Raw genomic sequence first — 55,983 nt, forward strand, 5'->3', positions numbered from 1 at the left:
GGCAAGCGCGTTGCTGCCGCCCTCCGGGACGACGTAACACTCCCCGTGCTCCCCGAAGCGGCCGAGCAGGCCCGCCAGTACTTCCGGGTCGGCCTTGCGGCGGTACGTCCCGCGATCCACGAAGTGCAGCCGCATCCCGTCGGCGGCGCATGCGGCAAGTGACGGGTTGAGGGGCCGGCCGGCGAGTTCGTCACCCCGTACGACACCGATGGCGCGGAAGCCCAGCAGCCGGCCGGCGGCGGCGGTGGCACGCAGATGGTTGGAGTAGGCGCCGCCGAAGGTCAGGACCGTACGCCCGGCGGCGGCGAGCAGATTCGGCGCCAGCTTGCGCCATTTGTTGCCCGGCAGATCCGGGTGGATCAGATCGTCCCGCTTGAGCAGCAGCCGGACGCCGTGCCGTGCGAAGCGCTCGTCCTCGACCGCCTCCAGGGGGGAGGGGAGCCGGGGCCGCAGGGTGGCGAGGTCGAACGCGTTCATCCCACCATCTTCGCCGCCTCTCGCCGCCTCTCGCCGCCCCGCGGCCGCGGGGCGGCGGCACTACGCTGCGGGCTGATGACTGCTACAGGAAAGATCGTGCTGCTCGGCGGCGGGTTCTCCGAGGACCCCGACACGCTGCTCGACGACTTCGTCCTCGCCCACGCCCGGCGCGCTCGACCGAGAGTCTGCTTCCTGCCCACCGCGAGCGGAGATGCGGAAGGCTACATTCAGGGCTTCAGCGCCGCCTTCGAGCGGCAGGACTGCGAGTCCACCCATCTTCCGCTGTTCCGCCGCGACCGCGAGGATCTGCGGACCTTCCTCCTCGGCCAGGACATCGTGTACACCGGCGGCGGGAACACCGCCAACATGCTGGCCGTGTGGCGGCTGCACGGTGTGGACGACATCCTGCGCGAGGCGTACGGCCGAGGCGTGCTGCTCTGCGGGATCAGCGCAGGCGCCGCCTGTTGGTTCGACGCCTGCCTGACCGACTCCTTCGGGCCCGTCCGGCCGCTGCACGACGGGCTCGGGCTGCTGCCCGGCAGCATGTGCCCGCACTATGACAGCGAGGCCGGGCGCAGGCCCGCGTACCTCTCGGCCGTCGCCGGCGGCGTACTGCCGGACGGCTGGGCGCTCGACGACGGCGCGGCCGCGCTCTTCGTGGACGGACGCCTCGACGACGTCGTCACGAGGACGCCGGGCGCCGCTCTGCACCGGGTCGTCCGGCGCGGGGAGGACGCGGTCCGCGAAGAGCCCGGCCTCCCCGCCCGCCTGCTCACACTCACTTGAGCCGCTCCGCGATGCGGGTCCGCATCGCGTTCATGGTGAAGCCCCTCGGATCGACCTTGCCCGGCTGCCACTCCAGATGGCCGATGACCGACCGTGCCGTCCAGCCGTGGCGGCGGCAGACGGCCGCCGCGGCCTTCTCGATGGCCTCCAGCTGGGCGGCGGGCCACGGGTCCTCGCCGTCACCGAGGTTCTCGCACTCGAAACCGTAGAAGTGCCGGTTCCCGTCGGTGTTCGCCTCGTCGTCCGGCGGCAGCAGCTTCTCCGCGATCACGGCGCGCAGTACGTCGTCGTCGCCGAGCCCTGCGTGGTTGGCTCTGCCGTAGCCGACCAGATGGACCTTGCCGTCCTTGGCGATGACCCCGTGACAGAGCGGGCCGGGCAGGGTCGGGTAGCCGTCCCGGCAGATGCGGACGGTATCGGCAGTGCCCTCGGTGACGGTGTGGTGAATCATCACGCCGTGCACCGGTCCCCAAGGGCCCTTGTGATTGCGGTTGTGGGTGCGCCAGTCGCCGACCTGGACGACCGTGAGCCCCTCGTCGCGCAGGGCGTCGAGGAAACTGCTCGCGGACATGGGTGGGGACATGAACGACTCCTTCGTGGGTGTGGTGGTGCTGGACCGTGGCCGAGCGGAATGGCTCGTACCGACCTTGTACCCAACACCGTTGCCCGGCCGATCCGTTCGCACGGTGTGCGAGCCGATCCGGACAGCCGGTCCGGACGGTCGGTCCGCGCATCCGGTCCGCGCATCCGGTTTGGGCATCCGGTTTGGGCATCCGGTTTGGACAGCAGAGTCCGGACAGCCGGTCCGGACGGCGGATCCCGGCAGTCGATCCCGGTGGTGATCAGCGTGGTGGGCCGGCCGGGTGGAAAGTGCGTGTCATGCCCCGCACGTTCGCGACTAGTCCCACTCATTTGTGTAATGGCGTGGCGACTCTCCGTGCTGGAAGGCTTTTCCTCGCAGGTCAACCCATGATTGCGAGGGATCCCATGTCGGTTGGTTCGGTTGGTGACGAGGTACGCGAGGACCAGGCGCCGCCGCAGCAGAGTCTCGGCACGGCAGCCGCGCGGAACCTGGCGACCACCACCAAGTCGGCGCCCCAGATGCAGGAGATCACCTCCAGGTGGCTGCTGCGGATGCTGCCCTGGACCCAGGTGCAGGGTGGTACGTACCGGGTGAACCGTCGGCTCAGCTATTCCGTGGGCGACGGGCGGGTCACCTTCATCCAGACCGGGAGCCGGGTCGAGGTCATTCCGGCCGAGCTCGGCGAGCTGCCACCGCTGCGGGGATTCGGCGACGAGGCCGTGCTCGGCGAACTGGCCCAACGATGCCGGCAGGTGAGGTTCGCGCCCGGCGACGTGCTGGCCACGAAGGGCGAGACGGCGGATCGGGTGTTCCTCCTGGCGCACGGCCGGGTGGAGCAGATCGGCACCGGCCCGTACGGCGACGAGGCGGTGCTCGGGGTCCTCGCCGACGGGTCCTACTTCGGCGACCGCTCCCTGGTCGACGGGGACGCCGTATGGGAGTTCACGGCCCGGGCCGCCACCGCATGCATCGCGCTGGAGCTCTCCCGGCAGGACGTGCTCACCCTCGCGGACCGTGCGGAGTCCCTCGGAGCCCATCTCCTCTCCGCGCTGTCGATCCCCCAGCAGCGGACCAACCAATACGGCGAGGCCGCCATCGACCTCTCCGCGGGCCATGTCGGCGAAGCCGTCGTGCCGCATACGTACGTGGACTACGAAGCGGCCCCGCGCGAGTACGAACTGAGCGTCGCCCAGACCGTGCTGAAGGTCCACAGCCGCGTCGCGGACCTCTACAACCAGCCGATGAACCAGACCGAGCAGCAGTTGCGGCTGACGGTCGAGGCGCTGCGCGAGCGCCAGGAGGACGAACTCATCAACAACCGGGAGTTCGGGCTCCTGGCCAACTGCGACTACGGGCAGCGGCTGCAGCCCCACGACGGCGTGCCCAGCCCCGACGACATGGACGAGCTGCTGTCCCGGCGGCGCGGCTCCAAACTCTTCCTCGCCCACCCGCGCGCCATCGCCGCGTTCGGCCGCGAGTGCAACAAGCGCGGCCTCGTCCCGGAGAGCGTGGACATCGGTGGGAACAAGATCCCGGCCTGGCGCGGAGTTCCGATCTTCCCCTGCAACAAGATCCCGGTCTCGGACGCGAGGACCACCTCGATCCTGTGCATGCGTACGGGCGAGCACGAACAGGGCGTCATCGGCCTGCAGCAGACAGGGATCCCCGATGAGATCGAGCCGAGCCTGTCGGTCCGCTTCATGGGCATCGACGAGCAGGCGATCATCTCCTACCTGGTCACGGCCTACTACTCGGCGGCGATCCTCGTGCCCGACGCACTCGGCGTGCTGGAGAACGTCGAAGTCAGCCGCTGGCGCTGACGGGCCCGGGCGCGCTCGACCCGGCGGGGGCGGCCCGGCGCCGCCCCGCCCCACCCCCTTCACAGAGGACGTGACCGTGACCATGACCAGCACGGACGCCGCCGCCACCGAGGGGCACGAGGCAGCGGCACTCCTGGAGCGCACCCGCATCGCCGTCAATCCCCGACTGCGCGACACCGTGGAGTCGCTGCCCGGATCCCTGCGCCGTGTCGCGATGTACCACTTCGGCTGGGAGCACGCCGACGGCACGCCGGCCGCGGGATCGGCGGGGAAGGCGATCCGGCCCGCCTTGGTGCTCGCCGCCGCCCGGGCGCTCGGCGGGGATCCGCGGCACGCCGTGCGGGCGGCGGCCGCCGTGGAGCTCGTCCACAACTTCACACTGCTGCACGACGACGTCATCGACGTGGACCGGACCCGCAGGCACCGGCCCACCGCCTGGACGGTGTTCGGCACCCCGGACGCCCTCATCGCGGGCGACGCCATGCTCGCCCTCGCGCTTCGGCTGCTCGCCGAGGACCGGCACCCCGTGTCCCCGGCCGCCTCGGCGCGGCTCGCCGCCTGTGTGATCGAGCTCTGCGCCGGCCGGCAGGCGGACAGCGCCGTCGAGCAGTCCGGCCCGCACGAGGTCTCGCTCGACGAATGCCTCGCCATGGCGACGGCGAAGACCGGGGCGCTGCTCGGCTGCGCCTGCGCCCTCGGCGCGCTGTACGCGGGCGCTGGCGAGGAAGAGGTCGTGGCCATGGACGCCTTCGGACGGGAGGCGGGGCTGGCCTTCGAGCTCATCGACGATCTGATCGGGATCTGGGGCGACCCCGACCGCACGGGCAGACAGGCCGGCGCCGATCTGACCGCGCACAGGACGTCGCTGCCGGTGGTGGCGGCGCTCAGCTCGGACACCGCGGCAGGGGCGGAGCTGGCCGAGCTCTATGGGCGGGCGATGGACGACGAGGCGGTCCGCCGCGCCGCCGAGGCGGTGGACCGGGCCGGCGGCCGGGACTGGGCGCAGCTCCAGGCGGCCGACCGGATGGCGCGAGCCGTCCAGCAGCTGTCCCGGGCCGTCCCCGACCTCGGGGCGGCGGGGGACCTGCTCTCCCTGGCGGAGTTCGTCACGCGCCGCACCCGCTGAGCGCGGACGCGACGCCAGGTGCGAAAGGCCGGACCCAACTCTAGGATCGCAGCGGCCAGTTGACGATCACGGAAAGGGGTCCGGGCGTGGGCGTACGGATACGGCAGGCGGGGGAGAGCGACCGCGAAACGGTGGTACGGCTGCTCGACGAGGCGTTCATGCACGACCCGGTGAGCAGCTGGGTCTTCCCCGACGAAGCTCATCGCCGCAAGGTGCACGGCACATTCCTCGGCGTGTTCCTCGATGCCGCGCTCATGGAGGGCCGGGTCGACATGACGGAGGACGGCACGGCCGCGGCGCTCTGGCTGCAGGTGCCGGCCGACCCGCCCGAGGAGGAGGACGACACCCCGGCCCGGATGCGCGAGATCGCCGACCCGGACAACGAGCGGGCCGAGCTCGTCGGGCGGCTGACCGGCGAGGCCCATCCGCAGGGCCGGGCGCACGAGTACCTGCTGCTGATCGCGGTCTCCCCGGAGCGGCAGGGCCAGGGGCTCGGGAGCGCGCTGCTCGCACCCGCGCTGGAGCGCTGCGACCGCGAGGGCGTGCCCGCATATCTGGAGGCGAGCAACCCCCGCAGCAGCAGGCTGTACGAGCGGCTCGGCTTCGCCTTCACGGACCGTACGGTCGAGCTGCCCGGCGGCCCGCACATGTGGCCCATGTGGCGGGAGCCCGTCGCCGGACGGGTCACTTCTCAGGGACGATCCGCGTGACGACGGTCTCCACCAGGGCGTCCACGTCCTGGTCGGCGAGCACATCGGGCAGGGTGAAGTGCTCCAGCAGCAAGCCCGTCATGGCCAGGTAGAGGGCAAGGAAGGTGTCCGCGTCGCCGGGGAGCCCGGAATCGAGATGGAAGCGCCGGTTCGCGTCCAGGTCGGCGCGGATCGCCCGGTTCAGCTCCGCCTGCAGCGCCGGGCGGCGGGTGGCCTCCAGTCGTAGCTCCAGCATGGCGAGGTAGCCGGTCCGCTCCTCGGTCATGCGCCGCACCAGCCACTGCATCAGCTCCACGTAGAGCTCACGGGTCGGCGCGGGCCGCATCGCCTCGTCGACCTGGGCCGGCTCCGGTGTCATCCGTACATGAATCCGGGCGCCGGCCTGGGTGAACAGGTCGTCGCGGCTCGCGAAGTAGTTGGACGCCGTTCCCGCGGGGACGCCGGCCTGGCCGTCGACCGCGCGGAAGGTGAGGCCACGGGCCCCTTCACGGGCGAGCACCTCGATGGCGGCGTCCACGAGGGCGATCCTGCGCTCCGGGTTCCTGGCCATGTCCTCTCGTTCCTCCTCGGCGTGTGTTCCCAACATGCCTTCCGAAAAAGGCGCTTGCTTAACCACTACACATGGAGCACTATAGGCGCAGTGGTTCGGCGGGGCCGAACCGCGGAGGCGACTGACCTCGACAGAAACAACTGACCCCGAAAGAAACAGAGGACCGGTTTGCGCAAGCTCACGTACTTCATCGCCTGCTCCATCGACGGCTTCATCGGAGACCCGAGCGGCGATGCCTCGTCCATGTTCAGCTTCGTGGACGCGGAGTACCTGGAGTTCCTGAAGACCGAGTACCCGGAGACCATTCCGGTGCAGGGCCGTGAGGCGCTGGGCATCCAGGATGCCGGGAACAAGCGCTTCGACACCTTGATCCAGGGGCGCGCCAGCTACCAGCTGGCGCTGGACGCCAACATCACCAGCCCGTACGCCCAGCTGCGCGAGTACGTTCCGTCGCGCACCCTCGACAAGTCCCCGGATCCGAACGTCGAGATCATCTCCGACGATCTGGTCGGCAAGGTCCGCGAGCTGAAGGCAGAGGACAGCGGCCTCGACATCTACCTGTGCGGTGGCTCGCAGATCGCCGGCGAGCTGCTCGACGAGATCGACGAGCTCGTGATCAAGACGTATCCGCAGGTGTACGGCGCGGGCATGCCGATGTTCGGCACGGACTTCGCTGTCACCGACTTCGCGCTGGACTGGGTGCGAACCTTCAGCAACGGCGTGGTCGTGCGGCAGTACGGCAGGAAGCGGTAGCGGGCGGACGCGAGCGCTGTTCGTCCTGGGCATGCCGACTTATCCTTGACGCATGGGCAGCGAAGGACGTCGGACCGTCCGCCGCCCGCAGGGCGAGTTTGTCTGCCCGGCCTGCGGACAGCCTGTCGGCTCCGTCATCAAACGACGCAAGGTCCTCGGGGCTTTCGTTCCCGAATGGGCTCCCGGACCGTGCCACAACCCCAGCTGTGCGCTGAGCGCCGAGGGCGCCGAGAGTGCGAAGGGGGCGGGGCGCGCAGGGCACCACGAGGACGCGGACGGAGAGCCGGCCACGGGTTCCCCCGCCTAGGTCCTGTCCGGCGGGACAGCTCTAAGGGCGACCGGCTGTACGGCGGAGCCGGTCATACCGCTACAGTCCGCGCCATGTCATCGGAGTCGACGGATGTGTGGACCGGCTGGTACCGGGACCGCCGGGGTGCGGAAGCGATAGCCATCGCGGTTGCGGCGAGCGGGCAGGAAGTGCGCACTCGCATCAGGGGAATTGAGTACGAGGGTCCCGGTTTCGCCGCCCTGAGCGCGGCGGAATCGGGCGAAGCCCTTTCCGGCTGCGTACTGGAATGGGACCTGCCGCTGCCTGTCGCGCTGGACGGGGCAGTGCAGCGAGCCACACTGAGCTGCCTCCTGGCACTCGGTGAGCGAGGGGCGAACGGCCGGCCGGAGCGGGTGGATCTGAACCTCACCCTGCACTTCGGCGGCGCGGCATACGAGTCGGGTATCGCCGGCGGTGACTTCGACGAGGCGCTCGGGCGCATCCGGCGGCAGTTGCCGGCGGGCGCGGAGTTCGGGCGGAGGCTGCTGGAGAGCGCCTGACCGGCACCTCGGCCATGGCCGGGCGAGCGGCTTCCCGCGGTCCGGGTTCGCAGCCCGCCCGCCCTGACGTCACGTGTGGCCCTCCCAGCGCCAGCGGGGCGTCGGGCCGGGGGCGCCGAGGTCCTCGCCCACCGGAGAGGCCGAGACTTCGCGGGCGATCTTGGTGCCCCAGTCGAAGTACTCGACGACCCGGCGCCGCAGCAGCTCGTCGTCCGGGAGTTCCTTGTCCACCGCCGCGGTCATCAGCTCCATCCAGCGCAGCCGCTGCTCCTCGGTGATCGACAGCCCGAGATGGGCGCGGAGCAGGGCCTGGTGACCGCCGAGCTCCTCGGTGAACCGGGCCGGGCCGTCGAAGACCTCGGCGACCCAGACGGCGACATGCTCCACATGCGTGGGCGTGAAGTGCGCGAAGACCGGAGCGAGGAGGGGATCGGCGAGAGCGGCCTCGTAGAAGGTGGTGGACAGCCGCTGGAGGGCCTCGGCGCCACCCACGGCCTCGTACAGCGTCTCTGGGCGTTCGGTCATCCGGTCCTCCCGGTGTAATGACTCCGGCCTGTTGCACGGTCACAGGGGATTCAACCCCAGCCGGCCCGCTTTCACGCCCGGATTGTCATCCTCCGCAACGAACTCCTCAGCGAACTCCGCAGCCAAATCCTCATCGAGCTCATCATCGAGCTCGTCAACGAACTCCGCAGCGAACTCCTTGACGGCCGTGGCCGGTTCGAAGCCGACCGGAAAACGCCCCGTGCTCGGGTACGAGTACCCGGGCACGGGGCGCCGTGGGGGGCGTGCGGTCAGGAAACCTTGGCGATTGCGGCGGCGAGGCCGTTCGCCCAGAGCTGGTTGACGCGCGAGCGCTCGGCCGCGTTGGGGTAGGCGTTCTGGCAGGACGTGCCGGGGCCGCCGCCCGACATCAGTTCGCTGCAGGGGCCGGAGTAGTGGTCGGGGAGGCCGAGCACATGGCCGGTCTCGTGGGCGGTGACGCGTGTGGAGTTGTACTGCTGGTTCTGCCGGTAGTCGAGGAAGATGTAGCCGCGACCGTGCCCGTCGGTGCTGGCGTACGAGCCGCGCGGGTCGTTGCCCTCGTAGTACCGGAAGTCGGGGTTGCTGCCCTCCTGCAGCCGCACACTGGAGACGGAGCTGTTCCATATCTGCGTGCTGCTGGATATCTGCGAGCGGAAGCTCGGCGCGTTGCTCGCGCTGTAGACGACGGTGACGGCCCGGGCGCCCGGGTTCTTGGCGCGCTTCTCGGCGACCGACTTCATGACGGCGTCGAAGAACGCCTTGGTCGCCTTGGCGTCCTCCGCCGAACCGGCGTACGCGACTGCCGACGCTGCCTTGCCGGTGGGGACGGCAGTGCTCGCGGTGACGGTGGCGGTGGCGGGGACAGCGGTGCTCGCGGCGGCGGGGACGGCGGCGGTCAGTGCGGCGGCGAGGCCCAGACCGAGGGCGGCGGAGAGTAACGCCTTGGGGCGTCGCTCGGGGTGTCTCATGGGGGGTTCTCCTCGTCCGAGTGGGGTTCGGTAGAGGAGAGTTTCGGGGAGCCCGTCCCCGCCCGGGATGATGCCAACAGCCGATAGCACAACGACATCACGCCAATGGCCAGCCCCAACTGCCTCTGAATCCAAGGAAATTACTGCGACGCGGGTGTCTGGTGTGACACAAGGTACCGTCCTACGCTCGAAGCATGGAGCTGGAGGTGAGGCACCTGCGCGCGCTGTGCGCGATCGCCGACGCGGGCAGTCTGCACAAGGCCGCCCGGCAGTTGGGAATGAGCCAGCCCTCCTTGACGACCCAGCTGCAACGCATAGAGAACGCCCTCGGCGCGGAGCTGTTCTCGCGGGAACGCACCGGCTGCCGGCCCACCCCACTCGGCCGTTCCGTACTGAGCCGGGCGCGCCCCCTCGTCGCCGAGATGTCCGCGCTGATCACGGAGACCAAAGCGGCCGTCGCGCGCGCGGACGGGCGGTGCCTGCGGATCGGCTCCACCGCGAGCCGCGCCCTCGCCGGCTGGCTGCGGCGGCTGCGCCGGCGGCTGCCCGACGGCACGGACCTCTCCCTCCACATGGACGTCTCGGCGAACGCGCTGCTGCGGATGGTCGCCGCCGGTCAGCTCGACGTGGCGTTCGTGCACGAGGTGGAGGGCTGCCCGCTGCTCGTACCCGAAGGGCTGGAGCGGCGCGTACTCGTCGAGCGGGAACCGCAGTTCATCTCGATGGCCCGCGATCACCCGGCCGCCGCGGCGCCCGTCGTCGATCTCGCCGACCTGGCCGGAGACCGGTGGATGGTCGACCCGACGGTCGACGGGGAGTGGGACGGTCTGCGCCGGGTGCTCGACGCCGCCGGTATCGACCCGCCGGTGCTGCACGCGGACTACCACACCGCCGCGTCCCTGATCGTGGTCGGCGAGGCGGTGGCGCCCTGCCAGCCGACGTCGGGACCGCGCGAGGACATGGCGATACGCCCGCTGCGGGACGATCCGCTGGCGGTACGGCTCCTGCTCTACTGGCGTCCCCGATTCGGACCCGGATTCGGAGCCGGACCCGGACCCGGATTCGGAGCCGGATTCGGAGCCGGATTCGGATTCGGATTCGGACCCGGCGCGGGAGCGGAGACGTACGACCGGATCTACGCGGATCTGGCGGCCGCGTACCGGGAGGCTGCGCTGCGTGCCGCGCCCTACCGGCAGTGGCTGCTGCGCAACAAGAGCCCGCTGCTGCACACACCGGCGGCATGAGCCCCCGGCCGGCCCGAGCCCGGCCGGCGGGGAGTCAGCGCACCACCCGGCCACGGAGGATGATCCGGGACGGACGGCCCAGCACGCCGGGGCTCAGGGCCGGGTCGGAGTCGTATGCGACGAGATCGGCCGGGGCGCCGTCCGTCAGCCCCGGCAGGCCCAGCCAGCTGCGGGCCGCCCACGAGGCCGCGCCCAGCGCCGCCTCGGCCGGCATGCCGGCGCGGGCCAGCCAGGCCGCCTCCGCGGCGACCGTCCCGCACGGGAAACTGTCGGTGCCGGCGAGGACGGTGACCCCGGCCTCGTACGCGGAGCGGACGTTCGCGAGGAGGCCCTCCCAGCCGGTGATCAGGTTGTCGAGGCGGGCGCTGCGTTCCTGGGCGTACCAGGCGTCGGCCTTCGAACCGAAGGCGCCGAGCGTGGGCACAAATGCCGTGCCCTGCACGGCCATCCGGTCGAGCAGGCCCGGATCGAGATGCATCCCGTGCTCCAGGCTGTCGGCCCCGGCGAGCACGGCGTTGCGCGCGCCCTCGGCGGTCTGGCAGTGCACCGCGACGTTGCCGCCGGCGGCGTGCACGGCCGCCACGGCTGCGGTGAGGATGTCGAGCGGTACGGCCGGCTCGTCCCACCGCCAGTCGCCGATGACCTTGCACCAGCCGGACGAGGCCGTGGCCTCCTCGACTGCCGCGACCGGCAGTTCGTCCTCACGGATGTCGCGCCCGAACCCGGGGAAGAACCGCCCCGGCGTCGCCAGCCACCGCCCCGCCGACCGTACCCGCGGCAGCTCCCCGTCGCGGTCCACCCACGCCGGCATCCGCGCCGCGGTCCCGGGCGTGCGCACCAGCAGCACACCGGCGTCCCGGTGCTGCAGCAGATGCTTGCGCAGCACGGACTCGTCGAAGGGCGAGTCGGTCGCCTCCGTACCGGGATGCGTGTGTACGTCGACGAGACCGGGCAGCAGGAAGCCGCCGTCGACGACGAGTTCGGCGCCGGAGGGCGGGACGTCGCAGCGGAGACGGCCGCCGTCGATGACGTACGTCCGCTCCTCCCGCTCCGGAAGTACGATCCCTCGCACGGCCTTGATCACGACTCGCTCTCCCCTCGTGCGGCGAGTCACCAAGGCTAGCCACGCCCGCCGGGACAGCGACGTGTTCCGGACGGGCGGGGCGCAGGGCCCCGTCCGGGGCTCATCCGTCAGATAGACCGCTCGATCTTGATGGCGAGAGCGCCGAGGGCTTCCTTCTCGGAGCTGTAGATGGTGCGGATGTTGGTCAGCTGCTGGTCGCGGGTGGCGGTCGGGTTGATGCTGGCCGGGCCCTCGCCGTCAAGGAGCGCTTCGAAGTTGGGGTACTCGGTGACGCGGAGGACCCTCACGTCGCAGGTCTCGTCGGTGCTCTTGATACGGAAGCGGATGGCGTCGCCGGCAGTGAGGTCGGCGAGGTGCGGGTACTTGACCCGCACCTCGATGGTCTTGGTGCCGGCGACGACGAGTTCGAAGTACTGGCGGTAGAGGTTGAGCTCGCGGACGCGGGTGGTGGGGACGGTCATCGGGAGGGAACGCTCCTGGGTGACGGTGTGGTCATCATGCGGCTGATCTCGGCGGCCGAGTACGAGCGGAAGAAGTGGCGGGGGTCGGAAATGGCCGTGACCGACGCCCTCCTGGCGCACCTCGCGGCGCGGCCCTCGAAGGAGTGGTTGTTCACGATGGAGGAGGGTGAGCCTCTCAACTACCGCCGGTGGAAGACCGAGCGGAACGGCGCCCGCAGGGCGCTCCAGGCGGCCGAGAACGAGGCCGCCGAACGCGAGGGCCGCAAGCCCGTCGAGCTGCCGCACATGGTGACCCACGACCTGCGGCACTTCTCGCCTCCGTGCGCATCCTCGGCGGAGCGAGCTCAAGCAGGTCCAGCTGGTCCTCGGCCACGCGTCCGCCGTCATCACGCTGCGGATCTGCGCCGACCTGTGGCCGGGCAAAGAAGACCGCACCCGGACCGCCATGGACGCCGTGCTCGGCGGCCTGCGGACCGGGTGCGGACAGGAAGACCAGGCGATCAAGGAAATCGCAGGTCAGAAAGCCTGAATCAAGATCAGGCCTTCTTGGTCTCCCAGAAGATGCGGTCGATCTCGGCGATGAGCTCCAGCGCCTTCTCGCCCGTCTTCGGGTCCTTCGACGCCTTCGCGGCGGACAGCGCCTTCAGGGTCTCGTTGACCAGCTCGTGCAGCTGCGGGTACTTCTCGAAGTGCGGGGGCTTGAAGTAGTCGCTCCACAGCACCGACACGTGGTGCTTGGCGAGCTCTGCGCGCTGCTCCTTGATGACCGTGGCGCGGGCCTGGAAGTGCGGGTCGTCGTTCGCGGCCATCTTCTCCTGGACGGCCTTGACCGACTCGGCCTCGATGCGGGCCTGGGCCGGGTCGTACACGCCGCAGGGGAGGTCGCAGTGGGCGCTGACCTTCACCTTGGGGGCAAACAGGCGGGAGAGCATTGAGCTGTCCTTCCTCGTGATCGTCTTCTCAGGTGGGACATTACTCCGTGAGAGACGTGTTTTCGCGAGTGCCCCCTTGGGCTTAGGACAAAAGTCCAGGGTGATTACGGGACCGGTGGCGGAACATACCGTGGGACCGGGAGGTGGCCGATGACTGAGCAGGTGCGGGAGCCGAGAGTGGCCTTCGGGATCGCGGAGGTGACCGGGCCCTCCATGTATCCGACGCTGGCGCACGGGGATCGGCTCCTGGTGCACTACGGGGCCGTGCTGCGGACGGGGGACGTGGCGGTGATGCGGCATCCGCTGCAGCAGAACCTGCTGATCGTGAAGCGGCTGGCGGAGCGGCGCGAGGGCGGCTGGTGGGTGCTGGGGGACAACCCGTACGCGGAGGGGGACAGCCGGGTGTTCGGCACCGTGCCCGGGGAGCTGGTGCTGGGGCGGGTGCGGGCCCGGTACCGCCCGCGCCCGCGCGGTCAGCGGTCGGTGCGCGAGGTGCTGGGCTGGGTGACGTCCGCGGTGTCGCCCGTGCTGTCGGACCGCTCGCTCTCCAGGCGTTTGCGGGCTCGGTAGGCGGCGACGTTGGCGCGGGTGGCGCAGCGGTCGGAGCAGTAGCGGCGCGAGCGGTTGGTGGACGTGTCGAGGTAGGCGTTGCGGCAGGGCGCGGCCTGGCACAGGCCGAGCCGGTCGACGCCGAACTCGGTGAGGTGGAAGGCGAGCCCCATCGCGGCGATCGCCGCGTATCCGGCGGTCGCGTTGGAGGGGTGGTCGGCGAGGTGCATGTGCCAGCGCGGCCGGCCCTCGTCGTCGAGGTAGTCGTGGCCCGAGATCTGCGGGCTGACCGGGAACTCGAGCAGCAGTGAATTGAGCAGGTCGACGGCCTGGGTCTGGTCGCCGGAGTCCGCCGCGGTGAAGACCGCGCGGAGCCTGGCCCGTACCGAACGGAACCGGGTGACGTCCGCGTCCGTGGCGCGGCGGGCGGCCTGGGAGGACGGGCCGAAGAGCTCGCGGACCGCCTCGACCGACGTGAGCGTGTCCTTGTTGCGAGCCGGCTCCTCGGTGTTGACGAGGCGTACGGCGTAGTCCGAGTAATAGGCCAGTTCCACTTGTAGTCCTTACGGATGAAGTCTAGTGTCGGCGATGCGTGAGGTAACAGATGCCTGTAGTTCGAGGGTATTACGAAGCGGAGGGATTCCCATGACGGAGACGGCGACCGGAACCGACTGGCAGGCCTGGCAGGAAAGCTGGGACCGCCAGCAGGAGTGGTACATGCCCGATCGCGAGGAGCGGTTCCGGGTGATGCTGGACATGGTCGAGGCCGTCGTCGGCCCCGAGCCGAGGGTCCTGGACCTCGCGTGCGGTACGGGAAGTATCACGGACCGGCTCCTCAAGCGGTTCCCGAAAGCCGTGAGCGTCGGCGTGGATCTCGATCCCGCCCTGCTGACCATCGCCGAGGGGTACTTCGCGGGCGACGAGCGCGTCACCTTCGTCACCGCCGATCTCAAAGACCCCGAGTGGACCGGGGCCCTGCCGCACGGCTCGTACGACGCCGTCCTCACCGCCACCGCCCTGCACTGGCTGCACAGCGAGCCGCTCGCCACCCTCTACGGGCAGGTCGCCGGGCTCGTCGCCGACGGCGGCGTCTTCATGAACGCCGATCACATGAGGGACGACACGACCCCTCGCATCAACGCCGCCGAGCGCGCCCACCGCCACGCGGGAATGGACCGGACCAGGGACGCCGGAGCGCTCGACTGGGCCGACTGGTGGGCGCTGGCCGCCCAGGACCCGGTCCTCGCCGCCCCCACCGCCCGCCGCTTCGAGATCTACGGCGAGCACGCCGACGGCGACACCCCCTCCCTCGAGTGGCACGCCCGCACCCTGCGCGCCGCCGGCTTCGCCGAGGCCCGCGCGGTCTGGGCGTCCCCGTCCGACTCCCTCGTCCTCGCGCTCAAGTAGCCGCGGGCGGTCGAGTACGCGGAAAGCCGAGTACGCGGAAAGCCGAGTACGCGGAAGGGCGGGCACGCGGAAGGGCGGGCACGGGACGCATCGCGCCCGTACCCGCCCTTTACGGTCGGTCCGCTACAGCACCTTGGAGAGGAATGCCTTGGTGCGGTCGTGCTGGGGGTTGGTGAGCACGTCGCGGGGGTTGCCGGACTCGACGACGACGCCGCCGTCCATGAAGACCAGCGAATCGCCGACCTCGCGGGCGAAGCCCATCTCGTGGGTGACGACGACCATGGTCATGCCGTCCTCGGCGAGGCCGCGCATGACGTCGAGGACGTCGCCGACGAGCTCGGGGTCAAGGGCGGACGTGGGCTCGTCGAAGAGCATCAGCTTGGGTTCCATCGCCAGGGCACGGGCGATGGCGACGCGCTGCTGCTGGCCGCCGGAGAGCTGGGAGGGGTAGTTGCCGGCCTTGTCGCCGAGGCCGACGCGGTCCAGCAGGCGGGCGGCGCGTTCCCGGGCCACCGCCTTGGTCTCGCCCTTGACCTGGACCGGGGCCTCCATGACGTTCTCCATGGCGGTCATGTGGGGGAACAGGTTGAAGCGCTGGAAGACCATGCCGATGTCGCGGCGCTTGAGGGCGACCTCGGTGTCCTTGAGCTCGTAGAGCTTGTCGCCCTTCTGGCGGTAGCCGACGAGGTCGCCGTCGACGTAGAGCCGGCCGGCGTTGATCTTCTCGAGGTGGTTGATGCACCGCAGGAAGGTCGACTTGCCGGAGCCGGAGGGGCCGATGAGGCAGAACACCTCGCGGGGGGCGACCTCCAGGTCGATGCCCTTGAGGACCTCGACGTGGCCGAAGGACTTGTGGACGCCTTCGGCCTTCACCATGGCGGTCATGCCGCAACTCCCTTCGGGCGGCGCACCGAGAACACGCTGGCCTTGATCTTCTGCAGCGGGGTGGGCGGCAGGCTGCGGCTGGAGCCGCGGGCGTAGTAGCGCTCCAGGTAGTACTGGCCGACGCTGAGGATGGAGGTGAGGATCAGGTACCAGGCGGCGGCCAGGAACAGCATCTCCACCGGTGCGCCGGAGGTCTGGCCGATGTCCTGGGCCTGGCGGAGCAGTTCGTAGTACTGCACGGCGGCGACCAGGGAGGTGGTCTTGAGCATGTTGATGACTTCGTTGCCCGTGGGCGGCACGATCACACGCATGGCCTGCGGGATGACGACGCGGCGCAGGGTCTTGCTGTGGCTCATGCCCAGGGCGTGGGAGGCCTCGGTCTGGCCCTCGTCGACGGAGAGCAGGCCGGCCCGGCAGATCTCGGCCATGTAGGCGGCCTCGTTCAGGCCCAGGCCGAGGAGCGCCGTGAGGAACGGCGTCATGAAGTCGGACCATTCGTCCTTGTAGAACGGGCCGAGGTTGATGTACTCGAAGACCAGGCCGAGGTTGAACCAGACGAACAGCTGGACCAGGACCGGGGTGCCGCGGAAGAACCAGATGTAGAACCAGGCGATCGAGGAGGTCACCGGGTTGTGCGACAGGCGCATCACCGCGAGGAGGATGCCGCCGATGATGCCGATGGCCATCGACAGGATCGTCAGGATGAGGGTCTGGCCGACGCCGTCGAGGATGCGCTGGTCGAAGAAGTAGTCGGGGACCGCCCCCCAGTTGATCTTGCCCTGGGAGAAGGCGTAGACGATCGCCGCGAGCAGCGCGATCGCGACGACGGCGGCGACGTACCGGCCGTAGTGCCGGACCGGAATGGCCGTGATGGCCTCCGGCCCGGACGGCGGGGTCGGTGCGTCCTCCGGGCCCGTCTTTTCGATGTCGACAGTCACGTGGAGCCTTTCAGTGCTTCAGTGCCGAGTGGGATTCCGACCCGGGGTCAGGAACCGCCGTTGATCTTGGCCTCGGTCACCGCGCCGTCCGCGACGCCCCACTTTGCGATGATCTTCTGGTACTCGCCGTTCTTGATGATCGCGTCGAGCGCGGCCTGGAGCGCGTCGCGCAGCTGCGTGTTGGACTTGGCCACCGCGATGCCGTAGGGGGCCGCCTCGACCTGCTCGCCGACGATCTGGAAGTCGTTGCCGCCGCCGGAGGTCTTCACGGCGTACGCCGCGACCGGGAAGTCCGAGGAACCGGCGTCCGCGCCGCCGGCCCGCAGGCGGGTCTGGGCCTGCTGGTCGTTGTCGAAGGCCTCGATCGTGATCTTGCCCTTCTTGGCCTTCGTGCACTTGGTGCTCTCGGCCTTGGCGAGGTCCTCGGAGACCGTGCCACGCTGTACGACGATCTTCTTGCCGCACAGGTCGGCCCAGGTCTTGATGCCCTTGTCGGCGCCCTTCTTGGTGTAGATCGAGACACCGGCGGTGAAGTAGTCGACGAAGTCGACGCCCTCGCCGACCTTCTTGCCGGTCTCGGAGTCCACACCTTCCTGACGGTCCTTGGTGTCGGTCATGGCCGACATCGCGATGTCGTACCGCTTGGAACGCAGACCGGTGATCAGGGTGTCGAACGTGCCGTTCTCGAACTCGAACTTCACGCCGAGCTGCTTGCCGAGCGCGTCCGCGAGGTCGGGGTCGATGCCCACGACCTTGCCGGAGTCGTCCTTGAACTCCACCGGCGGGTACGCGATGTCCGAGCCGACCTTGACGACGCCCTTGTCGCGGATCGACTGCGGCAGCTTGTCCGCCAGCGGAGCGGCCGACGTGGCGGCACCCTGCTCCTTGCCGCTGTTCGCGGTCTGGTCACCACAGGCGGTCAGCAGCATGGAGCCGGCGACCGCGATCGCGCCGGCCGCGACAAGGCGGGACATACGGGTCCGCGCGGCGGTGGAGCGGCGGATGGTGCTTGCGGTCATGGTCGGGTTCCTCCGGCGAAGTGTGGGAGTTGCCTAGGTCGGGCACGCAGCAGCGAGTGTCGCGACCTTGTGTGATTACGGCATCTTGCCATTCGGACCCGCATATTCAGGGGGCTCCGCATGTCAAAATCGGATAACGGGTGACCCCCGAACTACGACAGGCCGGTACATCAGGACCGGGCCGGCCGCACCATCTGCGGCTTTACCTTCTTCCGGCCGGAAGATCTTCGGTCCGTCTCAGCATGCGGACAGGATTCATAGTGCGTTTCACCGCCCGTTCCTGACTTGTCAGCATATGCCGCTATGAGTCATGTCACCGAGCGGTCACTGAGCGGCCAATGGACTCGTCAGCGGTTAAGTCCGTCCGGTATGAAGGATCCTTACACCCCTCATCCGGGGCTCAGGGCGCGTTGTGCGGCGCGCCCGCGCGCACGTACCTCCCCCTGACGGGCGGGCCAACCGCCTAGTACAGGGAACGTGCGCGGTGCCCGCCCACCCCTCCTCAACCAGGAGCGGCCACCCTCAACTGATGAAGACTTAAGGGGTCAAACCAAATGGCAGCGGAGATCGTCAATCCTCGCAGCGACGGCGGTGCGGAGAGTGCTCCCGGGGATTCCGGTGAGCCCTTCGATCCGGCCTTCGCGCTGCACCGCGGCGGCAAGATGGCCGTCCAGGCCACTGTGCCGGTGCGGAACAAGGACGACCTGTCCCTCGCGTACACCCCGGGCGTCGCCAAGGTGTGCACCGCGATCGCCGAGCAGCCGGAGCTCGTCCACGACTACACCTGGAAATCGCAGGTCGTGGCCGTTGTGACGGACGGCACCGCGGTGCTCGGGCTCGGTGACATCGGCCCGGAAGCCTCGCTCCCCGTGATGGAGGGCAAGGCGATTCTGTTCAAGCAGTTCGGCGGCGTGGACGCGGTGCCGATCGCGCTCGCGACCACGGACGCCGACGAGATCGTGGAGACCGTCGTCCGGCTCGCCCCGTCCTTCGGCGGGGTGAACCTGGAGGACATCTCGGCACCGCGGTGCTTCGAGATCGAGCGCAAGCTCCAGGAGCGGCTCGACATCCCGGTCTTCCACGACGACCAGCACGGTACGGCGATCGTCACTCTCGCGGCCCTGCGCAACGCGGCGAAGCTGACCGGCCGGGGTCTGGGCGACCTGCGCGCCGTCATCTCGGGAGCCGGCGCGGCGGGTGTCGCCATCGCGAAGTTCCTGCTGGAGGCCGGGATCGGCGATGTCGCGGTCGCCGACCGCAAGGGCATCGTCAGCCAGGACCGCGAGGACCTCACGCCGGTGAAGCGCGAGCTCGCCGAGATCACGAACCGCGCGGGTCTCTCCGGCTCGCTGGAGGCCGCGCTGGCCGGAGCCGACGTCTTCATCGGCGTCTCCGGCGGTACGGTGCCGGAGCCGGCGGTCGCCTCGATGGCGAAGGACGCGTTCGTCTTCGCCATGGCCAACCCGAACCCGGAGGTCCACCCGGACGTGGCGCACAAGTACGCCGCGGTCGTGGCCACGGGCCGGAGCGACTTCCCGAACCAGATCAACAACGTGCTCGCCTTCCCGGGCATCTTCGCGGGGGCCCTCCAGGTCCGCGCGTCCCGGATCACGGAGGGCATGAAGATCGCGGCGGCGAACGCGCTGGCGGACGTGGTGGGCGACGCGCTCGCCGCGGACTACGTGATCCCGTCGCCGTTCGACGAGCGGGTCGCCCCCGCGGTCACCGCGGCCGTCGCCGCGGCGGCCCGTGCGGAGGGCGTCGCCCGCCGCTGATGTTCTCTCCGGGGCCGATGTCCCCGGACCTCCACGGTCCCGGTCGTCCTGTGGCGCCCGGGACCGTGGCGTTTGCGCCGCCGGGACCAAAGGCCGCCGGGGCCAAAGAGGGTGTGCGTCACACCCGTGCGCGGTTCCGCCGCGCACCGGTCCGCCCTATCGTCAAGGTCATGTTCGCTGCCTACGCCGCCCGCATCGACCGTGACCAGCCGCTGAGCGGCCTCGAACTGGGGGAACGCCCCACTCCTGAGGCACCGCCCGGCTGGACGGTAGTCAACGTCAGGGCCGCCTCGCTCAACCATCACGATCTGTGGTCGCTGCGCGGCGTCGGTCTGTCCGAGGACAAGCTCCCGATGATCCTCGGCTGCGACGCCGCCGGCGTCGACGCGGACGGCAACGAGGTGGTGCTCCACTCGGTCATCGGCCAGACCGGTCATGGCGTGGGCCCGCGTGAGCCCCGCTCCATCCTCACCGAGCACTACCAGGGAACGTTCGCCGAGCAGGTCGCCGTGCCCGTGTGGAACGTCCTGCCCAAGCCGAAGGAGCTCTCCTTCGAGGAGGCCGCCTGCCTCCCCACCGCCTGGCTGACGGCGTACCGCATGCTCTTCACCAACGCCGGAGTGCGGCCCGGGGACTCGGTCCTCGTGCAGGGCGCGGGCGGCGGTGTCGCGACCGCCGCGATCGTCCTCGGCAAGGCGGCGGGGCTGCGGATGTACGCGACCAGCCGCGACGAGGCCAAGCGGAAGCGGGCGGTCGAGCTCGGCGCGGTCGACGCCTTCGAGCCGGGGGCGCGGCTGCCGCAGCGCGTGGACGCCGTCATGGAGACGGTCGGAGCGGCCACCTGGTCGCATTCGGTCAAGTCGCTGCGCCCGGGCGGCACGCTGGTGATCTCCGGTGCGACGAGCGGCGACCGGCCCTCGCACGCCGAGCTGACCCGGATCTTCTTCCTGGAGCTGAAGGTCGTCGGCTCGACGATGGGCACGAAGGACGAGCTGGAGGATCTGCTCGCCTTCTGCGCGGCGACCGGGGTGCGCCCGGTGATCGACGAGGTGCTGCCGCTGGACCGGGCGCGGGAGGGCTTCGAGAAGATGGCGTCCGGTGAGCTGTTCGGGAAGATTGTCCTGACGAACTCTTGATGGTTCGTCAGATGTCTTGATGGGATCTCCGGCACTGCCGTCGCGCCGTGCCGGAGGTCGCCATGCACCGCCTTCTCGCGTTCGCCGCCTGCTCCGTCGTCCTGGCCGCGGGGACACCGCCCGCCCATGCGGACGGTCCGGCGCCGGGCATACCCCGGCTGACCGACGACCGCGGGCGGGTCCTGACGCTGCGCGGCTGGAACGTCGAGGACAAGACCCACCGCGGCGACCAGGCCCTGTCCGCCATCACCGAGAAGCATTTCCGCGACATGCGGGCGCAAGGGTTCGACTTCGCCCGGCTGCTGGTCTTCTGGGACGACCTGGAGCCGGTGCGCGGCCGCTACAGCGAGACGTATCTGCGGAAGATCGAACGCGTCCTGGGCTGGGCGGAGAAGCACGACATCCAGGTTCTGATCGACGCCCACCAGGACGTCTTCGGGCCGGCCTTCGGGCATCGCGGCATACCGGAGTGGGCGACACGGACCGACGGGCTGCCGTTCACCCCGCATCCGGACGACTGGTTCGCCGAGTACTTCGAGCCTGCCGTGCAGCGGGCCTTCACGCATCTGTACGAGGACGAGGACCTGCGACGGGCCCAGGCGCGCATGTGGCGCGTGCTGGCCGGCCGTTTCGGGGAGCATCCCGCGGTCATCGGCTACGACCTCATCAACGAGCCGATGGGTGAGCTGCGGGAGGGCGAGGACCTGCCGGCCGCGGCTCGCCGAATCGAGCGGGACCAGCTCACCACGATGTACAACCGCCTCGCGGACGCCGTCCGTTCCGTCGACGACGACAACTGGGTCTTCGTGGAGCCGACCCCGATCGTCGGCGAAGGCGTCCCGACCGGCCTCGGGAAGATCAAGGACCCCAAGGTCGTGTACGCCCCGCACTTCTACAACACCGCGATGGAGGCGGGTGCGGACTACGACCCCTCGGCCGGCTGGATCGCGTCGTACGAGGCCGCGGTCACCGCGTACCCGGAGGCGTACCGCGTCCCGGTGGTCGTGGGGGAGTGGGGCCCGCTCAACAACTCCCTCCCGAACATGGCCCGCTTCTACCGTGACGCGCTGGCCTCGCTCGGGCGCTACAGCTCGGGATGGGCGGGCTACGTGTGGTGTTACGGGGGCGGGTACTGCGCGGTGGACGGCGACGGCCGCTTCCGTACGAACAAGGAGCAGACGGCGGCGCCGTACGCGCGGGCGGTCGCCGGGGTGGTGCGCGAGGAGAACTGGGACCCGTCCAGCGGTACGTACCGGCTGTCGTACGACGCGCGCGGCTCGTACGTCACGGAGCTCTCGCTGCCGGGCGTGTCCGCGCGGGGATGGCGGGTCGGGGTGTCCGGCGGCGTGCGGGTGGGTGAGCGGGTGTACGCGAAGCCGGGAGCGCGGGTGACGGTGACGGTCGGCCGGGGGTGACGGCCCCGGCGGGCGGGCCGTGCGCGCAACTGCTGTCGCTGCACGGCCCCGCCCCGGGGGCCGGTGGCCGGAAACCGGTCAGCTCCCGCCGCGCAGCAGCGCGGCGATGTGCGCTGCCGCAGTGGAGAGGTGGCGACGGGCCTCGCCCAGCTGGGCCGGCGTCACGCCGTGGTCGCGGGCCGCGTCGCGGATGTCGTCGCGGAAGCGGTCGAGGAGGCGCTCCAGATCGCGGGCGGGGTCGCCCGTGTCGGGGGTGTCCTTCCCCCAGTCGGGGTTCGCGCCGGACGGGTCCGGCTTGACGTACGGGGGCCACGCCGTGCCGCGGGCCATACCGCCCAGCTGGGAGGTCAGTTCGGCGATTCCTTCCCGCAGGCCGGTCGGCCAGTCGCCCCGCACGAAGTGCCCCTGCACCTGGTCCTGGACCTGACGGGCGATCCGCTGGATCTCCTCCCGCGCCTGCTCCTGCGCCTCCTTGGCCTGGCGGCGCGCGGTCTTCGCGTCCTCGCGGGCCCGGCGGGACTCGTCCTTCGCCCGTCGGGCCTGCTCCTTCCACTCCTCCCTCGCGCGCCGCAGCTCCTCCTTCGCGGCCCGCCACGCCTCCTTGTCGCCGAAGTCACCGAGATCGCCGAAGTCACCCAAGGGCGACTGCCCCTTGCCGGTGTGCCCCGTGCTGTGCCGGTTCTCCGTCGCCGCGGCCCGCATCTCGCTGCGCAGCTTCCCCGCCGCGCCCCGCACGTCGTCGCGGATCTCCGCGGCGAGTTCGGAGACGGACTCGCGGATCTCCAGTTCGAGGTCGGCCAGCTCCCCGCTGCGGCCGGCCAGTTCCTCCCGGCCGGCGTCGGTGATCGAGTACACCTTGCGGCCGCCTTCGGTGGCGTGCGTGACCAGGCCCTCGGCCTCCAGCTTGGCCAGTCGCGGATAGACGGTGCCGGCGGACGGTGCGTACAGCCCCTGGAAGCGCTCCTCCAGCAGCCGGATCACCTCGTAGCCGTGGCGCGGGGCCTCGTCGAGGAGCTTCAGCAGATAGAGGCGGAGGCGGCCGTGGGCGAAGACGGGCGGCATGTCAGAGCACCTTTCCTGTCTTGTCGGACGAGCCGTTCGAGCGGTTCGGGTTGTTCAGGCCGTCCGGGCCGTCCGGGCTGCCCGGGTCGTCCAAGCCGTCCGGGTCGTTCAAGCCGTCCGGGCCGTCCGGGCCGTCCGGGCCGTCCGGGCCGTGCGTGTCGTACGGATCGTCCGTCTGCGGCGGGCGTCGAAGCAGGGCGATGGCCCCGGAGACGGTCGTGGCCTTGAGCGTGCCTTTGCCGGACCCGAGCGTGCCGGTGATCTTCTTGGCGCCCCACTGTCCGCTGACCCGCAGGTCCTCGAACGCGTTGGAGACGGCCCCGCTCGTGGTGCTGGCCTCGACGTGCGCGTCCGCGGGGTGCGGCAGCCGGATCGCGACCTCGCCGGAGACGCTGGTGACCCGGATGTCCGTGGGCGTCCCGTCGACGTCGATGACCATGTCGCCGCTGAGGGAGTCCGCCCGTACGGACGAGCCCGCGCCCTCGATCACGGTCAGATCGCCGGAGACGGAGCTGAAGCGCAGATCGCCGGTGACCGACTGCGCCTCCAGGCTGCCGGAGACCGTCTCCGCGCGGACCGTGCCGGACAGCCCGACGAGCGTGGTGTCGCCCCTGATGCCGCGTACGTCCGTGCGCCCCCGGATGCCGGAGATGACGGCCCCGGCGCCGACGACGCCGACCTCCACGCTCGCCGCGGCGGGGACGGCGAGGGACACCACGGCGTTGTGCTGCCAGCCCTTGCGGTCCAGCAGCTTGAGGAAGCCCTTCCAGGGCAGGTCCTCGTAGGCGACGGAGAGCGTGGAGCCGTTGCGCGTCACGATCAGCGGCGGGCCGTCCAGCTGGGTGACCTCGAGGCGCGTGGAACTCTCGTCGGTGCCCACGACGTTCACCGTTCCATTGACGATGCGCACATTGAGAGCCGTGACGGGCTCGTCGAAGGTGAGCTTCTTCGGCTCGGCGACTTCCCACGTCGAGTCTGGCATGGTGCTGACCTCCTCGGGCCTGAACGCAACATATCGCGTCTCGCGAACAACACGATATATCGCGGCTGTGGGAAGTCAAGAGTGATCGTGGAGTCCTCAGGTCCGCCCGGTGGGTCAAACGGTGCGAACCCTCGCGGCAAATGGGGACAAAGTGGCCTAGCGTGTGGGGCATGAACGCGACATCCGCGGGCGCCCTGCTGCTCTGCCGGGCCGAGCCGGCCGAGGTACGGCCCTCGGTCCCTCTGCTGCGTGAGCGGCTCCTGCTGGCTGCCGCCGGCGACGGCTGGAGCGTGCTCGTCCCGGAGGGCACGCCCTGGCTGAGCGGCGGGGAACCGGTCGAGCGGGTCCTCTCCGGATGGGCCGCGGCGCTCGCGGTCGGCGCGAACTGGCCCGTGCTGGCCCTGTGGTGGGACGCGGACCGGGCCGGCTTCACCCTTGCCGCGGGCTTCCGCCGCACCGTCGGCTACGTCTGGCTCGCGGACGGCACCCCGGTCGGTGAGGACGAGGCCATGCGTACGTTCGCGGCCCGGCTCGGGCTCGACCCGGTCCTGGACGTCCAGGACCTGGAGCCGCTCACCCGTCCCGACCGCGATGCGGACGCCCGCGCCCGGCTCCGAGGGCTCGTCGCCGTACTGTCCCGCACCGGCCTCGGCCTGCCCGCGGGCCTCGCCCCCGGCGAGCCGGCCGACCGTCTCCGTGCCGCCGTCCGGCCCCTCGCGGAGACCGAGCAGGCCGAGGAGGAGGAAGCGCACGGCCGGCGCGATGCCGTACGGGCGGAGTCCTTCGCCGCCCGGCGCCTTCCGGGGGCCCGGGTGCTGGCCGCTGCTCAGATCGCCGCCGGCCTGCCGCTGACCGCGTGGGGGCTGGCCCGCCGCAGCGCGGGCTGGACCACGGCCGGCGCCATTCTGCTGGTCCACGGCCTGCTGGGCCTGGCCAGGGCCCGCGTCTGACGCGCGGCCCGGCGAGGGAGCGGCCGGCAGCACCCGGCCGTCGCGGACGGAAAAGGACGCCCCGTGCTGGACAGCCCCCGGCCGTCGCGGACGGAGCGAGGAACCCGTGCCGGACAGCCCTCGGGCGGTCGTGGACCGAGCGACAACACCTGTCAGGACGGCCGCCCGGACGGCCCCTCGGGACGCCGCGGACGCGAGCCTCTTACCCGTCCTCCTCCACCCGTCCTCTGCTCGTCCTCTACTCGTCCTCGTCCTCGTCCTCGTCGTCGAGCCGCGCCAGCCAGGTGGCCAGCCGCTCGACCGGAACCTCGAAGTCGGGGTTGAGATCGACGAACGTGCGCAGCTGTTCGGCGAGCCACTCGAAAGTGACCTCCTCCTCGCCGCGCCGCTTCTCCAGTTCCTCGATGCCACGGTCGGTGAAGTACATGGGAACAAGCGTAGGACGTGGCCGGCGGGTCTCTCCCACGTCCCCCTGTGCACGGCCGCCCCGGACCCCGAGGGGCCGCGGGTCCCGGGGGCCAAGCTCCCCGCGTGCCCTTCCGGCGACCCGTTCAGAACCGGTCCGCCCCGCCTCGGCGTCCTGCTCCGTGTACCTCCCATCGGCTCCGTACGGGGGCTAATCTGCGGGGAGTTGGGGGAACGGGGGTTGCCATGGGTGACAGTGAAGCCCGCATCACGCGCATCGTGCTGCCGGACGGCACACCGGTCTGGGCGCGGATCTCCGGCGCCGAGGAGCTGGAGCGCTCCGGTGCGCCGGCGGGGCTGTCGTACAGCGACGTCGGATTCGCCGAGCAGGTGCAGGCCAGGGTCGAGAGCCTGCAGGGCGTCGTGACCGGTGTCGCGCGCTCGCTCGCCGAGCCCCTGCGGGCCGTGCGGCCGGACGAGGTCAGCGTCGAGTTCGGCATCGAGCTCACGGCCAAGGCGGGCAAGGTCGTCGGGCTGCTCGCGGACGGCGAGGCGAAAGGCGCCATCAAGGTCACGCTCACCTGGAACGGCGGCCCGCCTGTGGACACGTCGCCCACACCGCCCATACCGCCCCCACCGCCCGCGTCCCCCGCGCCCGCCGCCCCGCCCATGCCCGCCGCCCCGCCACCGGGCGCATCCCCCGGCGCGGCGGCGCACCCGGACGGGGCCGCCCCGTCCGACGGCGGCGGATCATGACGGACGGGTCGGTGCGGGGCGCAGGGGGCGTCCCCGACCACACACGCCGTGCGCTGCTGAACCTCGTGATGGCCGCGACCGTACGAATCCATGGGAGCCGGCCGGGGTATGCGCCTGACGGATCCGGCGGCGGCTTCCTGGGGAGCGGCTTCTTCATCGCCCCGAGCTGGGTCCTCACATGTGCGCATGTGGCGATGCGGGGGGAGGGGCGCGCGGTGAACGTGGTCTTCGAGACGGGACCCGGCAGCGGCGAGACCACCGTCGCCGGCACGGTGGTCGCCGCCCTGCCCGAGAACCCGGGCAGCCGGCCGGCGTACGGCCCGCCCGCCGGCTGGCCCCCGCCCGACCTCGCGCTCATCCGGCTGCTGCGGCCCGTCGAGCACGCCTGTGTGTACGTCACCGAGCGCCCGACGGCCCTGCTCGAAGGCGGCACTGTCCACTACGCGGGCTGGACCGTCGTGGACGGAGAGCCCAAGCGGCTCACCGGGCGGTGCGAGGTCATGGGGACCTACGGCGGCTGGGCCGACGCCGACGAGCAGATCCGGCTCGACGGGGACTGGCTGGTTCCCGGCGTCTCCGGCTCACCGGTCGTCGATCTCGCACGCGGCGAGGTCGTCGGCGTACTCAAGTCACGTACCGACGGCGGCCAGGGCGGCACCTCGATCGGGGTCGAACGGCTGCGCTCGCTGCCCGTGCCCACCGCAGCGGTCGGATCCGAGTCGGACGACACCTATCAGGCCGTCTTCCACGCCCATGACCGCTACCACGCCGACCGGCACACCAGCCCCGTGGGCACCGACCACACCTGGGCCGACGCACAGAGCGAACTACGCGCGGGCGCCGGCCGCGCGCTCAGTCCGCGGCAGCGCATCGACCTGCTCGGACGGCTCGCCGAGTTCCCGCCCCCGGTGAGCACCCGCAGCCTCCTCGACCAGCTCGAGCGGCTCCCGGGCAGCCATCCGCGCGACCACCGTCCCGCGCCGCGCGGCTGGCGCGACGGGCTCGGCGCGCTGTACGACGCCCGGGGCGGGGACAGCGCGCTGGAGCTGGTCCTGCGCTACTGCATGAGCGTCATCGCCGCCGACCGGCCCTATGCCACGCCGTCCACCATCACCGCGGAGAAGTCCCTGTGGGAGTGGGTGAAGCGGATCGCCGAGGAACGCCTCTCCCGGGAGTTCCGCAACGAGCTCACTCTGCTCTGGCACACCGGCCGCCACCGCCCGGACCACGAACACCAGCGCGCGCCCCTGTCCCTGCACGAGCCGACCCGGCGCGCGGACGAACGCCCCTTCGTGCTGCTGGAGCTGGAGCCGCGCGGCTGGGAACGGGACCGCTACGACTGGCGCATCGGCGTCTCCCGCCACACCAGGGACGTCCTGCCGGTCGCCGAGGACAGCCACGGCACCGCCCTCGAAGCGCTCCCCGCGCGGATCGCCGCGCCGCTGACCGAGGCGTTCAGGCGGTGCGACGAGCCGGACAGCCCCGCCGTCCTCCAGGTCGCCGTGGTCCGGGCGCTGCTCGGACTCGATGTCGACAGGTGGCACGTACCGCCGGACGGGCCGCCGCTCGGGGTGGCGCGCCCCGTGGTCGTCCGCTGCTCCGACCTCCCGCCCCCGCCGACGGACGACGAGGCGGCGGAGCGCCTGGCGCGCTGGAACCGTACGCGGAACGCTCTGACGCGGTCCGCGGTCGTCGACTGCGAGGACGGACTGCGGGTACCCGTACCGGAGGCGGCGGAGCTGCGGTCGCTGGCGCACGGGACGGTGCCGGTGCTCTGCCGGTACGGCGCCGGGCCGGAGCCGGACGACGCCGCAGGGCTCGTGCGGGTGCTCGACGGCGGCTTCGGAGTCGCCCTGTGGCGGCGCGCCAACGGCAGGCCGGACACGGTCTGCACGGAGTTCCACCGACGGTCGGCCGACACCGTCGCCGAGGCGGGGACCGCCGACCAACTGCCGCGGAAGGTACATGAACTGAGACAGGGGGTGCATGCGGGCCGTACGGAGACGTACTGGTCGGACGGGGTCGCGCTGTTCTACGACGATCCGCACCATCCGCTGCCCGGCTCCGGCCAGTTCCTGGAGGCCCCGTGAACCGCGCGGCCGGTCATCCCCTTACGGGGGGTACAACGGATCGCTACCGTAAGGCACGTTCGGCTGCTGCCCCCTGCGGACGAGTGACGACGAGGAAGACGCTATGAGCGAACCCAGCGAGTGGCTCATCTACCGAGGGGCCGGCGAACCTCACGAGGGCATCGAGCACCTGCCGCCACCGCCGCCCTGGCGGGACTTCGCGGGCCGCGACGCGGCCGGCGCGGACGGCGAGCCGGGCGAGCACACGGACGGCTCGGCCGACCGCAGGCTCGGCGGCTACCGGCACGTGGCCGAACTGCACCGGCCGGGCGCCGAGGAGCTCGAAATGATCAACGCCGCGCTCTATCTGCGGCGTCCGCTGCTCGTCACCGGAAGCCCCGGCGCGGGCAAGAGCACCCTGGCCCACTCCGTCGCCCATGAGCTGGGCCTCGGCAGGGTGCTGCGCTGGCCCGTCGTCAGCCGGTCCACCCTCCAGGACGGGCTGTACCACTACGACGCGATCGCCAGACTTCAGGACGTCCAGATCGCCGCGCACAGCGCCGCGCGTGAGCCCGGGTCCGGACCGGCCGACGACATCGGCAGCTACATCCGGCTGGGCCCGCTGGGCACCGCTCTGCTGCCCGCGGACCGGCCGCGCGTCCTGCTCATCGACGAGCTGGACAAGAGCGACATCGACCTGCCGAACGACCTCCTCAATGTGCTGGAGGAGGGCGAGTTCGGCATCCCCGAGCTGGAGCGGATCGCCGACCGGCTGCCGGACGGCCGGGCCGAGGTCCTCACCGACGACGGCACCAAGGCGACCGTGACCGGCGGCCGGGTGCAGTGCCGGTCCTTCCCGTTCGTCGTCCTGACCAGCAACGGTGAGCGCGACTTCCCGGCGCCCCTGATGCGCCGCTGCATCCACCTGGAGCTGGGCCGCCCGGACCATCAGCGGCTCGCCACCTTCGTACGCGCCCACCTCGGCGACGAGGCGGCACGCTCCGGCGAGGATCTCATCGCCCACTTCCTGGAGCGCTCGCGCAGTGAACTCCTCGCCACCGACCAGCTGTTGAACGCCATCTATCTCACCGACGCCGCCGCGCCGGCCGGCCGCGACCGCCTGGCCGACCTGCTCATCCAGCGACTCGACCGGCCGAGGTGATCCTCTGATGCCCGACGCGAGCGCACGGCACGGACCCGCCGGCCCACCGGTGGACGAGGGGGCGCGGTCGTACGACGGCGGGCTGCTGCCCGCGCTCGTCGCCCGGCTGCGCGAAGCCGGCCTCGACCCCGACGCCGAACAGCTCTGCGACGCCCTCTGGCTGGCCCGGTGGACCCGGCGCCCGGAGCCACCGCCGGAGCCCGGCACGGAGCCCGGCGCGATCCGCCCGGGCCCGCAGGAGGGGGCGACGCCGTCGGCCACCGCCTCACGAACACCCGCCGCGGCCCCGGACGCGCCGGACGACGACGCCCCCGCGCCCCCGCCGCACGTCATGGGCGAGGACCGGCTCATCGCCCTGTACCCCGTACCGCGCCAGGAGGCGCCGCCCACGGCCCGCGCGACCGGATCCGCCGCGCTCACCGTCGGCGTACCGGCTGCCCCCACGCTCCCCGCGCCGCTCGAACTGCAGCGCGCCCTGCGCCCGTTGCAGCGCTACCGGCCCGCCACGCCGCCGCTGCGCACCACCCTGGACGAGCACGCGACCGCGGAGGAGAGCGCCCGCGCGGGCGGGCTGATCATCCCCGTGTTCCGCGGCGTCTCACGGGCGGACGCGTTGCTGCAGTTCGTCATGGACGCCTCCTCGTCGATGCGCGTGTGGGACCGGCTGTTCGGTGAACTCCAGCAGATCTTCGGCCGGCTGGGCGCCTTCCGGGATGTCCAGGTGCGCTATCTGCACCAGGGGCCCGACGGCTCGCCCGTGGTCAGCCGCAGTCTCGATGCGGCCGCCGCGCCGCTGCACTCCGCCGACCGGCTCAGCGATCCCACGGGCCGCCGCGTCACCGTCCTGCTCAGCGACTGCGCGGGACCCCTGTGGCACAGCGGACGCGCCCACCGGCTACTGCACCAGCTGGCCCGGCAGGCACCCGCCGCCGTCGTGCAGCCCCTGCCGCAGCGCCTGTGGAGCCGTACGAGGCTGCCCGTCACCTACGGTGTGCTCTCCCGCGGCGAAGGCATCGCCGGCGCGGCCGTCCTGAAGGTCACCGACGAGTCCGCGGTGCCGCCCCGGGCGGTCCACGGCGAGCTGCCCGTCCCCGTACTGCCGCCGGTCGCCGGCGCGCTCGGCGCCTGGGCCAGGCTGCTGTCGGGCACCGGCGCGGGCCGGGTCTCCGGCGCGGTCGGCTGGGTGCGTACGGACCATCCCGCCGCGCCGGCCGCCCGCCCCGGCCCGAGGCCCTCCTCCCTCCGGCTGGTCAGCGCCTTCCGGTCGGCGGCCTCCCCCGCCGCGGGACAGCTCGCGGTCTATCTGGCCGCGGCCCCGCTGTATCTGCCCGTCATGCAGCTGGTGCAGCGGACGATGCTGCCCGACTCGGGACCCTCCGAGCTCGCCGAGGTGCTGCTGAGCGGACTGCTGTCGCGCGCCAAGGGCGGCGGCCGGGACGACGGACAGTGGTACGAGTTCGCCCCGGGCGTCCAGGAGGCGCTGCTCGGACCGCTGGGGCGGGACGAGGCGCTGCTCGTGCTCAAGCACTGCTCGGAGTACATCGAGCAGCGCTTCGGCAAGGGCGGGCCGAACTTCCCGGCCCTCGCCCTCGCCCAGCTGGACGACGGCAGGCACAGCCCGTACCCGCCCGGCGGCCCGGACGACGACGGCGGCGAGAACGGCGACAACGGTGACAACGGCGAGAACGGCAAGCAGCGCGTTCCGCACCCCTTCGCCGAGGTCGCGGCACGGGTCCTGGAACGGTTCATGCCGCTTCCCGAGCAGTTCGCGCCGTACGGGAGCGTCGAGCGGCCCGACCCAGGCCGGACGGCGCACGCCGCGGTGGAGCGTGCCCGCACCCTGCTGCGGCAGTTCGAGGCGGACGGCATGGTGCAGTACCTGATGGACGCGGTACAGCTGCTGCGTGGCGCCACGGAACGCGATCCGCGGGCGAGCTCCGACCCCGAGCTGTGGGCGGAGTTCGCGCGCTGCCTGCTGCGGCTGTGGGAGGTCCAGGGCGGCAGCGAGCTGCTGCGGGAGGCCGAGCGCGCGGCGGAACGGGCCTCGGCGTATCCCGGTGCCGTACGCGAACGGGCCGTCCTGGCCAAGGTCCTGCACGCCGCGGCCGACGACCGGCGGCGCCGCGGCGACCGGCGCGGCGCGCTGGAGCTGCTGCGCCGCGCCGACCGTGAGTACACGGCGGCCTGCGCCGCGCCCGGTCTCGACTCCGCGGAGGCCCTGCGGCTCACCCTGGAACGGGTGCGCGCGCTGGAGGCCCAGTGGCGCCTCGGCGGTGACACCGCCCTGCTGCAGGGTGCCGTCGGCATGCTGGAGGCCTTCGCCGACGTCTGGCCCGACCAGGAGAACCGGCCCGTGAGTCTGCCGCTGGCGCACGGCAGGACGCTGCTGCGGCTCTCCGGGGCGACGGCCGACGCCGAGCAGTCCCTGGTGTACGCGGGGCAGGCGGCGCGTTCGCTGCGCAAGGCGTTCGTCGCGGACGGCGGCGGGCAGACCGCGGGCGGCCGCCAGCGGATCCTGCTGGACCTGGTGGACGCCCTGCTGCGGTCCGGCGACGGTGTCGACGAGGCCGAGACCCTGATCGAGCAGGCGCTCGAGACGGTCCAGGAGCCGCGGCTGCGCGCGTCGCTGCAGACCAGGGCGGGGCGCGCCGGTGTGCACCAGTACGACCGGTCCGGTGATCCGGCCCGGCTCGAACGTGCCGCCGAGTCGTTCTCCCGCGCCGCGCGCGGCGTCCCGCGCGACTCCCAGGCGCATGCCGATCTGCTCGCCGAGTGGGGCAGCGCCCTGTTGCGCCGCGCGGAACTGGCGGACGGCCGGGCGCACATCGGCACAGCGGTCCGGGTGCTGCGGGACTGCCGTACGGAGACGGCGGCGGGCAGCGCGCACCAGGCCGAGCGACTGCTGATGCTGGGCCGGGCACTGATGCTGCGGCACCGGGCGACGGACGACCGGGTGGATCTGCGCGAGGCCGAGTATCTCTTCGGGCTCGCGGCGCGGGAGGCGCGCGATCCGCTGATCGCGGCGGACTGCTGGCTGGAGCTCGGCAGGTCCCATCTGGCCGCGTACGAGAGCCTGGGCAGACCCGCCCGGCTCGACGAGGCCGCCGAGGCGTTCCGCGGCGCGGCGGAGTCCGCCCGGGCGGCCGAAGCGGAGCTGGAGAATCCACAACTGCGCGAAGACGCCGTGGTGTTGGGTGCTAGGGCCAACCACTGGCGGGGTAGGACGTATGAGGAGGCGGGCCGGCCGCGGGCGGCACGTGAGGCGTACCGGGCCGCCGCCCGGGACTGGCGCAAGCTGCCGGAGGGCGGCGGAGCGGAAGGCGCAGCCACCGCGGAGCGGCTGGCCGAGCTGGAGCGATGAGCGCGGGTCCGCGGCACACGGGGCGCGGACACGGCAACGGGGAGGCGTGATGAGCGAGTCGGTGCACAAGGGTGCGGCGGGACCGGACGAGCCACGGGGCGAGCTGCCCGATCTGCTGGGCCTCGACCTGGAGGAGCTGCGGACGCTGGACCACCCGGTGCTGTCCGAAGTGCTGGAGGATCTGCGGGGCCGCGCCGAGCGGCCGCGCGAGATGCTCTGGGGCTTCACCAACGCGTTCTGAGCCGCACGGTTTCGGCCCGGGACTCCGTCGAACAGGACAACCTTCCCTGGTGCGGGTTTGCCCGACGGGCCCGCCAGGGATACTCGCCTCGGACCGGCAGCGGGGGCCGTCCCACGGTACGTGAAGCATGGGGGTGCCGGAGTGTCTCGTCGGACGATGCCCCGTGTGCCGTTCGGGCAGTTCATCGTCAAGGCGCACGGCCGCTGCAATCTGGCCTGCCGGTACTGCTACCTCTACGCCGGCCCGGACCGCACCTGGCAGGACCGGCCCGCGGCCGCGTCGCCCGCGGTCCTCGACCGCACCGCGGCCCGGATCGCCGAGCACGCCGAGGCGCACGCCCTGCGCGAACTCTCGCTCGTCCTGCACGGCGGCGAGCCGCTGCTCGCGGGCGCCGGGCGGCTCGCGGCCTTCACCGAGCTCGTACGCGACCGGGTGCCGGCGCGCTGCACGGTCCACGCCACCGTGCAGACCAACGCGACCCTGCTCACCGACGCCCGCGTCAGCACCCTCGCCCGCCACGGCGTACGCATCGGTCTCAGCCTCGACGGCGGCCTGGCCGCGCACAACACCCGGCGCACCGACCACGCGGGACGGCCGTCCTGGCCCGCCGCCTCGCGCGGGGCCCGGCTGCTCGCCGAGCGCCATCCGGACGCGTACGCGGGCATCCTCACGGTCGTCGATCCGCGGACCGACCCCGTCGAGATGTACGAGTCGCTGCTCACGCTCGAGCCCCCGGCCGTGGATCTGTTGCTGCCGCACGGCAACTGGACGAGTCCGCCGCCGGGGCTCGGCACGCCTGCGGGCTGCGCCCCCGGCCCCCCGGGACGGCCTTCGGCCGTGTCGTCCGTCGCCGGGACGGCTCAGAAGGCCCCCTACGGGGACTGGCTCGTCGCCGTCTTCGACCGGTGGTGGCCCGCGGGGCGGCGCGAGACCCGGATCCGGCTCTTCGAGGAGTGCATCGCCCTGCTCCTCGGCCTGCCCGGTGCCACCGAATCCCTCGGGCTCGACCCCGTCAACGCCGTCGTCGTCGAGACCGACGGCGCCATCGAGCAGGTCGACTCCCTCAAGTCCGCCTACGACACGGCCGCCGCCACCGGACTGGACGTCTTCCGCCACACCTTCGACGACGCGCTGGACCACCCGGGGATCGCCGCCCGGCAGGCGGGCGCGGCCGCACTCGCCGCGGAGTGCCGCGCCTGCCCGCTGCTCACCGTCTGCGGCGGCGGCCACTACGCCCACCGCTACCGGGCGGGAGGCGGCTTCACCAACCCGTCGGTCTACTGCGCCGACCTCGACCGGCTGATCCGCCATGTGGCGGGCCGGCTGGCCGGCGCAACCGCGGGAGCCGTCCGGTGAGCCCCGCGCTCCCCGAGCGGGTCCTGCGCGAACTCGGCCGTACCGAAGGCGGGGCCGAGGCCCTCGGTCTGCTCGTACGCGACCAGCACACGCGCCGGCTCGTGCTGCTGCGGGCACTCCTCGACGCGGCGCGGGCCGCCCCGGCCGACGTCTGCGCACCGCAGGCGCTGCGGCGGCTGAACGAGGACTGGGCGCTGCTGGAGGCCGCCGACCGCGCGGACCGGGGCGCCGTGCGGGCCCTGCTGCTCCATCCGCTGACCGGCCCCTGGGCGCAGCGTTGTCTGCACGGACTGACCGGTCCTTCCCCGGAGCCTCAACTCACAGTGGATCTAAACCACTTCGGGGCGCTGGCCGCGGCGTGCGCGATCCGCGCCGGGCTGTCCTTCACGGCCCGGCTCACCGCCCACGACGGTCTGCTGGCGCTCCCGGCCCTCGGGAGTCTGCGCGCTTCCTCAGCAGGTCCCGTCGATCTCGCCTTCGACGACGGACGATTGACACTGCGCCGGTCCGGAGCCGCGGCGTTCACCGTCACCGTACGGACGGAGCCCGGTGGCGCCGCGCACTGCGACGACCCGCGCTGGCAGTCCGTGCTCACCCTGCCCGCCATGCTGCCGGACGCCGGCCCCGTACCCCTGGACGACCTCCATCCGTACCGCACCGCGGACAGCGGCCTGGAGCGGCACGGGCTGAGCGCCGCCGCCGGGCTCGACGACAGCGAACGCAAGGAATGGGCGGAGTCGTGGTCCGGGGTCGAGCCCCTGCTCCGGATCGGTGGCGAGCACCGCGTCACGGAGGCGGCGGTCCTGCTGCGCTGTCTGGTGCCACTCGCGCCGCCGCCCGGCTCCGGGCCCAGCGGCGAGAGCGCCTCGCACTGCAGCGGCACCCGGCGCGAGGCCTTCGGCGCCGTCCTCAGCAGCAAGCCGTCCACGCCCGCCTACTTCGCGGCAACGCTGGTCCACGAGCTGCAGCACACCAAACTGGCCGCCCTCTGCGCGCACACCCCGCTGCACCACGAGGACCCCGTGCCACGGCACTTCGCGCCCTGGCGGCCCGACCCCCGGCCCTTCGACGGTCTGTTCCAGGGGGCGTACTCGCACCTCGCGCTCGCCGACTACTGGCATCGCTTCGCGCTGGGCGCGCAGAGCGTCCCGCACCGTGACATGGCCTGGGCCGAGCACGCCCGCTGCCGGGAACAGGTCGGAGCGGTCCTCCCCGTCCTCGCGGCCTCCGGGGCGCTCACCCGGGAGGGGAGGACCGTGGTCAACGAGATGATCGCGCTCTACGACCATCTGGCTGATCGTCCGCCCCCTTTGGGGCACTTGGCGAGGGCGGCGGCATATGTCAACACCGCGCGCGTGATCTGGTGCCAGCGCAACGGAACTCAGCGGTGAAGCCGCGTCCCGTTGTATGTTCATATGGATTGCCACGAAGCAGGGAGACGGTTGAATGCCCGGAGCGCGTAAGCAAGTTGGAGCAACCGGGGCGCGTACCGTCACCATCAGTTTCGCCGGTTTCAACCGGGCCTGGGCCGCCTGGATCGGCGACCGGCTCGAACGGCGCGGCATGCGCGTGGTCTTCCAGCGCTGGGACCCGCCCGTACAGACCCCGCTGGAGGAGAACCTGCAGGACCTGATGCTCGCCCCCGGCCGCATCCTCGTCCTGCTCAGCGACTGGTACTTCCAGCTGGGCCCGCGCAGCCACGAAGAGTGGAACAGGGCGCTGCGCGAGGTGGTGGCCGCCGACCCCGACCGCTTCGCCGCCGTCTCCGTCACCACCTCCACCCTCCCTGCCGCCACCGCCGTCTTCGCCGCCGCCGACCTCACCAACGTCGGCGCGGACGAGGCCGAACGGCGCCTCCTCGCCCGCCTCGACCTGCCCACCGAACCGCTCGCGGCGCCGGCGGATGCGCGCCAGGGCCCCCGCTACCCCGCGGACACCCCCGAGGTATGGGGCGGCGTGCCGCGCCGCAACACCCGCTTCACCGGCCGCGAGAGCCTGCTCAACTCGGCGTACCACGCCCTCCAGGACGCCGGGCCCGGCGCGGGCGTCGTGACCATGCACGGCATGTCGGGCGTGGGCAAGACCCAACTGGCCGCCGAATACGTGTACCGCTTCGGCTCCGAGTACGACGTCGTGTGGTGGGTGTCCGCCGAGAAGCGCGTCACCTACCGGCAGAAGCTCGCCGAACTCGCCCCGGCGCTGGGCCTGTCCACCGGCGCCGAGTACGGCGAGCGGCTGCGCGCCGTCCGTGACGCGCTGCGCCGCGGCGAGCCGTACTCGCGCTGGCTGCTGGTCCTCGACGGGGCCGACGAGCCCGAGCACATCTGGGACCTGGTGCCGACCGGCCCCGGCCACGTACTCATCACCTCGCGCAACCCGGAGTGGAGCGAGCACAACAGCAATCTGCTGGAGGTGCCGGTCTACGACCGCGAGGAGTCCGTCGCCTTCATCCGCCGCCGCGCCCCGCGCCTGACCCACTCCGAGGCCGACCAGCTGGCACACGCGCTGGAGGACCTCCCGCTGCTGCTCGACCAGACGGCGGGCTGGCTCAACGACTCCGACATGTCGGTCGAGGAGTACATCGAGCTCCTCGAAGGCGGCATCGACCAGGACGTCGTCAAGGTCTCCGCCGACTTCCCGCTGGCCTTCCAGACCGCGTGGTCGATACTGCTGAACAAGCTCCGCGAGACGGTCCCGGAATCCGTCGACCTGTTGCGTCTGTGCACCTTCTTCGCCCCGGGCTCCGTTCCCGTGCGGCTGCTGAAGGAAATGCCCCCCGGCGCGCTCCCGGAGCAGCTGTCCGGACTGATGAACGACCCGCTGCTGTGGAACAAGGCGATCGCCCAGCTGCGGCAGTACTCGGTCGTACGGCTGGAGTCGCACGAGTCGCTCGCGGACGAGGCGTCGTCGGCCGGGGAGTCGCTCTATCTGCACCGCATGGTGCACCAGATCGTCCACAAGGACATGCCCGAGCGGGACCGCGGCGAGTTCGTCGAGGTCGTCCGCAGGGCCCTCGCCGGCGCCGATCCGGGGCGCCCGACCGACACCCGGCTCTGGCCGCGGTACGCGGAGATCACCCCGCACCTGAAGTCGGCCGACGTGCTGGGAAGCACCGACCCCGCGGTCCACACCCTGGTCCTCAACTGCCTGCGCTACATGTACCTCTCCGGCGAGTACCGGGCGGGCATCAAACTCGGCGAACGGGCCATGAGGGCCTGGCAGGAGCTGCTCGGCGACACCCACCCGAGGATCTGGGACCTCAGCTACCACTACGGCAACCTGAACCGTGCCCTCGGCGACTACGCCGGGACGGAAGCCATCGAGCGCGCCGCCGTCGAGCACCTGCGCGCCGAACGGGGCCCGGAGGACCTGGAGCACCTGCGGGCAGCCGGCGGTCTCGCGGCCGATCTGCGCGGGCTGGGACGGTACGACGAGGCCCTGGAGCTGTCCAGCTGGCTCCTCGCCGCGTACCGGGACCTGCTGGGCGAGCAGGATTCGCGCACCCTCAACGCCCAGAACAATCTGGCCATGTCGCTACGGCTGCTCGGCCGGTACTCCGAATCCCTGGAGCTCAACCGGCGCACTCTGGAAGCACGCAAGCAGCTGCTGCGGCCCCGGCACAGCTGGACGCTCTATTCGGAGATCAACTACGCCACGGATCTGCGACTGCTCGGCCGCTACCACGAGGCCGAGTCCCTCCAGGCGCAGAGCGTCCGCGTGCACCGGCTCGTCATGGGCCGGGACAATCCGCAGACCCTGCGGGGCGAGCACAACCTGGCCCTGTGCCACTACCGCATGGGTGACCGCGGAAAGGCCGAGGAGGTCTTCACCCGGGTCCTGGAGCGCGCCGAGCGTGTCCTCGGCGAGAACGACCCCCTCACCATGATGTTCGCCGCCAGCCAGTGCTGCTTCGCACGGGAGCACGGAGACATCGACCAGGCCAGGGACATAAGCTCACGCGTCGTCAGTGGCTATGCCGACATGCTCGGTGAGAGCCACCCGTACGTGGCGGGCACCCGGGGCAACCACGCCCTGATCCTGCGCAACGTCGGCGACCGGGAACAGGCGCACGTACTCGTCGAGAACGCGCTCGTCGACATGGAGCGGGCCGTCGGCGAGAACCACCCCTGGACACTGGGCTGCGCCATCAACGCCTCGGCCCTGCGCAACCTGGTGGGCGATCCGGAGAGCGCCGCCGAGCTGACCAGGACCACCATCGAGCGGGCCACCGAGGTCCTCGGCCGGACGCATCCGCTGACGCTGTCCTCGCGGATCGCGTACGCGGCCGACCTGCGCGGCCTGCGGGAGCGTCAGCGGGCCGACAAGGTGGAGGCGGAGGCGCTCGGCGATCTCGCGGCGACGCTCGGCCCCCAGCACGTCCACACGGTCTCCGCGCGCTCCCGCAACCGTCCCTACTGGGACTTCGAGCCGCAGACCATCTGACCCGGACACCGCCCGGCGCGGCAACGCCGGAGGGCCCGGCCCACGCGATCAGCTCGCGCGGGCCGGGCCCTCCGTTCGTACTCAGGCCTCGAAGACCTCGTTCACCAGCTGCTGCTGCTCAGCCTGGTGCCGCTTCGCCGAACCCACGGCCGGGGACGACGAGTGCGGACGGGAGATACGGCGCAGCCGCTCGCCGTGCGGGACGTCCGCACCGACCGCCAGGTCCAGGTGGTCGATCAGGTTGAGCGCGATGAACGGCCAGGCACCCTGGTTCGCCGGCTCCTCCTGGGCCCACAGGTACTTCTCGGCGTTCGGGAACTTGGCGATCTCCTCCTGGAGCTCGGCACCCGGCAGCGGGTACAGGCGCTCCAGACGGATGATCGCGGTGTCCTTGGCGCCGCGCTTCTGACGCTCGGCATCGAGGTCGTAGTAGACCTTGCCGGACGTGAAGACGACCTTGCGGACGGCGGCCGGGTCGACCACGCCCGAATCGACCGCGGTGTCGCCGATCACCGGGCGGAAGCCGCCGGTGAGGAACTCCTCCGCCTTCGACGCCGCGGCCTTCAGACGCAGCATCGACTTCGGGGTGAAGACGATGAGCGGCTTGTGGTGCGGGTTGTGGACCTGCCAGCGCAGCAGGTGGAAGTAGTTCGACGGCAGCGTCGGCATGGCGACCGTCATGTTGTTCTGCGCACAGATCTGGAGGAAGCGCTCCGGGCGGGCGGACGAGTGGTCCGGGCCCTGGCCCTCGTAGCCGTGCGGCAGGAGCAGGGTGACGCCGGAGGTCTGGCCCCACTTCTGCTCGGCCGAGGAGATGAACTCGTCGACGACGGTCTGCGCGCCGTTGACGAAGTCACCGAACTGCGCCTCCCACATGACCAGCGCGTCCGGGCGGGCCAGCGAGTAGCCGTACTCGAAGCCCATCGCCGCGTACTCGCTGAGCAGCGAGTCGTAGACGTTGAAGCGGGCCTGGTCCTCGGTGAGGTAGAGCAGCGGGGTGTAGTCCTCGTTGGTCTCCTGGTCGACGAGGACCGCGTGGCGCTGGCCGAAGGTGCCGCGGCGGGTGTCCTGGCCGGCGAGCCGGACCGGGGTGCCCTCCATCAGCAGCGAGCCGATGGCCAGGGTCTCGCCCATGCCCCAGTCGATCGTGCCGTCCTCCACCGAGGCCGCGCGGCGCTGCATCTGCGGCATCAGACGCGGGTGGACGGTGATGTGGTCCGGGATGTTGACCTGCGACTCGGCGATCCGCTTGACGACCTCCTGGGAGACCGCGGTGGTGACCGTCACCGGGAACTCGGCCTGGGCGTCCGGGACATGGGCCGGAGCCGGCTGGCTGGTGGCCTCGCGGACCTCCGCGAAGACCTTCTCCAGCTGGCCCTGGAAGTCCTGGAGCGCCTGCTCGGCCTCTTCCAGCGTGATGTCGCCGCGACCGATGAGCGACTCGGTGTAGAGCTTGCGCACCGAGCGCTTCTTGTCGATCAGGTTCACCATCTGCGGGTTGGTGAACTGCGGGTTGTCGCCCTCGTTGTGACCGCGGCGGCGGTAGCAGATGAGGTCGATCACGACGTCCTTGTTGAACGTCTGGCGGAACTCGAAGGCGAGCCGCGCCACGCGGACGCAGGCCTCCGGGTCGTCACCGTTCACATGGAAGATCGGCGCCTCGATCATGCGGGCCACGTCGGTCGCGTACATCGACGAACGCGACGACTCCGGGGCGGCGGTGAAGCCGACCTGGTTGTTGATGACGATGTGGACCGTGCCGCCGGTGCGGTAGCCGCGGAGCTGCGACATGTTCAGCGTCTCGGCCACGACACCCTGGCCGGCGAAGGCCGCGTCACCGTGCAGGGCGACCGGCAGGACGGTGAAGTCCGTGCCGCCCTTGTTGATGACGTCCTGCTTGGCCCGTGCCACACCCTCCAGGACGGGGTCGACCGCCTCCAGGTGCGAGGGGTTGGCGACGAGCGAGACCTTGATCTGCTCGCCGTCGAGGCCGGTGAAGGTGCCCTCGGCGCCCAGGTGGTACTTCACGTCGCCGGAGCCGTGCATGGACTTCGGGTCGAGGTTGCCCTCGAACTCGCGGAAGATCTGCGCGTACGACTTGCCGACGATGTTCGCCAGGACGTTCAGGCGGCCGCGGTGGGCCATGCCGATGACGACCTCGTCGAGGCGGGACTCCGCCGCGGAGTCGATGACCGAGTCGAGCAGCGGGATGACGGACTCGCCGCCCTCCAGCGAGAACCGCTTCTGGCCGACGTACTTCGTCTGCAGGAAGGTCTCGAACGCCTCGGCCGCGTTCAGGCGGCGCAGGATGCGGAGCTGCTCCTCGCGCTCCGGCTTGGCGTGCTGGCGCTCCACGCGGTCCTGGATCCACTTGCGCTGCTTCGGGTCCTGGATGTGCATGAACTCGATGCCGGTGGTGCGGCAGTACGAGTCGCGCAGCACGCCGAGGATGTCGCGGAGCTTCATCATCGACTTGCCGCCGAAGCCGCCGACCGCGAACTCGCGCTCCAGGTCCCACAGGGTGAGCCCGTGCTCGGTGATGTCCAGGTCGGGGTGCTTGCGCTGGCGGTACTCCAGCGGGTCGGTGTCGGCCATGACGTGGCCGCGGACCCGGTAGGAGTGGATCAGCTCGAAGACGCGGGCGGCCTTGGTGACGTCGTCGTCGTGGGAGGCGTCGATGTCCTTGAGCCAGCGCACCGGCTCGTACGGGATGCGCAGCGACTCGAAGATCTCGTCGTAGAAGCCGTCCTCGCCGAGGAGGTAGTTCGCGACGATCCGCAGGAACTCGCCGGAGGCGGCGCCCTGGATCACCCGGTGGTCGTACGTCGAGGTCAGGGTCATGACCTTGGAGATGCCCAGCTTGTTCAGGGTGTCCTGGGAGGTGCCCTGGAATTCGGCCGGGTAGTCCATCGAGCCGACGCCCATGATCACCGACTGGCCGGGCATCAGACGCGGCACGGAGTGGACGGTGCCGAGGCCGCCGGGGTTCGTCAGCGAGACGGTGACACCGGTGAAGTCGTCCATCGTCAGCTTGTTGTTGCGGGCGCGGCGGACGATGTCCTCGTAGGCCTGCCAGAACTCGAAGAAGTTCAGCGTCTCGGCCTTCTTGATGCCCGCGACGACCAGCTGGCGGTCACCGTTCGGCTTCACCAGGTCGATGGCGAGGCCGAAGTTGACGTGCGGCGGCTTCACCAGGGTCGGCTTGCCGTCCTTCTCCGCGAACGACCAGTTCATCGACGGCATGGCCTTGATCGCCTGCACCATCGCGAAGCCGATGAGGTGGGTGAAGGAGATCTTCCCGCCCCGGGCGCGCTTGAGGTGGTTGTTGATGACGATCCGGTTGTCGAAGAGCAGCTTCACCGGGACGGCGCGGACGGACGTGGCCGTCGGCAGCTCCAGCGAGGCGTTCATGTTCTTCGCGACGGCGGCGGAGGGGCCGCGGAGGGTGACCAGCTCGGGGCCATCGGCAGCGGCCTTGGCCGGCTCGGCCGCCTTGGCGGCGGGCTTCGCCGGGGCCGGAGCGGCAGCGGGCTTGGCCGGAGCCGGGGCCGCAGCGGCCGGGGCGGGGGCGGGCTTCGCCGGAGCCGGAGCCGGGGCGGCGGGAGCCGCGGGCGCGGCAGGGGCCGTGGGGGTCACGGGCGCCGGAGCCTGTGCGGAGCTCGGCGCCGGCGTGCCTTCGGCGGCGGGAGCGGGCTCCGCCGCCCCCGCGGCGGCGGCGCCCGGCTTGTAGTCGGCGAAGAAGTCCCACCAGGCACGGTCGACCGAATTCGGGTCCTGGAGGTACTGCTGGTAGATCTCGTCGACGAGCCACTCATTGGGACCGAACGCGGCAGCGGGGTTCTTCCCCTGCCCGTCTGGGTCGGTCGAAGTGCTCGAGTTACTGGGGGACTGAGACGACACGGCGGCAACCGCCCTCTTCCGCTTCACAAGGTGATGGACAGCGGAAATAAAGGCTACGCCTCCACGGCCGGGAGGTGCAGGCCGGGCGTGGTCATCGTCGCCTAAGTCACACCGGACAGCCGGTTTCGGCGCAGGAAATGGCGGGAAACAAGTGTGGTTCCCCTTTGGTAAGGGTACGCGAGAGCCTGGCTGCGGCCCCCGGGACCGCACCCCTGTGTGCTCCCCGGTCACCGACGCGAAGAACGCGGGCTTCCGGATTGCTTACGCTTCGAACCCTACGTCAACCACGCTGCTGAGGGATTCCCGGAAGGGTGACCTGGATGCGGCAGCCGCGTTCCGATTCGGCCACCCCGATCCGGCCTCCGTGCAGCTCGACGGCCCAGCGCGCGATCGCCAGGCCCAGGCCCGTACCGCCGTCGCTGCCGGGACCGTGCGGCGACGGGACGCTGCCGCGGTTGAAACGCTCGAAGACCTTGTGCCACTCCGACTCGGGAATGCCGGGACCCTCGTCCTGCACCTCGAGGTCCAGCGACTCGTCCCCCGGCCCGCGGCGGGCACGGACCGTGACCCGGCCGTGCGGAGGGGAGTGCTTCACGGCGTTGTCGATCAGATTGGCCATCACCTGGTGCAGCCGCTCGGCGTCCGCGTGCGCGGTCAGCTCGGGCGGCGATACGTCCAGATGCAGATGGACGTCCTTGCGGGTGTGGCTGCCGGAGCCGGAGGGCAGCCCGCGCCGGCCGGCCGCCAGATTGGCCTCCTTCAGCACGCCCGACAGATACGGCCAGACCTCGAAGCGCCGTGCCTTGAGCGTGACCACACCGTTGTCGAGCCGGGACAGATCCAGCAGCGTCTCGACCAGCCGGCTCAGCCGCTCCGTCTGCTTCAGCGCCGTACGCATCGTCTCGGGGTCGGCGGCCGAGACGCCGTCCACGACGTTCTCCAGGACCGCGCGGAGCGCCGCGATGGGGGTGCGCAGCTCGTGCGACACATTGGCGACCAGCTCCTTGCGGTGCCGGTCCACGGCCTCCAGGTCGTCGGCCATGCGGTTGATCGTGTTCGCGAGGTCGCCGAGCTCGTCGCGGCGGTCCGCGCCGCTCACCCGCCGGGTGTAGTCCCCGTGGGAGATCGACTTCGCCACCGTGTTCATCTCGTCCAGCGGGGCGGTGAGGCCGTGCGCCACGAACTGAGTGATCAGCAGCGTGGTGATCATGGCGAAGACGGTGATGTAGCGCAGCTCCGCACCGGTCCTGATGGCGACCAGCGCCAGCCCCGAAGTGATCAGCACCGACACCACGACCAGGGCGCCGAGCTTGGTCTTGATCGAGATCGCGACCGAGCCCAGCCCGGACCGGAGCCGGCTCGGCCGGCTCATGGCGCCGGGGTCTCCAGCGCGTAGCCCACGCCATGGACCGTACGGATCCGCTCGGCGCCGATCTTGCGGCGCAGCGCCTTGATGTGGCTGTCGACCGTGCGCGTACCGGAGGCGTCCGCCCAGTCCCAGACCTCGGCGAGGAGCTGCTCCCGGGAGAGCACCGCCCGCGGGGTGTTCGCCAGGCAGACCAGCAGATCGAACTCGGTGGGCGTGAGGTGCACGTCCTCGCTCTTGACGCGGACCCGGCGCTGGGCGTGGTCGATCTCCAGCTCGCCGAGGCGCATGATGCCGCTGCGCGGTGTCACCGCGGCGAGCGCCGCACGCTCCACCCGGCGCAGCAGGACGTGCACCCGGGCAGCCAGCTCACGCATCGAGAACGGCTTGGTCATGTAGTCGTCGGCGCCGACGCCGAGCCCGACCAGCATGTCGGTCTCGTCGTCGCGGGCCGTGAGCATCAGTACCGGAACCGGCCGCTGGGCCTGCACCCGGCGACACACCTCCAGCCCGTCGAAGCCGGGCAGCATCACGTCGAGAACCATCAGGTCGGGCTGCCAGGCCTCGGCGGCGTCGACGGCCGCAGGCCCGTCCGTCGCCGTCTGGACCAGGAAGCCCTCGGCACGCAGCCGCGCGCCGATGGCCTCCACGATCGTGGTGTCGTCCTCGACCACCAGCACCCGGCGCTGGGCACTGGCCGTCGAGTACGACGCGGCGCCGTTGTTGCTGGTGTGTGTCTGCTCCATCGCCCCGCCCCTGTCGCGCACTGCGAGCTGCGTGTAGATCGGTGTGTCAGGTCAGTCAGCGTAAGGGCATCGATCGGCTCCCGGCTACGCAGGGCGAACAGCGAGATGGACCACGTCGGGTACGCCTCGGGCAACGTGGATCTCTTCGGTCCTTACCCCGTTGAATCCGGCATTCCGCAATGACTCCTCGAAATCGGCGGACGGTTGTGCGGACCAGACAGCGAGCACGCCCCCCGGGGTCAACAGCCGTGCGCAGGCGGCCAGTCCGGCCGGTGAGTACAGGCTCGTGTTGTCCTCGGTGACGGTCCAGCCGGGGCCGTTGTCGATGACCAGGCACAGCGCGTCGTACGTATCCGAAGAGTTATGGACGTACTCCACGAGATCCGTGTGAAGAATCACGGTCCGCGGGTCGGCGAACGCGGCGCCGGAGATCTGCCGCAGTGGTCCTGACACGTGCCAGTCGATGATCGCCTGCTCGCGCTCGGCGACGGCGATACGCGCCCAGGCGGGCTCGGCCGCGGCATGCGCGAGCGAGAAGCCGACGCCGAGCCCGCCGATCAGCACGGCGGGGTCCCGGCGGGTCCCGAGGGCGGCCAGCGCGGCGTCGATCAGCAGCCGCTCGGAGCGGCCGTCGGAGGTGTCCATCAGGAAGCACCCGTTGGCGATGATCTCGTGGACGGGGCCGCGCGGTCCGCCGCGCTCGCGCAGGACGACCTCGCCGTACGGTCCTTCGCGGCGGTCCAGGGTCCGGGGGCCGGTGGTATCGCTGACGAGCTCCATGGCCCGAGGCTACTGAGACCAGTCGCGGCCCGTCCGGCTATTTCCGCTCGGGCCGGGCACCGCGCCAGGCGTACAGGGCGCATCCGGCGGCGTACGCGGCCGGCGCCACCGCCCACGCCGCCGCCTCCGGCCCCGGCTGCACCGGCCAGGCCCATACGGCCGCCGCACCACCCGGGGTGCGTGGCGCCGCCAGGTAGACGGCGCTCAGGTACGCGGTCACGGGCAGCCAGCTGAGCCGCGCCCCCAGGAACACCGCCGCACCCGCCGTCACACCCGTCGCGCCGAGCAGATTGCGCACCATGGCCGGGGCGCCGAACGCCTCCGGGTGTCCGGGCACCGAGAGCGCCAGCAGCAGTCCGGCGCACCCGGTCAGCCCGAGCAGCAGCCGCAGCCGGCGCAGCCACCAGGGACGTACGGCGGTGCGGTCCAGTTCGTCGGAGTGCGTGAACAGGCCGGTGCCGATCGCCCCGGCGGCGAGCAGTGGGGCGAGTACGACGACGGGGACCCGCGCGGTGTGGTCGTACGAGAGGGAACTCTGCAACTGCCGCGCGGCCCAGGCCGCGACGAGCGCGGTGCCGGCGAGTACGGCGAGGGTGGCGGGCAGGCCGCGGGAGCGGGCGTACAGGACGAGGGAGCGGGCGTGCAGGACGCGGTGCGAGAGGAGGGCCGTGCTCATGGGACCGGCACCTCCTCTGCCTTGCAGGTGTTCGCTGCCAGGTAGCGGGTGAGGTAGGCGCGTTGTCCGGCGGGGGACTTGGCCTCCAGGCGGGCCAGATGGCGCCGCTCGGCAGGGCCGAACAGCGGACCGAGGCCGTCGGCCGGTGACAGCCACTCATGGACGGCGGTGTTGACGGCGGAGGCCCGCTCCCAGCCCGGCGCGGCGAAGTCGCTGTCGGCGCAGGAATCCATGAACAGGAAGTCCACCGCGGAGTCGGCATAGGCGAGGGGATCCTTCAGCCGGCCGCGCACCGCGCCGAATGCCGGGTCGGGGAGCTGGGCCTCGCCGGCCTTCGCCCCGAGGGGCCTGCTCACCCAGCGGGTGGGAGCGCCGGGAATGCCGCGCAGCTTCGCGTTGAGACCGGCGAGCGCGGCCGAGGTCTGGGGCAGCAGCCGCCGGTCCACCTGCGGCAGGCACACCTGCGGTGTGCCGTTGTCGCAGACCAGGCGCGCGGCGTCCGGGTCGGGGCGCCAGACCTCGTCCCCCGTCTGGGCGATCAGTACGGCCGCGGCGCAGGCGGCGGTCAGCGGCAGGAGCGCGAAGCCGCGGCGCCGGGCCGCGTACGCGAGGAGTGCGGCGGTGGCGAGACCGGCCACCCACACCATGCTCGCCGCGCCGAACCACCAGACGGGCCGGTCCCAGACGTACATGTGCTGGTTGGCGGGGTCCAGCCAGCGGGCCCCCGACTCGCCGTAGGCCGGATAACCGAGGCCGGCGTAGGTGACGACGGCGAGCAGCGGTGCGGTGAACCGCCACGGGACCACCCGTCCGAGCACGAAGCCGACCGTCCCGATCGAGGCGAGGACCACCGCGTCCGCCAGGACGAGCGACAGGAACGGTCCGCCGCCGGCGGCGTACGGCAGGGTCGCCAGGAGACATCCGGCGGCGCCCGCGAGATAGCCGAGAGCGGGCCACAGGGCGGCGGGTGCGGCGGCGAGCAGGGTCTGGCGCAACGGGCTGCGGGGGAGCGAGGCACGCCACTCGCCGGTGCCGCGGCGCCGCTCCCGCCCGCCGTGCCAGCAGCCCGCGGCGGCGGAGAGCGGCCCGCAGAGCAGCACCCCGACGACCCGCAGGAGGTCGGTGGCCTCGGTCCAGCGGCCCTGCCAGCCACCGAGATAGTCGGCCTTGGCGTACATGGCGACCGCGACGGCGATGGTGCCGGCCGCGCCGGTCCACGGGCCGATGCCGCGCCGCAGTTCGGTGCGCAGGGAGCGGGGCAGGAAGCGGGGCAGGCGTCCGGGCCGGGAACGGGTCCCGGCGGGCGCGTCCGGTGTGCCGGTGGCGTGGACGGTGGTCATCGGGTCCTTCCCACCGGGGTGCCGGCCGCCGGTGCGGCGTCGCGATGGGCCTTGAGCGCGATGGTGTAGCCCCGTTCGATGGCGTTGGCGGAGTCGTCCGCCGCGTCCTTGCCCAGTGCGGTCAGTTCGGCGGTCGTGCCGCGGAAGGCGACCCGGCCGGCGTCGAGGAGGGTCACCTCGCCGCAGGCCGCGGCGACGTCCTCGACGAGGTGCGTGGAGACGATCACGGTGGCAGCGGTGCCCACGTCCCGGAGCAGTGCTCTGAACTCGACGCGCTGCTCCGGGTCGAGACCGGCGGTCGGCTCGTCGAGGAGCAGCAACTCCGGTTCGTTGACGATCGCCTGGGCGATGCCGACGCGCCGCACCATGCCGCCCGAGAGCGTCCTCACCTTCGCGTCGATGCGGTCCGCGAGCCCCACCCGTTCGACCGCGCGTTCCACGGCGGCCGGGACCGCCGCCGGAGCCATCTCCTTGAGCCACGCCACATATGCGACGAACTCCCGCACCGTGAAGCCCGGGTAGTAGCCGAACTCCTGTGGCAGATAGCCCAGTCGGCGCCGGATCTCGGTGCGTTCCCGGTGCCCGGAGGCATCCCGGCCGAGCAGTTCCACGCGCCCGCCGGAGGGTGCCGCGACCGTCGCCAGCACCCGGACGAGCGAGGTCTTTCCCGCGCCGTTCGGGCCGAGCAGCCCGTGTACGCCGGTGCCGAAGCCGAGTTCCACGGCGTCCAGCGCGACGGTCCTGCGGTGCCGGACCGTCAGCTCGCGGACTCTTACGGTGTTCGTGTTCATGGATTCCCCCAGTGACCCCAGTGGCCCCAGTGCGGAGCGTCGAATGCGTGCCGGCGCACGGCGAGCAGTCCCGCGCACACCGCGGCCGCCGCGGCCCAGGCGGACTGCGCCGTGGCGCCGGAGAGGTACGGGCCGAGGTGCTCGGCCAGTGCGGCGGCCGTCCCGCCGAGCTGCCGTCCCGTCAGGAGCGCGGGACCGACGGCCACGGCCAGCCATCCGGTGGCGACCACCGCGGCGGCGGTGCGGCACCCGATGTACGAACCGAGCGCGAGGACCGCGAGAGTGAGCGCCAGACCGGGCAGCAGCCACGCGGCGGCCCCCGGCGCCCCCGCCGAGGGCGGCAGCACCGCGCCCGCCGACGTCAGCAGCGGCACACTCACCGCGAGTACGGTGGCGGTCCTGACCAGCAGCAGCCGCAGCCCGCCGGACGGCGTGGCCGCGGCGACCTCGTACAGCGGATCCGCGTGGCGCCCGTACGACACCGCCACCCCCGCGAGCGGCAGTACGGGCGCCACGGCCAGCAACAGCTGACGCGCACCGGTGAACCCGGCCCCGTAGGCCAGTCCCACGGCGGCCGCTGCCACCACCACGAGCGCGGCCAGCCACGGCCCGTGCAATGCCGGCCCCGCGGCCCGCAGTCCGCGCATCGCCGCACGCAGGGCCTGTCTTCCGGATCTTGCCGGGCTCGCAGGCCCTGGTGCCGCACCTCGCCGCGTTGCCGTCGGTCGCCATGGCTCCGCCATGACTCCCTCCCCCGCCTCGCGATCGCACGCACCGGACCCCGCTCGCCCCACGGCGGTAGCCGCAGAGGTCGCTGCCGGCCCGATCCGGAAGGCAGGCCCTGGCTTCGAGCCGACTGCGCGCCGCCGAGGCACCGCGCTCGCCGCCGTAAGGGCCGCCTCCGCCAGGACGGCCGCGCGGACGGCGTCCAGTGCGGGGCCGGCGGGAGTCGCGCGGACCGCGGCCGAGACCCGGGCGGCACAGCCGGCACAGGACTCGACGTGCTTCTCCAGCGACCAGGCGTCCGGTTCGGGCAGGGTGCCGGCCGCGTAACCGGCCGCCAGAAGGTCGTTCACATGCCAGTCGGGCTCGTTCATGCCATGCCTCCCAACGCCTCTGTGCCCGGTGCCTGTTCGGCCAGCGCGGCGCGCAGTGCGCGGCGGGCGCGCTGGGCCCGGGTCTTGACCGTGCCTTCCGGGATGCCCAGGAGCCGTGCCGCCTCCCGGGTCGTCAGGCCGTCGATGACAGTGGCGCGCAGGACGTCCCGCAGTTCCGGCGAGATACGGCCGAGCGCGGCGCCCACGTCTCCGTACTCCAGCCCCGCCAGCACCCGTTCCTCCGCCGACGGCGCGGTCGCGACCGGCAACTGCCCGACGGGAGCCGGCTCGTCGGCGCGGGCCCGGGCGCGGCGGGCGTCGACCAGTCGGCGGGCCGCGATCACCCAGAGCCAGCCGCCCGCCTCCCCGCCGCGATGCGCACCGGCGGACCGCCAGGCCGTGACGAAGGTGTCCTGCAGTACTTCCCGTACGGTCTCCGGATCGCCGCATCGTCGCGTCAGCCGGGCGTGCAGCCAGCCCGCATGCCGGTCGTAGAGCGCAGCGAGCGCTTCCGGGTCCCCGTCCGCGACGGCACGCAGCAGCGCCGCGTCGTCGTCCCGGTCTCCCTCCGTGGGGCGCAACAGTCTCACGCCCTCTCTATCGCTCGTGGCGGGCCGCCCGGTTCACGGGAACGCGGGACGGGGCCGAGAAGTGGTCCCCTGTGGTGTGCTTCACGGAACGGGACGCGTGATGATCGCGTTGACTGGGCAGGGTTCGGGGGCTGTCGATACGAAGGAGCCTCGCGCGGTGCAGCGGCTTGAGTCACGGGAGCCGGCCGAGTACGCCGGTGCCGAACGGCTGGGCGGTGTCCCGACCCAGCGGACCGCGTCGTCCGCGCCACCGCGCGCCCCGGAGCCCGCGGCCGGACGCACAAGGACGTCCGCGCCTTCACCCGCACCCGAGCCCACGCACGAGACCCCGGTCGTCCGGAAGACCCCGTACGCACACGAGACCCCGGCCGTACGGGAGTCGGCCTCCCTACGGGAGCCGACGCCCGGCCCCCGGCTCGCGGCGGCGCGCGAGCCGTTGTCCGCGCCTGAGCCCGCGGCCGCGCCGCCCGGTCCCGCCCCCGTGTGGCGGCGGCTCGCCCGGCTCCTTCCCACTCCGGCCGGCACGCCCTTCACCTTCTGCTACACCCTCGTCCTCGTCGCGACGTCCCTCTTCGCCGAGTACGGCGATCAGGCCACCGTCTCCGCCCTGCTGCGCGGCTCCAGCACGGACGTCGCGCATCTCAGCGTGACGCCGCTGCTCGTGCTCGTCGCCAGCGCCCTGTGGGTCGCGGGCGGGCTGGCCTCGCCGTATGCCGTGGGGTTCGTGTTCGTCCTCACGGCGCTGGAGCGGCGTATCGGCTCGTGGCGCGCGGCCGCGGTGTTCCTGGGCGGGCACGTGGTGGCCACGCTCGCCACGGAGATCCCGGTCGGCCTCTCCGTCATGGCCGGGCAGCTGCCCGAGACGTCTCTGCACCGGCTCGACTACGGCATCAGCTTCGGCCTGCTGACGTGCGTCGGCGCGCTGGCCGGGCTGTTCACCCCGGTCGTGCGGACGGCGGCGCTCGGGTGGGTGTCGGTGCTGCTGGTGCAGGACCTGCTGGCGTACGAGGACCCGCTCAGCAACTGGGGTCATCCCCTTGCGCTGCTGACCGGTGTCCTGTGCTGGCCGGTGGTACGCCGATGGGCGCACGGCAGGGAACCGGGCGGGTGCGGGAGGCCCCCCGGCCGTCCGGGGTCCGCTGCCTACTCCGGCCGGGCGGCGTCGAAGTAGACGCTGACGAGCGGGGCGATCACGCGCCATCCGAGTGACTCGTACAGGGCCCGCCCGTCGGGCGTCCCACCCAGTACGCCCGTGGTGGCACCCCGTTCGACCGCGGCGTTCTGGACCGTGCGCATCACCAGCCTGCCCAGACCCTTGCGCCGGTGCTCGGGGGCGGTCTCGATCTGGTCGATCACGGCTGTGGCACCGGTCGTCGCGATCTGACCGCGGGCGGCGAACGCGCCGTCAGCGGTCGTGACGAGGGCCCGGGTGACCCCGTCCCGCGTCCAGGTGCGCAGCCGGTGGCCGGCGGGCACGGGGGCGGGTTCCGTCCGACGCAGTCCGGCCGTCATCAGGAACCCGGGCTCGTCGGGCGTCCAGTCCGGCCCGAGCCAGGCGAGGACCCGCTCCGGCTCCTCGAACACCTTGAGCCAGAGCCCCGGAGTCCGGGCCGCGGCGGCGACAGCGCGGACGGCCGCCTCGCTGCTGTCGGTGAGGACATGTCGGGTCGTGTGCCGGGGGAGCCCGACATCGACCGTGAGGCCCCATGGCTCGGCGACGGGTTCCGCGGCGCCCCGCGAGACGACCCACCCGCCCACCCAAGCCCGTATCGCATGCGTGACCGACGACTCGTGCGTAATAGATGGCTTCGTCATGCGCCTATTACATCTGATCGGTCACGGAGTGCGACAGCGGTGATCGCTGACAGCGAACACCTCCGGGGGAACATCCGGGGGTCCTTCTGCATTGAGTCCATACAACTCAACTTGACTGCCGAAGGGGAGATCATGGCTGCTGAGTCCTCGGCGTACAACAACGCCCTCACCCTGCCTGTGCTGCCGCTCGACGACGAGGTCGTGCTGCCCGGGATGGTGGTACCGCTCGACCTGTCCGACCCCGACGTACGGGCCGCGGTGGAGGCCGCCCAGGCAGCCGCCCGTTCGGCATCGGGCAAGCCAAGGGTGCTGCTCGTACCGCGCATTGACGGGACGTACGCCGCGACCGGTGTGCTCGGCACCGTCGAGCAGGTCGGGCGGCTCTCCGACGGCGACCCCGGAGCGCTGATCCGCGGCCGCAGCAGGGTGCGGATCGGCGCGGGTACGACCGGCCCCGGCGGCGCCCTCTGGGTCGAGGGTCTCCGGGTCGAGGAGATCGTGCCCGACCCGCTGCCCGGCTCCGTCGCCGAACTGGTGAAGGAGTACAAGGCGCTCGCCACCAGCTGGCTGAAGAAGCGCGGTGCCTGGCAGGTCGTGGACCGTGTCCAGCAGATCGACGACGTCTCCGCCCTCGCCGACAACTCCGGCTACTCGCCGTACCTGACCACCGCCCAGAAGGTGGAGCTGCTGGAGACCAGCGACCCGGTCGCGCGCCTCAAGCTCGCCACCGAGCAACTCCGCGAGCACCTCGCCGAGCAGGATGTCGCCGAATCCATCGCCAAGGACGTCCAGGAGGGCGTCGACAAGCAGCAGAGGGAGTTCCTGCTGCGGCGCCAGCTCGACGCCGTACGCAAGGAGCTGCGCGAGCTCAACGGCGAGTCCGACGGCGACGAGTCCGACGACTACCGCGCCCGGGTCGAGGCCGCGGACCTCCCCGAGAAGGTCCGCGAGGCAGCCCTCAAAGAGGTCGAGAAGCTGGAGCGGTCCAGCGACCAGAGCCCCGAGGGCTCCTGGATCCGCACCTGGCTCGACACGGTCCTGGAGCTGCCGTGGAACGACCGGACAGAGGACGCGTACGACATCCAGGGTGCCAAGGCGGTCCTCGACGCCGAGCACGCGGGCCTGGAGGACGTGAAGGAACGGATCACCGAATACCTGGCGGTGCGCAAACGGCGCGCCGACCGGGGGCTGGGCGTGGTCGGCGGGCGGCGCGGGGGTGCGGTTCTCGCGCTCGTCGGCCCGCCCGGCGTCGGCAAGACCTCGCTCGGTGAGTCCGTCGCGCACGCGATGGGGCGGAAGTTCGTCCGGGTCGCACTCGGCGGTGTACGGGACGAGGCCGAGATCCGGGGCCACCGGCGTACGTACGTCGGCGCGCTGCCGGGCCGTATCGTCCGCGCCATCAAGGAGGCCGGCTCGATGAACCCGGTGGTCCTGCTCGACGAGATCGACAAGGTCGGCTCCGACTTCCGCGGCGACCCGGCCGCGGCGCTGCTCGAAGTCCTCGACCCGGCGCAGAACCACACCTTCCGCGACCACTACCTGGAAGTCGAACTCGACCTGAGCGACGTCGTCTTCCTGGCGACCGCGAATGTCCTGGAAGCCATCCCCGAGGCCCTGCTCGACCGGATGGAGCTGGTCAGGCTCGACGGCTACACCGAGGACGAGAAGGTCGTCATCGCCCGTGACCACCTGCTCCCGCGCCAGCTGGAGCGGGCCGGCCTGGAGCCGGGCGAGGTCGTCCTGGACGACTCCGCGCTGCGGAAGCTGGCCGGTGAGTACACCCGCGAGGCGGGCGTGCGGAACCTGGAGCGTGCGATCGCGCGGCTGCTCCGGAAGGTCGCAGCCCAGCACGAACTGGGCGAGCAGGAGCTGCCGTTCACCGTCACGGAAGGGGAGCTGCGCGGGCTGGTCGGCCGGCCGCACCACGTTCCCGAGTCCGCCCAGGACCCGGCCGAGCGCCGCACCGCGGTGCCGGGCGTGGCCACCGGTCTCGCGGTGACCGGCGCGGGCGGCGACGTCCTGTACGTCGAGGCGTCGCTCGCCGACCCCGAGACGGGAGCCGCGGGGCTGACCCTGACCGGCCAGCTCGGTGACGTCATGAAGGAGTCCGCGCAGATCGCGCTGAGCTTCCTGCGCTCGCACGGTGCGGAACTGGAACTGCCCGTCGCCGACCTGAAGGACCGGGGTGTGCACATCCACTTCCCGGCGGGCGCGGTCCCGAAGGACGGCCCGAGCGCGGGCATCACGATGACCACGGCGCTGGCGTCGCTGCTCTCCGGCAGGCTGGTCCGTACGGACGTGGCCATGACCGGTGAGGTGTCGCTGACCGGGCGCGTCCTCCCGATCGGTGGTCTGAAGCAGAAGCTCCTGGCCGCGCACCGGGCGGGGACCACGACCGTCGTGATCCCCAAGCGCAACGAGGCCGACCTGGACGACGTCCCGGCCGAGGTCCTCGACAAGCTGGACGTCCACCCGGTGACCGATGTCCGCCAGGTCCTGGAGATCGCCCTGGCCCCGGCGGAGGTTGTGGTGCCGGTGGCGGCGTAGACCGTGTGAACCGGGGCTCCGCCGCGGACCCCGTACGGCCTTGGCCGTGTCCCAGGTCCATTCCGGAGCTTCGCCCGGGAGATACCCCCAACGGGCCGGAAAAGCCGGCCCGCTGGGGGTTCCCCATGCCCGCAGGGGGTGGGGGAGACTGAAGTTCCGGGGTCCGGGGCGGAGCCCCGGTCACCCCTCCGCGCGCGTCGCCTTCGTGTAGAGCGCGCGGGCACGCGCGTCGAAGAGCACCGCTGTCGACTCGGTGTCCGTGTCGCCGCCGCTCAGGACGCCTATGACTCGGCCCGGCCGAGCCGCGTCCACATAGTCGGCGAGCCACGGGCTGCCGCTGGTGCCGTCCCAGAAGCCCGCGCACTCGATGCGGACCATCTCCGCGGGCTGGTCGGCGTCGTGCCGGGCGTCGGTGGTGCAGGTGATCGGGCGGTTCGCGGGATTGTGGTCCGGATTCGGGTAACCGACCACGGTGACCCGGCGGCGCGGCTTCGACGACCAGTCGGGGACCGTCGCGCCCACCACGTCCTGCACCTCACGGCCCCGCGCGTCCGGCTCCAGCGTCAGAAAGGCGTAGTCGACCGCGTCGTCCTCGTCCTTGCGCCAGCGGTCGTCGACCTGGATCGCGGCGACCTTCCACGTCCCGTACGGGGCCGAGCCCTTCCCGCCGCCCCGGAAGCCCGGCGCGAACGAGAAGTCGCTCGCGTACGTCCCGTACTCGAAGACGCAGTGCGCGGCCGTGGCGACGACATTGCCCCGCGGGCTGTCGACGACGCTCGCCGTGCACCAGTGGTCCTTGTCGTCGAGCAGCACACCGACCGAACGGAGCCCGTCGGACGGCACGGCCGAGGTCTGCGGCGCGGGCCCCTTGGCCCGGGGGCGGGGCTTGGCGGGCATGAGGGGTGCCGCGGAGTGCGTAGCCGTAGGCCCCACACACGCCGCGGCCGCCGTCAGCACAGCGACGGCGGACCACAAAACGGGCCTCTTCCAGCGCATACACCCCACGTTTCCCTCGCTTCCCTGCATGCTCACCATCCTTACCACTCACATGTCGAGCCACCCCCGCAGGGTCGCCTGCGCTCCCGCCTGGAAGCGCGTCTCCGCGCCCAGCGACTCCAGCAGCCGCGTGATCCGCCGCCGGGCCGTGTGCACATGCACCCCCAGCCGACGGGCGATCGCCTCGTCCTTGAGCCCGGCCGCGAGCAGCGCCAGCAGCTCCTTCTGCGCCGTCGGCAGCGGCCCGCCGGAGCCGCCCAGCGGAGTGGCCCGGTCCCATACGGTCTCGAAGAGCGGCACCAGCGCGTTGCCGAGCAGGCCCTCACCGATCACCAGCGCGGACGCCCGTGGATCGGCCGCGTCGCTCGGCGGCAGGAGGGTGATCCGCCGGTCGACGGCGATCAGTTTGGTCGGTACGGCCGGCGCGATCCGGGCCCGCAGGCCCCGCTCCACCAGTGCGCTCAGCGAACGCATCCGTTCCGGCGTCGACAGGCCGTCCCGGTCGAGGACCGTACGCACCACCACCCCACGGTCCAGCAGGCCCTCGATGTCGAGCCCGTGCGGCCCCGGACCGCCGTCGC

51 protein-coding genes and 1 pseudogene (2 of these 52 cut by a window edge) are annotated in these 55,983 nt (G+C 71.8%); 24 read left to right on the forward strand and 28 right to left on the reverse strand.

Annotated elements, in window-relative coordinates:
* Positions 1-477: the beginning of a 1-aminocyclopropane-1-carboxylate deaminase/D-cysteine desulfhydrase gene (locus tag AC0699_RS18415; RefSeq protein WP_478661197.1), read on the reverse strand. Its footprint begins 510 nt before the window's first position; the window shows 477 of its 987 coding nt (coding positions 1-477); it begins with the start codon at positions 475-477; the stop codon falls past the left edge of the window.
* Between the two features lie 75 nt (positions 478-552).
* On the opposite strand from AC0699_RS18415, the gene AC0699_RS18420 reads away from it, so the two are divergent.
* Positions 553-1,263 carry a Type 1 glutamine amidotransferase-like domain-containing protein gene (locus AC0699_RS18420; protein WP_478661200.1) on the forward strand — a complete coding sequence of 237 codons (711 nt, stop codon included), beginning with the start codon at positions 553-555 and terminating at the stop codon, positions 1,261-1,263.
* Here the strand turns inward: AC0699_RS18420 and AC0699_RS18425 are convergent.
* Positions 1,256-1,846: an N-acetylmuramoyl-L-alanine amidase gene (locus tag AC0699_RS18425; RefSeq protein ID WP_478661202.1), complete on the reverse strand. Its 591-nt coding sequence runs from the start codon at positions 1,844-1,846 to the stop codon at positions 1,256-1,258. The two genes, AC0699_RS18420 and AC0699_RS18425, sit on opposite strands and share 8 nt — an antisense overlap.
* A gap of 404 nt (positions 1,847-2,250) precedes the next feature.
* Between AC0699_RS18425 and AC0699_RS18430 the strand changes: the two genes are divergently transcribed.
* The 3 genes from AC0699_RS18430 to AC0699_RS18440 all read left to right on the forward strand — a co-directional run bounded on the left by AC0699_RS18430 (position 2,251) and on the right by AC0699_RS18440 (position 5,502).
* Positions 2,251-3,666 carry a family 2B encapsulin nanocompartment shell protein gene (locus AC0699_RS18430; protein ID WP_478661204.1) on the forward strand — a complete coding sequence of 472 codons (1,416 nt, stop codon included), beginning with the start codon at positions 2,251-2,253 and terminating at the stop codon, positions 3,664-3,666.
* Positions 3,667-3,748: 82 nt separating this feature from the next.
* A complete protein-coding gene (locus AC0699_RS18435) occupies positions 3,749-4,792 on the forward strand; it encodes a family 2 encapsulin nanocompartment cargo protein polyprenyl transferase (RefSeq protein ID WP_478661446.1) in 1,044 nt (347 codons plus the stop codon).
* Positions 4,793-4,878: 86 nt separating this feature from the next.
* A complete protein-coding gene (locus AC0699_RS18440) occupies positions 4,879-5,502 on the forward strand; it encodes a GNAT family N-acetyltransferase (RefSeq protein WP_478661207.1) in 624 nt (207 codons plus the stop codon).
* Here AC0699_RS18440 and AC0699_RS18445 read toward each other — a convergent pair.
* On the reverse strand, positions 5,477-6,052 hold the full coding sequence (locus AC0699_RS18445; RefSeq protein WP_478661210.1) for a TetR/AcrR family transcriptional regulator: 576 nt from the start codon (positions 6,050-6,052) through the stop codon (positions 5,477-5,479). The genes AC0699_RS18440 and AC0699_RS18445 overlap by 26 nt on opposite strands.
* 168 nt (positions 6,053-6,220) lie before the next feature.
* Here AC0699_RS18445 and AC0699_RS18450 point away from each other — a divergent pair, with 168 nt between their 5' ends.
* Both AC0699_RS18450 and AC0699_RS18455 read left to right on the forward strand, forming a co-directional pair.
* On the forward strand, positions 6,221-6,805 hold the full coding sequence (locus AC0699_RS18450; protein ID WP_478661212.1) for a dihydrofolate reductase family protein: 585 nt from the start codon (positions 6,221-6,223) through the stop codon (positions 6,803-6,805).
* Positions 6,806-7,186: 381 nt separating this feature from the next.
* Positions 7,187-7,633 carry a DUF6304 family protein gene (locus AC0699_RS18455; RefSeq protein WP_478661214.1) on the forward strand — a complete coding sequence of 149 codons (447 nt, stop codon included), beginning with the start codon at positions 7,187-7,189 and terminating at the stop codon, positions 7,631-7,633.
* Positions 7,634-7,702: 69 nt separating this feature from the next.
* Here AC0699_RS18455 and AC0699_RS18460 read toward each other — a convergent pair whose 3' ends face one another.
* Genes AC0699_RS18460 through snpA form a run of 3 tightly spaced genes read right to left on the reverse strand, consistent with a single transcriptional unit; the run spans position 7,703 to position 9,126 of the window.
* Positions 7,703-8,158: a group II truncated hemoglobin gene (locus tag AC0699_RS18460; RefSeq protein ID WP_478661217.1), complete on the reverse strand. Its 456-nt coding sequence runs from the start codon at positions 8,156-8,158 to the stop codon at positions 7,703-7,705.
* A 39-nt stretch (positions 8,159-8,197) separates the two neighbouring features.
* Positions 8,198-8,404 (reverse strand): hypothetical protein, encoded by a 207-nt coding sequence (locus AC0699_RS18465; protein ID WP_478661220.1) that lies wholly within the window; start codon positions 8,402-8,404, stop codon positions 8,198-8,200.
* Positions 8,405-8,427: 23 nt separating this feature from the next.
* Complete coding sequence (gene snpA / locus AC0699_RS18470) at positions 8,428-9,126, reverse strand: snapalysin (RefSeq protein WP_478661222.1); 699 nt, start codon at positions 9,124-9,126, stop codon at positions 8,428-8,430.
* A gap of 194 nt (positions 9,127-9,320) precedes the next feature.
* Here snpA and AC0699_RS18475 point away from each other — a divergent pair, with 194 nt between their 5' ends.
* Positions 9,321-10,370, forward strand: coding sequence for a LysR family transcriptional regulator (locus AC0699_RS18475; RefSeq protein WP_478661224.1), 1,050 nt, complete (start codon positions 9,321-9,323; stop codon positions 10,368-10,370).
* A 34-nt stretch (positions 10,371-10,404) separates the two neighbouring features.
* Here the strand turns inward: AC0699_RS18475 and AC0699_RS18480 are convergent, their stop codons facing one another.
* Together AC0699_RS18480 and AC0699_RS18485 are read right to left on the reverse strand one after the other, a co-directional pair.
* Positions 10,405-11,454, reverse strand: coding sequence for an amidohydrolase family protein (locus tag AC0699_RS18480; RefSeq protein WP_478661227.1), 1,050 nt, complete (start codon positions 11,452-11,454; stop codon positions 10,405-10,407).
* A 107-nt stretch (positions 11,455-11,561) separates the two neighbouring features.
* Positions 11,562-11,915 (reverse strand): ASCH domain-containing protein, encoded by a 354-nt coding sequence (locus AC0699_RS18485; RefSeq protein WP_478661230.1) that lies wholly within the window; start codon positions 11,913-11,915, stop codon positions 11,562-11,564.
* A 96-nt stretch (positions 11,916-12,011) separates the two neighbouring features.
* Between AC0699_RS18485 and AC0699_RS18490 the strand changes: the two are divergent.
* A pseudogene (locus tag AC0699_RS18490) lies at positions 12,012-12,444 on the forward strand (tyrosine-type recombinase/integrase); the annotation flags it as partial.
* A gap of 7 nt (positions 12,445-12,451) precedes the next feature.
* Here AC0699_RS18490 and sodN read toward each other — a convergent pair.
* Positions 12,452-12,847 carry a superoxide dismutase, Ni gene (sodN, locus tag AC0699_RS18495; RefSeq protein ID WP_385420911.1) on the reverse strand — a complete coding sequence of 132 codons (396 nt, stop codon included), beginning with the start codon at positions 12,845-12,847 and terminating at the stop codon, positions 12,452-12,454.
* A 150-nt stretch (positions 12,848-12,997) separates the two neighbouring features.
* Here sodN and sodX point away from each other — a divergent pair, with 150 nt between their 5' ends.
* Positions 12,998-13,417, forward strand: a complete 420-nt coding sequence (gene sodX / locus AC0699_RS18500) for a nickel-type superoxide dismutase maturation protease (RefSeq protein ID WP_478661233.1) — start codon at positions 12,998-13,000, stop codon at positions 13,415-13,417.
* Here the strand turns inward: sodX and AC0699_RS18505 are convergent.
* Positions 13,321-13,950: a CGNR zinc finger domain-containing protein gene (locus AC0699_RS18505; RefSeq protein WP_478661234.1), complete on the reverse strand. Its 630-nt coding sequence runs from the start codon at positions 13,948-13,950 to the stop codon at positions 13,321-13,323. The genes sodX and AC0699_RS18505 overlap by 97 nt on opposite strands.
* A gap of 91 nt (positions 13,951-14,041) precedes the next feature.
* On the opposite strand from AC0699_RS18505, the gene AC0699_RS18510 reads away from it, so the two are divergent.
* On the forward strand, positions 14,042-14,803 hold the full coding sequence (locus AC0699_RS18510) for a class I SAM-dependent methyltransferase (RefSeq protein ID WP_478661236.1): 762 nt from the start codon (positions 14,042-14,044) through the stop codon (positions 14,801-14,803).
* Positions 14,804-14,926: 123 nt separating this feature from the next.
* Here AC0699_RS18510 and AC0699_RS18515 read toward each other — a convergent pair whose 3' ends face one another.
* Genes AC0699_RS18515 through AC0699_RS18525 form a run of 3 tightly spaced genes read right to left on the reverse strand, consistent with a single transcriptional unit; the run spans position 14,927 to position 17,645 of the window.
* Entirely contained in the window at positions 14,927-15,688 is a 762-nt protein-coding gene (locus AC0699_RS18515; protein WP_478661238.1) for an amino acid ABC transporter ATP-binding protein, read from the reverse strand.
* On the reverse strand, positions 15,685-16,626 hold the full coding sequence (locus tag AC0699_RS18520) for an amino acid ABC transporter permease (protein WP_478661239.1): 942 nt from the start codon (positions 16,624-16,626) through the stop codon (positions 15,685-15,687). The genes AC0699_RS18515 and AC0699_RS18520 overlap by 4 nt, the downstream gene beginning before the upstream one ends.
* A 47-nt stretch (positions 16,627-16,673) precedes the next feature.
* A complete protein-coding gene (locus tag AC0699_RS18525) occupies positions 16,674-17,645 on the reverse strand; it encodes an ABC transporter substrate-binding protein (RefSeq protein WP_478661241.1) in 972 nt (323 codons plus the stop codon).
* Between the two features lie 554 nt (positions 17,646-18,199).
* Between AC0699_RS18525 and AC0699_RS18530 the strand changes: the two genes are divergently transcribed.
* The 3 genes from AC0699_RS18530 (at position 18,200) to AC0699_RS18540 (ending at position 21,971) form a co-directional block, all read left to right on the forward strand.
* Positions 18,200-19,420, forward strand: coding sequence for an NAD(P)-dependent malic enzyme (locus AC0699_RS18530; protein ID WP_478661244.1), 1,221 nt, complete (start codon positions 18,200-18,202; stop codon positions 19,418-19,420).
* 170 nt (positions 19,421-19,590) lie between these two features.
* Entirely contained in the window at positions 19,591-20,556 is a 966-nt protein-coding gene (locus tag AC0699_RS18535) for a zinc-binding dehydrogenase (RefSeq protein WP_478661247.1), read from the forward strand.
* Between the two features lie 62 nt (positions 20,557-20,618).
* Positions 20,619-21,971, forward strand: coding sequence for a cellulase family glycosylhydrolase (locus tag AC0699_RS18540; protein ID WP_478661251.1), 1,353 nt, complete (start codon positions 20,619-20,621; stop codon positions 21,969-21,971).
* Between the two features lie 78 nt (positions 21,972-22,049).
* On the opposite strand, the gene AC0699_RS18545 is transcribed toward AC0699_RS18540, so the two are convergent.
* Together AC0699_RS18545 and AC0699_RS18550 are read right to left on the reverse strand one after the other, a co-directional pair.
* On the reverse strand, positions 22,050-23,033 hold the full coding sequence (locus tag AC0699_RS18545) for a PadR family transcriptional regulator (protein WP_478661253.1): 984 nt from the start codon (positions 23,031-23,033) through the stop codon (positions 22,050-22,052).
* Position 23,034: 1 nt separating this feature from the next.
* Positions 23,035-24,015, reverse strand: coding sequence for a DUF4097 family beta strand repeat-containing protein (locus tag AC0699_RS18550; protein WP_478661256.1), 981 nt, complete (start codon positions 24,013-24,015; stop codon positions 23,035-23,037).
* 170 nt (positions 24,016-24,185) lie between these two features.
* On the opposite strand from AC0699_RS18550, the gene AC0699_RS18555 reads away from it, so the two are divergent.
* A complete protein-coding gene (locus AC0699_RS18555; protein ID WP_478661259.1) occupies positions 24,186-24,965 on the forward strand; it encodes a hypothetical protein in 780 nt (259 codons plus the stop codon).
* Positions 24,966-25,203: 238 nt separating this feature from the next.
* Here AC0699_RS18555 and AC0699_RS18560 read toward each other — a convergent pair whose 3' ends face one another.
* Positions 25,204-25,392 carry a DUF6104 family protein gene (locus AC0699_RS18560; protein ID WP_136236161.1) on the reverse strand — a complete coding sequence of 63 codons (189 nt, stop codon included), beginning with the start codon at positions 25,390-25,392 and terminating at the stop codon, positions 25,204-25,206.
* 224 nt (positions 25,393-25,616) lie between these two features.
* Between AC0699_RS18560 and AC0699_RS18565 the strand changes: the two genes are divergently transcribed.
* The 8 genes from AC0699_RS18565 (at position 25,617) to fxsT (ending at position 38,758) form a co-directional block, all read left to right on the forward strand.
* Entirely contained in the window at positions 25,617-26,126 is a 510-nt protein-coding gene (locus tag AC0699_RS18565; RefSeq protein ID WP_478661262.1) for a CU044_2847 family protein, read from the forward strand.
* Positions 26,123-28,216: a VMAP-C domain-containing protein gene (locus tag AC0699_RS18570; protein WP_478661264.1), complete on the forward strand. Its 2,094-nt coding sequence runs from the start codon at positions 26,123-26,125 to the stop codon at positions 28,214-28,216. Before AC0699_RS18565 ends, AC0699_RS18570 begins: the two co-directional genes overlap by 4 nt.
* A 103-nt stretch (positions 28,217-28,319) precedes the next feature.
* The gene (locus AC0699_RS18575) at positions 28,320-29,357 is read left to right on the forward strand and encodes an AAA family ATPase (protein WP_478661266.1); all 1,038 of its coding nucleotides are present in this window, start codon (positions 28,320-28,322) and stop codon (positions 29,355-29,357) included.
* 7 nt (positions 29,358-29,364) lie between these two features.
* Positions 29,365-32,718, forward strand: a complete 3,354-nt coding sequence (locus tag AC0699_RS18580) for an SAV_2336 N-terminal domain-related protein (RefSeq protein ID WP_478661268.1) — start codon at positions 29,365-29,367, stop codon at positions 32,716-32,718.
* A 49-nt stretch (positions 32,719-32,767) separates the two neighbouring features.
* Entirely contained in the window at positions 32,768-32,959 is a 192-nt protein-coding gene (fxsA, locus tag AC0699_RS18585; RefSeq protein ID WP_478661270.1) for an FxSxx-COOH cyclophane-containing RiPP peptide, read from the forward strand.
* A 156-nt stretch (positions 32,960-33,115) separates the two neighbouring features.
* Positions 33,116-34,315, forward strand: coding sequence for an FxsB family cyclophane-forming radical SAM/SPASM peptide maturase (locus tag AC0699_RS18590; RefSeq protein WP_478661273.1), 1,200 nt, complete (start codon positions 33,116-33,118; stop codon positions 34,313-34,315).
* A complete protein-coding gene (locus AC0699_RS18595) occupies positions 34,312-35,706 on the forward strand; it encodes an aKG-HExxH-type peptide beta-hydroxylase (protein WP_478661275.1) in 1,395 nt (464 codons plus the stop codon). The genes AC0699_RS18590 and AC0699_RS18595 overlap by 4 nt, the downstream gene beginning before the upstream one ends.
* Before the next feature lie 55 nt (positions 35,707-35,761).
* A complete protein-coding gene (gene fxsT / locus AC0699_RS18600) occupies positions 35,762-38,758 on the forward strand; it encodes an FxSxx-COOH system tetratricopeptide repeat protein (RefSeq protein WP_478661277.1) in 2,997 nt (998 codons plus the stop codon).
* A gap of 81 nt (positions 38,759-38,839) precedes the next feature.
* On the opposite strand, the gene AC0699_RS18605 is transcribed toward fxsT, so the two are convergent.
* The 9 genes from AC0699_RS18605 to AC0699_RS18645 form a co-directional block, all read right to left on the reverse strand.
* Positions 38,840-42,658, reverse strand: a complete 3,819-nt coding sequence (locus tag AC0699_RS18605) for a multifunctional oxoglutarate decarboxylase/oxoglutarate dehydrogenase thiamine pyrophosphate-binding subunit/dihydrolipoyllysine-residue succinyltransferase subunit (RefSeq protein ID WP_478661279.1) — start codon at positions 42,656-42,658, stop codon at positions 38,840-38,842.
* Positions 42,659-42,938: 280 nt separating this feature from the next.
* On the reverse strand, positions 42,939-44,030 hold the full coding sequence (locus AC0699_RS18610; RefSeq protein WP_469769532.1) for a HAMP domain-containing sensor histidine kinase: 1,092 nt from the start codon (positions 44,028-44,030) through the stop codon (positions 42,939-42,941).
* Positions 44,027-44,770, reverse strand: coding sequence for a response regulator transcription factor (locus AC0699_RS18615; RefSeq protein ID WP_453667254.1), 744 nt, complete (start codon positions 44,768-44,770; stop codon positions 44,027-44,029). The genes AC0699_RS18610 and AC0699_RS18615 overlap by 4 nt, the downstream gene beginning before the upstream one ends.
* A gap of 84 nt (positions 44,771-44,854) precedes the next feature.
* Positions 44,855-45,550 (reverse strand): spermidine synthase, encoded by a 696-nt coding sequence (locus AC0699_RS18620; protein ID WP_478661283.1) that lies wholly within the window; start codon positions 45,548-45,550, stop codon positions 44,855-44,857.
* A 37-nt stretch (positions 45,551-45,587) separates the two neighbouring features.
* The gene (locus AC0699_RS18625) at positions 45,588-46,226 is read right to left on the reverse strand and encodes a hypothetical protein (protein ID WP_478661285.1); all 639 of its coding nucleotides are present in this window, start codon (positions 46,224-46,226) and stop codon (positions 45,588-45,590) included.
* A complete protein-coding gene (locus AC0699_RS18630; RefSeq protein WP_478661288.1) occupies positions 46,223-47,566 on the reverse strand; it encodes a hypothetical protein in 1,344 nt (447 codons plus the stop codon). The genes AC0699_RS18625 and AC0699_RS18630 overlap by 4 nt, the downstream gene beginning before the upstream one ends.
* Complete coding sequence (locus tag AC0699_RS18635; protein ID WP_478661290.1) at positions 47,563-48,357, reverse strand: ABC transporter ATP-binding protein; 795 nt, start codon at positions 48,355-48,357, stop codon at positions 47,563-47,565. The genes AC0699_RS18630 and AC0699_RS18635 overlap by 4 nt, the downstream gene beginning before the upstream one ends.
* On the reverse strand, positions 48,354-49,454 hold the full coding sequence (locus AC0699_RS18640; RefSeq protein WP_478661293.1) for a zf-HC2 domain-containing protein: 1,101 nt from the start codon (positions 49,452-49,454) through the stop codon (positions 48,354-48,356). Before AC0699_RS18640 ends, AC0699_RS18635 begins: the two co-directional genes overlap by 4 nt.
* Positions 49,451-50,044: an RNA polymerase sigma factor gene (locus AC0699_RS18645; protein ID WP_478661295.1), complete on the reverse strand. Its 594-nt coding sequence runs from the start codon at positions 50,042-50,044 to the stop codon at positions 49,451-49,453. The genes AC0699_RS18640 and AC0699_RS18645 overlap by 4 nt, the downstream gene beginning before the upstream one ends.
* A 157-nt stretch (positions 50,045-50,201) precedes the next feature.
* Here AC0699_RS18645 and AC0699_RS18650 point away from each other — a divergent pair, with 157 nt between their 5' ends.
* A complete protein-coding gene (locus AC0699_RS18650; RefSeq protein ID WP_478661298.1) occupies positions 50,202-51,215 on the forward strand; it encodes a rhomboid-like protein in 1,014 nt (337 codons plus the stop codon).
* Here AC0699_RS18650 and AC0699_RS18655 read toward each other — a convergent pair.
* Positions 51,188-51,859, reverse strand: a complete 672-nt coding sequence (locus AC0699_RS18655; protein ID WP_478661299.1) for a GNAT family N-acetyltransferase — start codon at positions 51,857-51,859, stop codon at positions 51,188-51,190. The genes AC0699_RS18650 and AC0699_RS18655 overlap by 28 nt on opposite strands.
* Before the next feature lie 132 nt (positions 51,860-51,991).
* Between AC0699_RS18655 and lon the strand changes: the two genes are divergently transcribed.
* On the forward strand, positions 51,992-54,406 hold the full coding sequence (gene lon, locus AC0699_RS18660; RefSeq protein WP_478661300.1) for an endopeptidase La: 2,415 nt from the start codon (positions 51,992-51,994) through the stop codon (positions 54,404-54,406).
* Positions 54,407-54,586: 180 nt separating this feature from the next.
* On the opposite strand, the gene AC0699_RS18665 is transcribed toward lon, so the two are convergent.
* Together AC0699_RS18665 and AC0699_RS18670 are read right to left on the reverse strand one after the other, a co-directional pair.
* A complete protein-coding gene (locus AC0699_RS18665; RefSeq protein WP_478661302.1) occupies positions 54,587-55,303 on the reverse strand; it encodes a trypsin-like serine peptidase in 717 nt (238 codons plus the stop codon).
* Positions 55,304-55,450: 147 nt separating this feature from the next.
* A protein-coding gene (locus tag AC0699_RS18670) for a helix-turn-helix domain-containing protein (RefSeq protein ID WP_478661304.1) crosses the window boundary here: on the reverse strand, positions 55,451-55,983 show its 3' portion. Its footprint extends 472 nt past the window's final position; the window shows 533 of its 1,005 coding nt (coding positions 473-1,005); its start codon lies beyond the right edge, outside the window — the gene reads right to left on this strand; the stop codon is at positions 55,451-55,453.

The organism is Streptomyces sp. NPDC043870 (assembly GCF_056435785.1).

Coding starts and splice junctions, on each gene's coding strand:
- AC0699_RS18420 (WP_478661200.1), top strand. CDS start 553: ATGACTGCTACAGGAAAGATCGTGCTGCTCGGCGGCGGGTTCTCCGAG.
- AC0699_RS18425 (WP_478661202.1), bottom strand. CDS start 1,846: ATGTCCCCACCCATGTCCGCGAGCAGTTTCCTCGACGCCCTGCGCGAC.
- AC0699_RS18430 (WP_478661204.1), top strand. CDS start 2,251: ATGTCGGTTGGTTCGGTTGGTGACGAGGTACGCGAGGACCAGGCGCCG.
- AC0699_RS18435 (WP_478661446.1), top strand. CDS start 3,749: ATGACCAGCACGGACGCCGCCGCCACCGAGGGGCACGAGGCAGCGGCA.
- AC0699_RS18445 (WP_478661210.1), bottom strand. CDS start 6,052: ATGGCCAGGAACCCGGAGCGCAGGATCGCCCTCGTGGACGCCGCCATC.
- AC0699_RS18455 (WP_478661214.1), top strand. CDS start 7,187: ATGTCATCGGAGTCGACGGATGTGTGGACCGGCTGGTACCGGGACCGC.
- AC0699_RS18460 (WP_478661217.1), bottom strand. CDS start 8,158: ATGACCGAACGCCCAGAGACGCTGTACGAGGCCGTGGGTGGCGCCGAG.
- snpA (WP_478661222.1), bottom strand. CDS start 9,126: ATGAGACACCCCGAGCGACGCCCCAAGGCGTTACTCTCCGCCGCCCTC.
- AC0699_RS18475 (WP_478661224.1), top strand. CDS start 9,321: ATGGAGCTGGAGGTGAGGCACCTGCGCGCGCTGTGCGCGATCGCCGAC.
- AC0699_RS18485 (WP_478661230.1), bottom strand. CDS start 11,915: ATGACCGTCCCCACCACCCGCGTCCGCGAGCTCAACCTCTACCGCCAG.
- sodN (WP_385420911.1), bottom strand. CDS start 12,847: ATGCTCTCCCGCCTGTTTGCCCCCAAGGTGAAGGTCAGCGCCCACTGC.
- sodX (WP_478661233.1), top strand. CDS start 12,998: ATGACTGAGCAGGTGCGGGAGCCGAGAGTGGCCTTCGGGATCGCGGAG.
- AC0699_RS18510 (WP_478661236.1), top strand. CDS start 14,042: ATGACGGAGACGGCGACCGGAACCGACTGGCAGGCCTGGCAGGAAAGC.
- AC0699_RS18515 (WP_478661238.1), bottom strand. CDS start 15,688: ATGACCGCCATGGTGAAGGCCGAAGGCGTCCACAAGTCCTTCGGCCAC.
- AC0699_RS18525 (WP_478661241.1), bottom strand. CDS start 17,645: ATGACCGCAAGCACCATCCGCCGCTCCACCGCCGCGCGGACCCGTATG.
- AC0699_RS18530 (WP_478661244.1), top strand. CDS start 18,200: ATGGCAGCGGAGATCGTCAATCCTCGCAGCGACGGCGGTGCGGAGAGT.
- AC0699_RS18535 (WP_478661247.1), top strand. CDS start 19,591: ATGTTCGCTGCCTACGCCGCCCGCATCGACCGTGACCAGCCGCTGAGC.
- AC0699_RS18540 (WP_478661251.1), top strand. CDS start 20,619: ATGCACCGCCTTCTCGCGTTCGCCGCCTGCTCCGTCGTCCTGGCCGCG.
- AC0699_RS18545 (WP_478661253.1), bottom strand. CDS start 23,033: ATGCCGCCCGTCTTCGCCCACGGCCGCCTCCGCCTCTATCTGCTGAAG.
- AC0699_RS18550 (WP_478661256.1), bottom strand. CDS start 24,015: ATGCCAGACTCGACGTGGGAAGTCGCCGAGCCGAAGAAGCTCACCTTC.
- AC0699_RS18555 (WP_478661259.1), top strand. CDS start 24,186: ATGAACGCGACATCCGCGGGCGCCCTGCTGCTCTGCCGGGCCGAGCCG.
- AC0699_RS18560 (WP_136236161.1), bottom strand. CDS start 25,392: ATGTACTTCACCGACCGTGGCATCGAGGAACTGGAGAAGCGGCGCGGC.
- AC0699_RS18565 (WP_478661262.1), top strand. CDS start 25,617: ATGGGTGACAGTGAAGCCCGCATCACGCGCATCGTGCTGCCGGACGGC.
- AC0699_RS18570 (WP_478661264.1), top strand. CDS start 26,123: ATGACGGACGGGTCGGTGCGGGGCGCAGGGGGCGTCCCCGACCACACA.
- AC0699_RS18575 (WP_478661266.1), top strand. CDS start 28,320: ATGAGCGAACCCAGCGAGTGGCTCATCTACCGAGGGGCCGGCGAACCT.
- AC0699_RS18580 (WP_478661268.1), top strand. CDS start 29,365: ATGCCCGACGCGAGCGCACGGCACGGACCCGCCGGCCCACCGGTGGAC.
- fxsA (WP_478661270.1), top strand. CDS start 32,768: ATGAGCGAGTCGGTGCACAAGGGTGCGGCGGGACCGGACGAGCCACGG.
- AC0699_RS18590 (WP_478661273.1), top strand. CDS start 33,116: ATGCCCCGTGTGCCGTTCGGGCAGTTCATCGTCAAGGCGCACGGCCGC.
- fxsT (WP_478661277.1), top strand. CDS start 35,762: ATGCCCGGAGCGCGTAAGCAAGTTGGAGCAACCGGGGCGCGTACCGTC.
- AC0699_RS18610 (WP_469769532.1), bottom strand. CDS start 44,030: ATGAGCCGGCCGAGCCGGCTCCGGTCCGGGCTGGGCTCGGTCGCGATC.
- AC0699_RS18615 (WP_453667254.1), bottom strand. CDS start 44,770: ATGGAGCAGACACACACCAGCAACAACGGCGCCGCGTCGTACTCGACG.
- AC0699_RS18620 (WP_478661283.1), bottom strand. CDS start 45,550: ATGGAGCTCGTCAGCGATACCACCGGCCCCCGGACCCTGGACCGCCGC.
- AC0699_RS18625 (WP_478661285.1), bottom strand. CDS start 46,226: ATGAGCACGGCCCTCCTCTCGCACCGCGTCCTGCACGCCCGCTCCCTC.
- AC0699_RS18630 (WP_478661288.1), bottom strand. CDS start 47,566: ATGACCACCGTCCACGCCACCGGCACACCGGACGCGCCCGCCGGGACC.
- AC0699_RS18635 (WP_478661290.1), bottom strand. CDS start 48,357: ATGAACACGAACACCGTAAGAGTCCGCGAGCTGACGGTCCGGCACCGC.
- AC0699_RS18640 (WP_478661293.1), bottom strand. CDS start 49,454: ATGAACGAGCCCGACTGGCATGTGAACGACCTTCTGGCGGCCGGTTAC.
- AC0699_RS18655 (WP_478661299.1), bottom strand. CDS start 51,859: ATGACGAAGCCATCTATTACGCACGAGTCGTCGGTCACGCATGCGATA.
- lon (WP_478661300.1), top strand. CDS start 51,992: ATGGCTGCTGAGTCCTCGGCGTACAACAACGCCCTCACCCTGCCTGTG.
- AC0699_RS18665 (WP_478661302.1), bottom strand. CDS start 55,303: ATGCCCGCCAAGCCCCGCCCCCGGGCCAAGGGGCCCGCGCCGCAGACC.